Genomic DNA, 47,721 nt, shown 5'->3' on the forward strand with positions numbered 1-47,721 from the left:
CCCGCCTCCAGGTCGAGCACACCGTCACCGAGGAGCTGACCGGGGTCGACCTCGTGACCGCGCAACTGCGCCTGGCGCAGGGCGCCACGCTGCATGAGCTGGGCCTGCAGGACGGCCTCGACCCCGCGCTCCCTCCCCCGCCCGGCTGCGCCGTCCAGCTCCGCGTCACGATGGAGGAGCTGTCGCCCGACGGCCGGGCGAGCGCCTCCGGCGGGACGCTGCGCGCCTTCGAACCGCCCGGCGGGCCCGGCCTGCGGGTCGACACCTTCGCCTACACCGGGTTCTCCCCCAGCCCGGGGTTCGACCCCCTGCTCGCCAAGCTGGTCGTCTCCCGCCCCGGGGGCGATCTGCCGGCGCTGCTGCGGCGGGCGGCGCGGGCACTGGCCGAGTTCCGCGTCGACGGCGTGGCGACCAACATCGCCCTGCTGCGCGCCGTACTCGAACGACCCGAGCTCCGCAGCGCCCGGGTGACGACGGGCTGGCTGGAGGCGCACCTGCCCGAGCTGATCACCGCAGGCCGGGCGCTGCCGCAGGGCCGCTACTTCACGGACCTCTGCTTCACGGACCGCGCACCGGAGGCCTCCGGCACGGCGGACGTCCCGCGGACCACAACGCCGGAGGGGACCCTGGCGGTCACCGCGCCCACGTCCGGTGTCGTGGCGGCGCTCGAGGTCGAGCCCGGCGCGCCGGTGCGCGCCGGCCGGCCGCTGGCGGTCCTGGAGGCCATGAAGATGCATTTCCCCGTCGAGGCGCCGGTGAGCGGGCGGGTTCACGAGCTGGCCGTCCGGATCGGCGACACCGTCGCCGCCGGCCATCCGCTGCTGTTCCTGCAGCCGCTCGGCGGCCAGGAGCCTGCCGGAGGCGCCGCCGCCGCGGACGCGCAGGACCTGGACCACATCCGCCCCGCCCTGCGGGAGGTGCAGGAGCGGTGGGCCCTGACACGGGACCCCGCACGGCCGGACGCGGTGGCCCGGCGCCGCGCACTGGGCCACCGCACCGCCCGCGAGAACGTGGCCGCCCTGCTGGACGACGGCAGCCTCACCGAGTACGGCGCCTTCACCGTCGCGGCCCAGCGCCGCCGCCGCAGCGAGGAGGAACTGCTGCGGCGCAGCCCGGCCGACGGCCTGATCACCGGGGTCGGCACGGTCAACGCCGAACTGTTCGGCCGGGAGACGACCTGCGCCGTGGCCGCCTACGACTACACCGTCCTCGCCGGCACCCAGGGGTTCAACAACCACCGGAAACTGGACCGGCTCATCGACCTGGCCGCGCGGTGGAAGTGGCCGCTGGTCCTGCTGGCCGAGGGCGGCGGGGGCCGTCCCGGTGACACCGACGCCACCTGGGCCTCGGCCCTGGACACCACCTCGTTCGTGCGTTTCGCGGCGCTGAGCGGCAGGGTGCCGCTCGTCGGCGTCGTCAACGGCCGCTGCTTCGCCGGGAACGCGGCGCTGCTGGGCTGCTGCGACGTCATCATCGCCACCCGCAGCACCACGCTCGGCATGGGCGGCCCCGCCATGATCGAAGGCGGCGGCCTGGGAACCTACGCCCCGGAGGAGATCGGCCCGGTGAGCGTGCAGGCGGCCAACGGCGTCTGCGACCTCGTGGTCGACGACGAGGAGCAGGCGATCTCGGCGGCCCGGCGCTACCTGTCCTACTTCCAGGGCGACCTCGCCGACTGGTCGTGCGCCGACCAGCGCGAGCTGCGGTTCCTGCTGCCGGAGGACCGCAAACACGTCTACGACGTGCGCCGGGTGCTCACCACGCTCGCCGACGCCGGTTCCGTGCTCGAACTGCGGGCGGCCTTCGCCCCCGGGCTGGTCACGGCGCTGGCGCGTTTCGAGGGCCGGCCGTTCGGCGTCCTGGCCAACGACCCCGCCGTTCTGGGCGGGGCGATCACGGCGCAGGGCGCCGACAAGGCCGCCCGGTTCCTCAACCTGTGCGAGGCGCACCGGCTGCCGGTGCTCTCGCTGGTCGACACGCCCGGTTTCATGGTCGGGCCCGAGTCCGAGCGCGAGGCGGCCGTCCGGCACGTCTCCCGGATGTTCCTGCGGGCGGCGAAGCTGACCGTCCCGCTGTTCAGCGTGGCGCTGCGCAAGGGCTACGGGCTGGGCGCCCAGGCCATGACGGGCGGCGCCTTCCATTCCCCGGCGCTGAACGTGTCCTGGCCCACCGGAGAGTTCGGCGGCATGGGGCTGGAGGGCGCCGTCCGGCTGGCGATGCGCCGTGAACTGGAGGCCGTCGCCGACCCCGGCGAACGCGAGCAGGCCTTCCGGGACATGGTCGCCCTCGCCTACGACCAGGGCCGGGCCGTCAACGTCGCGGCGCATCTGGAGATCGACGCGGTGATCGACCCCGCCGAGACCCGGGCATGGCTGAGCCGCGCCCTGCGCGCCTCGCCCGTGCCGCCCGGTGAGGACGGCGGTCTGTTCGTCGACGCCTGGTGACCGCACCCGGCGGTTCCCGGGACGCACCCCGCCCTTTCTTTTATGGGGTTATCTCCCGTTGAACAAGTAACCCCATAGGGGTTATAAATGGAGTCGAGTCCCCGGACGACCCCGGTGAACGACGGAGGGCGCCATGCCGAAGATCAACGTGTATCTCCCCGACGACCTGGCGGAAGCGGTCAGGAAGCTCGGCGTGCCGGTGTCCGCGATCTGCCAGCGGGCGCTGAAGCAGGCGGTGCGCCGGATCACCGCCATCCGGCAGACCACCCTGGAAGAGCTGGAATCCGGTGATCTGAGCGAACGGCTGCCGCGGTTCACCGCCCGCGCCCGCACCACCGTCAAACTGGCGATCGACCAGGCACGCGCCGAGGCCGCGCCGGCCGTCGGGACCGCGCACCTGCTCGCCGGCATGGTGACCGAAGGCCAGAACCTGGCGCTGCACGTCCTGCGCGCGATGGAGATCGACCCCGCCCAGGTGCGGCGCGAGCTGAGCCACCGGACGGCCCCCGAGACCGGAGCAACCGGCGACGGCTCCGTGGCGCACTTCAGCGGCCCCGCCGCCGGGGCACTCGAACTGGCGGTGACCGAGGCCACCGCATTGGGCCACAACTACGTGGGCTGCGAGCACCTGCTGATCGGCCTGGCCAGCGAGCCGGACGGCGCCGCCGGGCAGGTGCTGCGAGAGCTGGGAGCCGAACCCCGGCCGACCCGCCGGGCCGTGACCGCGGCCCTGGCCGGCTACGTGCACCTGCGTGCCCAGAGCCCGGCCGGCTCCGCCGCCCCGGCCGCCGATCCCGCACAAGCGCTGACCGCGGTCCTGCACCAGCACCTGCAGCCGCTCATCGCGCGCATCGAACGACTGGAGCAGCACGGCGACTCCGCCCCCCAGCGGTGAGCGCGGCCGTGCACACGCAGGTCCGCCGCGACGACGCCGGCGGCTCACCGGCGACCCCCCGCCGCGTCGCCCGCGCCGTTCTCACGACGGCGGCCGTCGCGGTCTTCTGGCTACTGGTACTGCTGCCGCTCCTGTCCGGCACCCGCTGACCCCGATGCCGCCTCCGCCGCGTGCGCCCACCCGGGCCCGGGGACCGTACGGACGACGGTGCGACTCCTGGTCGAGGAGACGCCTGCGACGGCCGGCGGCAGGCGCTCACGGTCTTCTCGGCTCGTATGTGACGTTGATGGAGTACCGAAGAGGCCGCATTCGGCGAGACTACGGGCGACCGGGTCACATGTCCTCACGGGCCTTTCCGGCCGCTCAGGCGAGATCAGCCGGCGGGCCTGCCGAACCAGCGGGAGAGGTGGCCGTCCAGGTCCCGCTGATCGTCGCCGATCCAGGCGACGTGGCCGTCGGGGCGCAGCAGGACGCACGGAACATCCAGGTCGGCAGCGGGATCTGCGAGGTAGTCGACCCGGTCCGACCACCCGCCGGCGGTCAGGCGTTCGGTGCGGTCCAGCAGCAGGCCGCGGCCGCGGTGCAGCAGACCGTAGAGGTTGCCCTGCTTCACGTCGATGTCGCGCAGGCGGCGGCCGAGCAGGTCGGGGCCTGCGCCGAAGTCGTAGCGGATGCCGATCGCGGTGATCTTCTCGATCAGATGGCGGTTCACCTCGTCGAAGTCCATCAGTTCGGTGAGCAGCCTGCGCACGGCCCGAGGGCCCGGTCCGGTGGACAGCAGTTCCGTCTGGGCGCGGGTGTTGTCCAGCACGTCCTCGGCGACCGGACGGCGTTCGGCCTGGTAGGTGTCCAGCAGTGTCTCCGGCGCCCAGCCGCGGACCTGTGCGGCCAGTTTCCAGCCGAGGTTGAACGCGTCCTGAACGCCGAGGTTGAGGCCCTGTCCGCCGATGGGGGGATGGATGTGCGCCGCGTCGCCGGCCAGCAGCACCCGCCCGACCCGATAGCGTTCGGCCAGCCGGGTGGCATCCCCGAAGCGGGACAACCAGCGCGGGGAGTGCACGCCGAAATCGGTTCCGGCGATGGTGCGCAGCCGTTGTTTGAAATCCTCGAGGGTGGGCGGTTCCGCGCGGTCGCCGACTCCCGCGGCGGGGACGACCACGCTGTGGACCCCCCCGCCGAAGGGCCTGAGCCAGAAGGGCTGATGGGTCTCGCCGATCTCGGCCACCTTGGCGGCGACCTCCTCCTGCGGCACCCCCACCTCCATCTCGCCCATCAGCGTCTCGGTCCGCGAGGGCTCGCCGGGGAAGCCGACGCCGAGCAGTCTGCGCACCGTACTGCGCCCGCCGTCGCAGCCGATGAGATAGCGCGCACGCAGCCGTTCCCCGCCGGCCGGTTCGACGGTCACGCCCTCGTCGTCCTGCTCGAAATCGGCCACCGTGCAACCGCGCCGGACCTGCGCACCCAGCCCGATCGCATGCTCTTCGAGCAGGCGTTCGACGACCGGTTGCGGGATGCCCAGCAGATAGGCGTATGCGGAATCCAGGCCCTTGGGCACGGGTTTGGCGATGGCGGCGAAGAAACCGCCGGCCGGACGCCGTCTTCCATTCCGGAGAATGCGATCCAGCAGTCCGCGCATCGCCATCAGTTCGATGCTGCGAATATGCAGCCCGACGATGCGGGTGAACGACTTGGGTTCGGTTTCCTTCTCCAGAACGAGCACCCGCACGCCGTGCAGCCGCAGTTCGGCGGCCAGCATCGCGCCGGTCGGCCCGCACCCGGCGATGATCACATCGAACATGGGCGCGCGATCGCCGTCGGAGGCGGGCGGCCGGGGTCCGGGGGCGTCGCCCCCGGTGGAGTCGCGCCCGACCGTTCCGTTCGACGGCGGTCCGGCGGGGAACTGCGGAGAGTGCATAGGTGTTGCCTTTCGGGAGTGCCTTGCCAGCGCGGCGCTCCCGGCGACACCTACGTCAATCGCCGGCCGTGACGGGGAGGGGGAGCACCCACATCGATACAGCGTTCACGGGGCTCACCTCCTCGGGCGGTGTCACGGTCGACTGCAAGCTACAAGTCCGAGCATCACCCCGTCCAATCCTTTTCCAGCCACGTGTCCTCCGTGGAACCCGGTGCGGATCTTCTCGAATTCACGGCGGCGACTCGGGCCGTGGTGGCGGCTGCGCTGCTCGCAGGCCTGAGACCGGCCCCGGAGGATCCGCGGTGCGCAGTGGCACCCCTGCCGTCTGGAATGCTCACCGAGCTGGCCGCTGATGCGGTTACGGCTCTGGAACGGGCACATTCCCCAGGAAGCGACTTATGGGAACAATGGTGTGAGGCGGGCGGCTACGACCGCGTGTGGAGCGAGTTGACGCCCGCGCTGAGGACGCTTCGCGCCGTCGGCGAACCCGACCAGGACCGCTTGTTCTGAGAAGGGTGCGCTACATTCCGAGCGGCTGGGCCGGGTGACCCGTGAGACCGTATCCGCCCTGACAGGGGACATGGTGAACGCGTTGATGCCGGCGTTCGGGGTGGTAGGGGTCCTGGTAGCAATGAAGAAATTTCCAACGAAGTAGCTCCTGGCCTGCTGTAACTCTGAACCTCATGGCTAAGGTCTCGATTCACTTACGGTGTGGGCCATGAGCGACGACAGCCCTTAATTCGGATACGGCGCGGGAGGCCGTCTGTTGTGGATGGTGCGAGCTTGGGACGCTGAAGCCGTCCGGATGGTGCTGCGCACGGCGGGACGGCGGGGATGGGGCTGTAGCCGTCATCGACGTAATCAGCGGGAGTTCAGCGAACGCTAGGGCGGGTTCGTCGTCGAGGAGGGGGACACCGGAGCACCGTTCCTGGTCAGCGGGGCTACTGCAACCACCTCGGACGGGCGCGCCTCGGTCCGGGGACGGCCCCGGCGCGATGCAAGCGCAACAATCTTCACCGGAGGTGTCGTATCGGCCTGGCCGCCAATCGTCTTGCTGGTAAGGCCGGTCAGCAGGCCGCCCGGCAGGGCGACGGACGAGGAGATCACCATCCGATCACCACGCCGGAGCGGCGGCTGTCACCGAGCCGGGACAGATCAACGATTCCCCGAAACGGAGCAGGTCATGAACCCGACGCTGAACACGATCGACATCGTGGTGTCCGATATGCAGGCCGCCATCGCCTTCTACGCCCGGCTCGGGCTGGAGTTCAAGCTCGATCCGAACACCGCCGAGCACGCCGCCTGCGACCTGCCGGGCGGGTTGCATCTGATGCTCGACACCGAGGCCTTCCGCACTCCGTTCCTGCCGGGCTGGAGCGCGCCGAGCGGCGGGCCGCGCGCCCTGCTGTGCTTTGAGTTCGACTCCCCGGCCGGGGTGGATGCCAAGTACGCCGAGCTGACCGAGGCCGGCTACCGCGGCATCGCCGAGCCGTTCGACGCGTTCTGGGGGATGCACTATGCCACCGTGAGCGATCCGGACGGCACCGGCATCGACCTGTACGCCGCCCTGCCCGCCACCTGAGCCCCGCTCCCGCACAGCCCCGACAGGAGGAGGCACACATGAAGTACGTGCTGATGTTCGTCGAGACCGAGCAGTTCGCCCAGGACCTGGAGGCGATGGACGAGGCCGGGCGGGAGGCGGCCTTTGAGGCGGTGGGCCGCTGGTTCGCCGAGCACGCCGACAAGATCACCCACCACACCCACCTGCACCCGGTGCACACCGCCACCACGGTCCGACTGGACGGCGGCGCGGAGCCGATCGTCACCGACGGGCCGTTCATCGAGGGCAAAGAGGTGGTCAGCGGGTTCGCCGAGATCGAGGTGGCTGACCTGGACGAGGCGCTGGCCCTGGCGAGATCCTGGCCGGCGTGCCCGATCGTGGAGATCCGCCCCGCCTCATGACCGGCGAGACGGCCCAGGCGGCGAGCGGCAGGCCACGGCGTGGGTGAGCAGGAGGCGCACGAGGCGCTGGCCCGCGTGGTGCGCGAGCACGCGGGCCGGCTGGCCGCGTGTCTGATGTCGCTGCTGGGTGACTTCTCCGCGGCCGAGGACCTGGTGCAGGATGCGATCGAGACCGCGCTCGAGCGCTGGCCGGTCGAGGGCGTTCCGGAGCGGCCGGACGCCTGGTTGCTGGTCGTGGCCCGCCGCCGGGGTCTGGACGTGCTGCGCCGCGAGTCGACCTACCGGGCCAAGCTCGCCCGACTCCAGTGGCCCCTCCCGGCCGAGCCGGACGAGCGGCTGCGGCTGGTCTTCACCTGCTGCCACCCGGCGCTGTCGCGGGGCGCGCAGATCGCCTTGACGTTGCGCGTGGTGTGCGGGCTGAGCACCGCGCAGATCGCCGCGGCGTTCCTGGTGCCCGAGACCACCGTGGCCCAGCGCATCACCCGCGCCAAGAAGAAGATCACCGAGGCCGGGATCCCGTACCGGATCCCGGCCGGCCGCGAGCTGCCCGAGCGGCTGGGCGAGGTGCTGATGGTCGTCTACCTGCTGTTCAACGAGGGATATCTGTCCAGCACCGCCGAGCGCGCCCAGGCCCGCGACCTGGTCGACGACGCCGAGTGGCTGGCCGCGCTGCTGAGCAACCTGCTGCCCAAGGAGCCGGAGGCGGCCGGGCTGCTGGCGCTGATCCGGCTGCACCGGGCACGCGGGGCGGCCCGCTTCGACGCCGAGGGCCGTCTGGTGCTGCTGGGCGGCCAGGACCGCACCCGCTGGGACCGCAGGGCGATCGAGGACGCGACCGCGCTGCTGATGCGCACCGCCCGCACCCATCGGCGGCCGGGGCCGTACCAGCTGCAGGCCGCGATCGTGGCCTGCCATGCCGAGGCCGAACGCTTCGAAGACACCGACTGGCACCAGATCGTGGTGCTGTACGACCTGCTGCTGGCGTTGGTGCCGTCCCCGGTCACCCGGCTGCACCGGGCCATCGCGCTGCGCCACGCCCGCGGACCGGAGGCGGCGCTGGCCGAGCTGGAGCAGCTGGGTGGGGCACTGGAGCGCTATCCGCTGCTGCACGCCACCCGCGCCGAGCTGCTGCGCGATCTGGGCCGCCACGCCGAGGCGTACCAGGCTGACGTGCGGGCGCTGGAGCTGACCGCCAACCCCGCCCAGCAGGCCCTGCTGGAGGAGCGCTTGCGTTGGGAGTGAGACGGTCCCGGCATTTCCGGCGGTCGCCTCCTCAGCGGTCGCCGGGGTGCCAGGGCCGGTCGGCTGCGGTGGATCGGGCATCGGCGGCCACCGCCAGGGCATAGGCCGCGCGGGGAGCGTAGGCGCTGGTGGGGCCCAGGTAGGTGTGGCCGGTCAGGTGGCACCAGGCGGGCAGGTCGATCGGTGCGGCCGGGTCGGCCGCGATCAGATGTACGGCGGTGCCCGGGGGCAGGCCGGTGACCAGGCAGCGCAGTTCGATCAGCAGCTGCACGCACCGCCGGTCCCCGCCGTCCAGCACTACCGGACCGCCTCCGGCGGGCTCGCTCACGAGGCGACCGGCAGCTCGGCCAGGCGCCATTCCAGCATGCCCTCGGCCAGCCGGGCCGCGCGGCGTCCGCGGGCGGTCAGAGCGCGCACCGCCTCATGGGCCATGACGCAATAGGCGCCCCGGCAGTAGGCGACGATCTGCCCGTCGGCGGGCAGATCGGCCAGCCGGTCGGCGAGTTCGTCCAGCGGGACCGAGACGGCGCCGGGGATGTGCCCGGCGGCGTATTCGGCGGCCGGGCGCACGTCGATCACGGTGACGCCTCCGGCCTGGATGCGCTCCAGCAGCTGCTCGCGGGTGACCTGCTCGGCGTCATCGGCTCCCAGGTAGGCGGTGCGGGCACGCTCGGTCTCGGCCAGATGCGCGGCGGCGACGGCTCGCAGCTGCGCCCACAGCGCGGCCACATCGGTGCCGGCCAGTCGGTAGAAGACCTTGGTCCCCTCTTTTCGGGTGGCCACCAGCCCGGCCTGGCGCAGCACCTGCAGGTGGTTGGAAGCGGTGGTCAGCCCCAGCCCGGCCGCAGAGGCGAGGGCCTCGACCGAACGCTCCCCTTGGGCCAGCAGGTCCACCAGCTCCAGCCGCTTGCTGTTGGCCAGCGCTTTGCCGACCGAGGCGAAGGTCTCGAACAGCGCCGTCTTGGCGGTCGTGTCACCCATTTGACAATCCTCCAAATATCTCTGGAATACTGTAACTATTAGTGAGCGGAGAAGCAACATGATCATTCCGATTGTGGACGAAGGGCTGGGCAACACCTCCTACCTCCTCGATCTTGGCGACGGCCGGGCCCTGGCGGTGGATGCGAGCCGGGATCTGCGCGCTCTGCGCGCCGCCGCCGAGCGGCGCGGCCTGAAAGTGGCGTTCGCCGCCGACACCCATCTGCACGCCGACTTCCTGTCCGGCGCGCTCCAGCTGGCCGCCGACGACGGCGCGACCGTGCTGGCTTCGGCCGCCGGGATGCGGGCCTTCGAGCACACCGGCCTGGCCGACGGCGACGAGGTCGACCTGGGCGGCCTGGTCCTGCGGGCCCTGGCCACCCCGGGGCACACCGGCGAGCACCTGGCCTTCGTGCTGCTGGACGGCGCGGCGCCGCTGGGGGTGTTCTCCGGCGGATCCTTGATCGTCGGTGCGGCCGCCCGCACCGACCTGTCCGGCCCCGAGCAGACCGAGGCCCTGGCCCGCGCCCAGTACCGCTCGCTGCAGCGCCTGGCCGCGCTGCCCGACGAGACGGCGCTGTGGCCCACCCACGGCGCCGGCTCGTTCTGCTCGGCCCCGCCCGGAGCGGAGCGCACCTCCACCATCGGCGCAGAGAAGACCGGCAACCCGCTCCTGCGCGCGGACGGCGAGGAGGCGTTCGTCGCCGCGCTGCTGGGCAGCCTGGGCAGCTTCCCGCCGTACTTTTTGACCCTGCCCGAGGCCAACCGCCTCGGTGCGCCCCTGCTGGACGGTGTTCCGCAGCTCGCGCCGCTGGACGCCGAGGCGGTGCGCTCCCTGCGGGCCGAAGGCGCCGTGGTCGTGGATGTGCGGCCGGTGCGCGCCTTCGACGCCGCGCACATCCCCTGCGCGGTCTCCATCCCGCTGCGGGCGCAGTTCGCCTCCTGGCTGGGCTGGCTGCTGGATCCGAGCGCGCCGTACGTCATCGTCCGTGATCCCGGTCAGGACCCCGGAGAGATCGCCTGGCAGGCCGCCAAGATCGGGTACGGACCGGCAGCCGGGGAACTGGCCGGCGGCATGAGCGCCTGGGACGGTCCCACCCAGAGCATCGACCTGGTGAGCGCCGACCGGCTCGACGGCCTCCGGGTGCTGGATGTGCGCCAGGACACCGAGTACACCGAGGGCCACGTCCCCGGCGCGGCGCACCTCGAGCTCGGCTCCCTGCCGTCCTGCGCGGATGCGGTGCCGGATGGGCCGGTGGTGGTGATGTGCGGGCACGGCGAGCGCGCCATGACCGCCGCCAGCCTGCTGGCGCGTACCGGCCACCGGCAGGCGCGGGTGCTGGAGGGCGGCCCCGAGGACTGGGCCGCAGTCACCGGGCGCGCCCTCGCGGAGGGTGAGAAGTGAACGCCCCCACCCCCACTCCCGTTCCCGCCGCGGCGGGCATCCGGCTGGGCCTGGCCGCCAACCTCCCCCAGTTCGTGCTGCTGGTCGCGGTCAACGCGCTGGTCGGCGGCATGCTCGGTCAGGAACGCATCACGCTGCCGCTGCTGGCCGACAGCGTGTTCGGCCTGTCGGCCTACACCGCGACCTTGACCTACATTCTGGCCTTCGGCGCCACCAAGGCGATCACGAACTTCTTCGCCGGCACGCTGTCGGACCGCTACGGCCGCAAGCCCGTGCTGGTGGCCGGGTGGCTGATCGCGCTGCCGATCCCGGCCATGCTCGCCTGGGGTCCCACCTGGGGCTGGATCGTCGCGGCGAACGTGCTGCTGGGCATCTCTCAAGGGCTGACCTGGTCGACGACCATCATCATGAAGATCGACCTGGCCGGGCCCGCGCGGCGCGGCCTGGCCATGGGATTGAACGAGGCCGCCGGGTATGTTGCGGTGGCGGCCACAGCGCTGGCCACCGGGTATCTGGCCGAGGTCTACGGGCTGCGGCCGGCGCCGTTCCTGCTGGGCGCCGCCTACGCCGCGCTCGGGCTGGGCCTGTCGACGCTGGTCGTGCGGGAGACCCGTGAGCATGCCCGGGCCGAGGCCGCTGCCCATCCCACGGGGGGCCACCACCACGCCGATCTGTCCACCCGGCAGATCGCCTGGCGCACCAGCCTCACCGATCGCTCGTTGTCGGCGGCCAGCCAGGCCGGAATGGTCAACAACCTCAACGACGCCCTGGCCTGGGGCATCTTCCCGATCATCTTCGCCACCCGCGGCCTGTCGGTCGCGGAGATCGGCGTGCTGGCCGCACTGTATCCGGCCGTGTGGGGGTTCGGGCAGATGGCCACCGGCTGGTGGTCCGACCACGTGGGCCGCAAGCACCTGATCACCGCCGGAATGCTCCTGCAGGCCATCGCCATCGCCGCCGTCGCGCTCGGGGAGTCCTTCGCGATCTGGGCGCTGGCCCAAGTGCTGCTCGGCGCCGGCACCGCGCTGGTGTACCCCACCCTGCTGGCGGTCATCGGCGACGTCGCCCATCCGGCCTGGCGGGCCCGCGCGGTCGGCGTCTACCGGCTCTGGCGCGACGGCGGCTTCGCGATCGGCGCGCTGCTGGCCGGGATCATCGCCGATCTGTGGAGCCTGAGCGCGGCCATCTGGACGGTCGCCGCCCTCACCGCCGTCTCCGGCCTGGTCGTGGCGGTGCGCATGGCCGAGACCCACCCGGAGAAGAGGCGATGAGCCATCCCGGCCTGGCCGGCGGGCCGATCTACCTGGACTACAACGCCACCACCCCCGTCGACCCCCGCGTGGTGGAGGCGATGGAGCCGTACCTGACCCGGTGGTTCGGCAATCCCTCCAGCGGCCATCCTTTCGCCGAGCAGCCCCGGCAGGCGCTCGCTGCTGCTCGCGCCCAGGTCGCCGTGCTGCTCGGCGCCCGGCCGGCGGAGATCGTGTTCACCGCCTCGGGATCGGAGGCGAACCTGCTGGCCCTGCGCGGCGCGGCCCTCACCGGCCCGCGCCCGCATGTGATCACCCAGGTCGCCGAGCATCCGGCGGTGCTGGAGACCTGCCGGGCGCTGCAGCACCTGCACGGGGTATGGGTGAGCACGCTGCCGGTCGACGGCGACGGACTGCTGGCTCCGGCCGTGCTGGCCACCGCCCTGGACGAGCACGCCGCATCCGCCGGCGGGCCGGTGCCGGTGTCGGTGATGGCCGCCAACAACGAGACCGGCGCCCTGCAGCCCATCGCCGAGCTGGCCGAGCTCGCCCACGCCCATGGGGCGCTATTTCACTGCGACGCCGCCCAGGCCGCAGGGAAGATCCCCCTCGACGTCGCAGGTCTCGGGGTGGACCTGCTGAGTGTGGTGGGGCACAAGATGTACGCGCCCAAGGGCGTGGGCGCGCTGTACGTGCGCGAGGGCGTGCGGTTGGAGCCGGTCGTCTACGGCGGCGGCCAGGAGCGCGGGCTTCGGGCCGGCACCGAGCGGGGCGGCGACCTCATGCGGACCGCGGACCCTCGCACCACGGGCCCGGACGGGCCCTCTCGGACGCCTCCGGCGGCGGTGGTCACCGTCCGTTCGGCCGACACGCAGGGAACCCGTTGACCCGACCTTGACACGCAACTTATCGTAGTCATGTTTTTACATAGAGTAGTCACGTGGGGATTGCGATCCTGCAGGTGCGCCGACCGGAGGGAGAGCGCGCCGTGGGTGAAGGACGTTCCGTCGCCGTGGGTTTCCGGAGGCCGAGGGAGCCGCCACCGATCTTGTGCTCGGTGGAACCGGTGATCGATTCAGACGGTCCCTGCTGACCGGCGCGCCGTCCCTCGGGATCGATGCCTCGGCGGCGCCGGCGGAAAGCCGCTCCCGTCCCGCCGCCGGGTGACGGCGGGACGGGAGCGGCCGCGGCCTGCGCAGCGGTCGGCTCGGCACGTGGCCGCTCGCCAGCGAACCGGTCAGTAGTGAAGCGATGACCAAGGAGGTCAGACATGACCAGGCGACGCCGTAGAGGGACCACGCGACGGATCGGCGACCTGATCGAGGACGTGCTCGACCGCGCCAGCGATGTCGAGTACGACCTGCGCCGGGCCGCCCGCAAGGCCGTCGAGCACCGCGACGGCGACGGGGACGGCGACGACTGGGACGGCGACTGGGACTGGGACGACTGCTCCGACGACGAGATCGAGGAGATCCTGGACGACCTGGTGGATCTGCTGCGGAAGCTGCGCCGCTGCGACAGCCCCCGGGGGCGCAGAGGCTCCCGGGACCGGTCGCACGAGCGCGGACCGGGCCGCTCCCGAGAGGGCGTGGACGACCTCGCCGACCACATCGCCAGGCTCGGCCGCAAGGTCGACGGGCTGTCGCAGCAGGTACGGGCGTCCCGCTCCGACAGTGAGGCGGATTGAAGAGGCGGCGCAGGACGCCCGACGATGACCGGCGGGTTCCCCTCAGGTGATCGGCAGTCCAGGCGGTTGCGTCTGAGGAACGACGGAGAGCTCTACGACCTCGACGAGCGCCGTGCCGTCGATCTTGAAGAGCTGTGTGACGACGTGCGGTCCGGGCGCCGTTTCCGGGCCTACCGTCAGCACACGGGGGCCGAATGCACCAACGAGGTGCTGGTGGAGATCCTGCGCATGGCGCTGCCTGGTTACCCGTACGCGGCTCCGGACGCGCTGCCCCGGCCGCCGCATCGGGCTCCGCCGGAGACGGCCGGCCCGGCCGGCGGGTCGGCGGACGGGCGATCGCGCCCGCACCGGCCCGGCCGTGGTGCCGGGGGCGGCGCCGGGGACGGGCACAAGGAGAAGCGGGGGTCCTGGAGTGGAGGATTCGGAAATCCGGCGTGACGGCCCCGGCCTCGATACGCAGGTGACCGGCAGGGTTCGGCCTTGCCGGTCACCTGCGCGGGGGCTGCCGCCTGTTTGCCGTCAGGACGGGCCCGAGGCCTGGAGAACCGGATGAGTTCCAGGCGTTTGCTCACCGTGGCCACGGTGCTCACCGAGCTCGCCGGCGCCGAACTGGCCAGGGCTCTGAGGGCGCGTCGGCGGTGCGAGGCCGGTGGCCATGACGATCAGGCCGCGGCGCAGGCCGTCCGGCTGGCGCTGGAGCGGTTGGGCCCGTTCTATGTGAAGACCGGGCAGATGCTCTCGACGCGTCCGGACATCGTCTCCCCGGCGACCATGGCCGAGCTGGCGAAGCTGCACGATCATGTGTCTGCGGCCCCTTTTTCGATCTTCGAGCCGGTGCTGGCCGCCGAGCTGGGACCCGGCTGGGAACGCCGCTTCGATCGGATCGATCACGCGCGGCCTCTGGGGTCCGCGTCGCTGGCCCAGGCGTACGGGGTCGTCCTGCCCGGAGGCGAGCGCGCGGTCCTGAAGATCCAGAGGCCCGACATCCGTTCCCTCGTGCTCGACGACATGGCGATGATGCGCAAGGCCGCCCGGCTGGTCGCGAAGGGTTTTCCCGACTTCAACGCCGTGATCGACGTCGAGTCCATGCTCAACGTCATCTTCGACGCCATGGAGGCGGAGCTCGACTTCACCATCGAGGCCGCCAACATGCGGCGGGCCCGGGCCCTGGTGGAGGAGTTCGAGTATCTCGACGTGCCGGAGGTGATCTGGGCGACGCCGAAGGTGCTGGTGCAGAGCCTGGCGCCCGGCCGCTCCATCCGGGAGGTCGACCGGGACTCGCTGCCCGAGAAGCAGCGGGTCGGCATCGGCCGCGATCTGCTGGCGTTCATGTACCGCGGCTATTTCGTGGACCGGTTCTTCCACGCCGACCCGCATCCGGGCAACATCCTGGTCGCACCGGGCGAGAAGGCCCACCTGATCGACTGGGGAATGGTCGGGCGCGTCGACCGGCGTATGAGCATGACGATGATGACGGTCTTGCTGAGCCTTGCCCACAACGACGGGCCCGGCCTGGCCCGCGCCTGGGTGGAGCTGGGCAAGGCCACCCCGTGGGCGGACATCGCCGGGTTCGCCGGCGACATGGCCATCCTGGTGCCCAAGATCGCGACCGCGTCGTTGGAGGACCTCGACTTCGGCGTCACCTTGACGTCGGTGCTGAAGTACTCCACCCGCCGCGGCATCCAGACCAGCCCGGTGGTGTCCCTGCTGGGCAAGTCGTTCGCCAACATCGAAGGGTCGGTGCGGTACCTGGCGCCGGAGCTGGCGCTCACCGAGGTCTTCGAAGAGGAACTGCGCGACATCCTCATCCGCCTGGCCGCCGAATCCGTCTCGGAGATCCAGGCGGCTCGCACGGCGCTCGACCTGATGATCGGCAACACGCTGGCGCCCGAGCAGCTGCGCGGGCTGATGCGGGATGTGGCCAACCGGGACTTCACCGTGCGCGTCGGCTCCCTGCGGGCCAGAGGTGCCCGGCCCGGCCGCGCGGGATCGAAGAGGCTGCTGGCCGCCGCCCTCACCGCCGGCGGCCTGCTGTGGTGGTCCCGGCACCGGAGCGCCCCCTCGCGCGGCCTGTGATCCGCGTGCCGGCACCGCGCCGCGCGGTCAGTGCGGCCGGTCAGGTGTGGCCGGTCACAGGGCGCGATCCCACCACCAGGCCACAGCCGGCAGGGACAGCGGCGTGTCGTCCAGAGGCCGCTCGGCCCAGGTGATGGGCGTCTCCCCGGCCTCGCCCGGGACAGAGCCGCGGCTGAGGTAGCGGGGAACGCGCAGGCCCCATTCGGCGTTGCCCCGGATGCCGTGGGCGAGTCCGTCGACGTAGCAGCGCGCGGCGGAGCTCAGGCGGGGCAGCGTCGCCTCCCGCAGCCGCAGGAACCGGCACAGGATGCGGTCGCGCAGGCAGGCGGCGGCGTGCACGGCTTCGGCCAGGGAGCCGGTGTGCCGGCTCAGCAGCACGGTGTAGATGTTCTGGTCGGCCTGCCGGCGGCTCAGCTCCTTGGCCAGCGAGTGGCGGTCGTTGTCCAGTGCCGCGGTCGCGATGGCCATCTCGGTCAGCGCGCGCAGGACGGGGCTGTCCATCTCCGCGGCGGGGACCTCCAGGCCGTTGGCGATCTCGAGCATGGCGAACGTCGGCTCTCCGCCGGCCGAGTGCAGGCGCATGGTGAGGTAGTCCTCCAGGCCGGGCATGACGCCCGCCTCCTGGTTGGCGATCTGCCAGCTCACCCCGGCCAGCCAGGCCCGGTGGGCGGAGACGAACCGCTGGAACTGCACCGGGGCGGCCGTACGGCGAAAGCGCGCCGCGACGTCGTGGAGGGCCTGGGCGTAGGCGTCGTCCGCCTCGCTCGGGCAGGGGCGCTCCAGCGCCCGCTGCACCCGCGCGGCCATGGGGACGAACGCGGCGAGGTGGCTGCTGAAGTGCCCGGCATCGCAGCGGGCGTCGTCGAAGGCGAACCCCCAGTACACCCACAGGACGGCGGAGAGCAGCGGGTCTTCGCCGGCGTGCGGGGCGAACCGGGCGTAGAAGTCGGCGCTCCTGGTCGCGATCACCCAGGCGCGCTCGCGAGGGTCGGCGCAGAAGCCGGCCTCGTCGATCCAGGCGATGGCGCGCCGTTCGACGCGCCGGGCGGCGGGATTGATCGCCGAGTCGATCGGGCAGAACAGCGGCGGTGGTCGGAGGTCGTCGGTGATGCGGGCGAGGTCCGCGGGCGACAGGGGCGCAGAAGCGCCGACCTCATACGGCATGGATGTCTCTCCTGGTGGCGGGGCGAGGTGCTGGGCGGGTGCGGGAAGTCAGGGCGCTGCCGGTGCGATGGGGCGGCAGCGACCGCGGTGCGGCCGGCAGCGCCGTCCGCGTCGCCGGCGGGGAACCGCTCGGCCCGGTGCCTGCCGGCGCCAGCGTCCCCGCGCCGTCATGTCACCGGTCCCGGTGCACGATGAGGTGAGCCAGGACCCGCAGGTCCGCCGCGGCGTCCGGGGCCGGTTCGGCCCGTTCGAGATGCTCCAGGGCGGCCTCCATGTGGTGGCGGGCCTGCTCCGTCGCCCAGAGCCGGGCGCCGGAGGCGTCGATGAGCTGCGCGGCCTGCGCCAGGGCCTGCTCGTCCAGGGTGTTCCGCCCGTACAGCCGGGCCAGGCGCTCACCGGCCGGTGTCTGCGAGGTCAGCGCGGCCACGACCGGAAGGCTTTTCTTGCGCGCCACCAGATCGCCGTACACGGGTTTGCCCGTGGTCTCGGGATCCCCCCAGATGCCGAGCAGGTCGTCGACCAGCTGGAACGCCAACCCCAGATGCTCGCCGAACTCCCGCAGCCGGGCCGCGCGCGCTGGATCGGCGCCGCCGGCCAGGGCCCCCAGCTCGCAGGCGCAACCCAGGAGCGCACCGGTCTTGTCGGCCGCCATCGTCACGCATTCGGCGAGGGTGATGTCGGTGCGCCTTTCGAACGCCAGGTCGGCGTTCTGCCCGCCGCACAGCCTCAGCAGCGCCGTCGTCAGCACCTTCGTCTGCGCCCCGGAGTCGGCCAGCACGTCCAGCGCGAGACTGATCAGGGTGTCGCCGGCCAGGACGGCGCTGCCGGTCCCGAACACCGTCCAGGCAGCCGGGCGATGCCGCCGAACCGGATCACCGTCCATCACATCGTCGTGCAGGAGCGAGAAGTCGTGCACCAGCTCCACCGCCACCGCCGCCGGAACCGCCGCGCGCACCGCTCCGGCCGCCGGCCCGGCCCGGCCCGGCCAGCCGGCGCCCTCGGCGATCGCGCGTGCACACGCCAGAACCAGCGCCGGGCGAACCGCTTTACCGGTGCCGGCGCAGGGCCTGCCGTCGGCGTCCCACCACCCCGCGTGGTATCCGGCGACATGCCGTATCTCCTCGGGCAGCCGTTCCACCGCCGCCTGATGGGCCGGCTCGGTCATCGCCCGGGCCGCGGCCAGGATGTCGTCGGCCGTGCGCCCGGCCGCCGCCCCGGCCCTCGTCTGAGCGTTCACCAGGGACCCGATCGCCCTGTCGTGGCTCGTCACCATACCGTCGCTCCTCTTCACCGTCAGGGGATATGGGGTGCCGACCGGAGCCGGCGCGGGTCACGGGCAGGCCGGGACGGCCCGCACCGGGGCGGCCGGCGTCGCGGGGGGAACGGTGTGACGGCGCTCGGCGCCGAGTACCGCCGGGCCCGAGCGGGAACCTGCCGTACGGCATGCCGGACCGCGGGACGCCCGGGCAGCGCTCGCCCAACAGGCCACCTCCCCCGGTAGGTGGTGGAGCAGCCATGGTGTTCCACTGGCGCCCGAGCTCCACTCAGTCACTGACAGTAATTAAATAACCACCTTGCGTCAACGACCGGCAAGGGGACCGTCAACCGCGGCCGGACCGGCGGCCCGGGGGCGTCGGGGAGCCGCCGAGGGCCGGGAACGGCAGGGCCGGGGACGGCCGCGCGCCGGGGTGCCCGCCGCCTTCCCCTCGTGGCTGCGTAACGTAGCTGGTAGACCCGGGTGCGGGGTGAAGAGTCTCGGGGGAGATGAGACCGTGTCGGCGACAGATCGCATGCATGACGCCCGGCGGCTGCAGCTGCTGCACGCCACCGGCCTGCTGGAGGCGGACGAGGTGCCGCTGCTGGACCGGGTGACCCGGATGGCGGTCCGCTGGCTGCAGGTACCGGCGGCGATGGTGTCGCTGATCGACGCCGACCGCCAGGTCGTCGTCAGCTCGGCCGGACCCGCCGGTCCCGGCCGCCACGAGCAGTCACCGTTGTCGCAGACGCTGTGCCGGCACATCGTCACCACCGACGCCCCGCTGACCGTGCCCGACGCCCATGCTGATGCGCGCTGGCGCGAGATCGCGACCGCCTACGACGGATGGCTGGCCGCTTACGCCGGGACGCCGCTGCGGGCCTCCCGCGGCCAGGTGCTGGGCACGCTGTGCGTGGTCGACGCCGAACCCCGGAGGTGGAGCGCCGAGCAGCTCGAGACGATGGAGGACCTGGCCGCGGTGGCGGAGGCCGAGATCGCGATGCGGCTGACCGGTAACGGATCTCAAGGACCGGCGGCGTTCGGCCATGTGCCGGAAGCGTTCGTCGCTCTCGACGCCACCGGGGCGGTGACGGGCTGGAACACCGCGGCGGCGCGCTTGTTCGGCCGGTCGGCCGATGAGGCCGTCGGCCGACCGCTCGGTGAGCTGATCAGCCCCGAGCGGTCGCGGCGCGACTGCGAGCTGCTTCTGCGCCGGGTGCGCGACGAGCGGGCGCGGGAGCCGGGCGTGCAGCGGCTGGAGCTGACCGCCGTTGACGGGTCGGGGCGGGAATTTCCCGCCGAGCTGGCCGCCCAGCGCCATACCGGGCGCGGCGGGCCGGTATGGCATGCGGTGCTGCGCGACATCAGCGACCGCCACGAGGAGCGCCGGCAGCTCGAAGGCGAGCGGATGTTCCTGCAGGCGCTGATGGACAGCCTGGATGTCAGAGTCGCCGCCTGCGACGGCGACGGCCGGGTGGTCGCCGTCAACCAGCCGCTGCGGGAGACGCGCCCGCAGATATCCGGACTGCACGTCTCGGAACTGGCCGACGCCTACGGGCTGCTGAGCCCCGACGGTCACACCCCGCTGCAACCGCACCAGGTGCCGTTGGCCCGGGCGCTGGCCGGTGAACACGTCGACGGCCAGCAGATTCTCATGCGGGCGGAGAGAGGCGGACCTCGCCGGTTCGCCGCCAACGGCCGGCCGATGGACACCCCCGACGGGCGCCGCCTGGGCGCGGTGATCACCCTGGACGACATCACCGACCGGAACCGCGCCGAGGCGCTGCGCGCAGCGCAGCACGCCATGACCGAGGTCCTGGCCGACGCCGCCTCCAGCCAGGAGGCCGCCAACGACGTGGTCGCCGCGGTCACCAATGCGCTCGGGTGGACCTACGGCGAGTACTGGCAGGTCGACGAGGACCGGGCCGTCATGACCCGCATCGGCTGCTGGAGCAGGCCCGGCCGGGACCTGTCGGCCTTCGCCGCCGGCCATCCGGTCATGCTCGCGCGCGGCCAGGAGCTGCCCGGAATGGCGTGGGAGAACGGGGAGCCGTTCTGGCTCGCCGACCTGGACGCCGTATCGCCCGACTTCTCCCGCGTGAAGCCCGCGCTGGAGGCGGGACTGCACGCGGCCGTGGCTCTGCCGGTGCGCAGCGGCGACCAGGTGCTGGGCGTGCTGGTCTTCGCCGCCGACTGTCCCCAGCAACGCGACGACGACCTGGTCGAACTGCTGGACGGCGTCTGCGCCCACATGGGCCGCTACATGGAGCGCCGCCGCGCCGAGGAACTCGCCCTCGCGCTGACGCAGAGCCGCCGCCAGTTCGACCAGATCGTCAACCAGCTCACCGACAAGATCTGGACCGTCGAGGTCCGGCCGGACGGCACGGCCCGCCCGATCTACGTCAACACCGAGCACACCAGCGTGTTCGGCGGACGGCTGCACCTGTCCCCCGACGACGACTTCATCGCCGTCATGCTCCGGTTCATCCACCCCGACGACCACGACGGCTTCCGCGCCTACTGCGCCACCCTCATCTCCGGCGAGCGGGCCCAGATGGAGTACCGCCTCATCGGCCTGGACGGCGTCACCCGCTGGATCTGGACCCGGGGCCTGCCCCGCCGCGAAGGAGAGCGGCTGCTGGTCGACGGCATCTCCACCGACATCACCGAGCGCCGCCAGATCACCGAGGAGCGCGAGCACCTGCTGGACCAGCAGCGCCAGCAGATGGACCGGCTGCGGCAGCTGGATGCGATGAAGGACGACCTGATGGCGATGGCCAGCCACGAGCTGCGCAGCCCCATCGGCGTCATCCGCAGCTACGCCGAGATGCTGGCGGACGCCCCCGGCCTGCCGGAGGACTACCGCACCTTCATCGAGGTCATCGACCGCAAGAGCGAGCATCTGCAGAACCTGGTCGACGACCTTCTGGACCTGGCCCGCCTGGACGCCGGCCGGGTGAGCGTGGACGCGCGCACCGTGTGGCTGACCGGACTGGTCCGCCAGGCCGTCGACGAGCACCGGGCGAGCGCGACGGCCCGGCGGATCACCCTGTCCGTCGAGCTGCCCCACCGCCTGCACGTGCACGCCGACCCGGTACGGCTGCGCCAGGTCCTGGACAACCTGCTGTCCAACGCGGTCAAGTACACGCCCGACGGCGGCACCGTCACCGTCACCGCCGGCCACGGCACCGGCGCGGGAACGGCGCCTCAGAGCGGGCGGGAGCACGACAGGGCGGTCACGGTGACCGTCGCCGACACCGGCATCGGCATCCCGGCCGAGGAGTACGACCAGCTGTTCTCCCGGTTCTTCCGCGCCTCCACCGCCCGCCAGGCGGGAATCAAGGGCACCGGACTGGGCCTGGCCATCACCAGGGCCATCGTGGAGGCGCACGGTGGCACCATCGCCGCCGCACCGCGCCAGGGCGGCGGCACCGCCTTCACCGTGTGCCTGCCGATCGACCCGCCCGACGCTGCCTGACCGGGTTCCAGGCGGCCGCCTCTCCGCCCACTACCTCCGCCGCGGGCGGGGCCAGGACGCGGCGGCCAGCACGGCCGCCAGAGGCAGGACCGTGACCAGGAACGCCGTCCGCAGGTCGAGCGCGGCCCCCAGCGCGGCGAGCGCCGCGGGGGCCGCCAGGATGGCGGTGCCGGAGGCGAGCGCGCCGTACGCCGCCGACCGGGCCGCCGTCAGCCCGGGCACCTGGACCAGCCGGGCGAGCGTCACCGGGTAGAACGGCGCGATCCCCAGCCCGGCCGCGAGGAGTCCGGCGGTGACCGGCGCGGGCGCGTCGGTCAGAGCGACGGCCAGGGTCCCGGCCGCCGCGAGCCCGCACCCCAGCGGGACGACCGGGAACCCGCGCGCGAGCAGGCGCGGCGCCGCAAGCCGGCCGGCCGCCATCCCGGCCAGGAACGCGGCGGCCGCCGCGGCGGCCGCGCCCGCGGTCAGGCCGGTGCCCTGAAGCCGGGTCGTGGCCCAGATCGTGAAGCAGAACTCCATGGACACCGCCACCACGATGGCCGCCCACGCCCCGGCCGCCCGCCGTCCCGCGGGCGCGCCGGCGTCATCGCCGCCCCGCCGCGCGGCCGCGGAGGAGCCACCCGCCCCACCGGCGGCGCCCGCCTCCGGCCGGGGACCCGGCAGGCCGGCGGGCGCCGCCGGCGGGCGGGAGTCGGCCGCGAGGAACAGCAGCGGCGGGACGGCCAGCAGGAGGGCGAGCCTGCCGTTCGCGCCGACGGCGTCGAGGGCGCCGATGGCGGGTGGGCCGAGCAGGGCGCTGACGCTGGACGCCGCGTTGGCGCGGGCGAGACGGGCCGCCGCGTCCGGGCCGTGCAGCAGGGCGGGGGTGACCAGGACGATCCCGGCCGCGCCGAGACCCAGCAGGAGCGCGCCCGTCGCGGCCACCGCCGCGACGGGCGCGACGGCGAGCAGCACCGCCCCGGCGGCGGTGGCCAAGGCCGCGGCGAACAGCGCCGGCCGGGGACCCGGCCGCAGCACCAGCGGTCCTGCGGCCCCGACGGCCAGCAGGCCCGCCCCGAAGGACGAGGACAACCAGGCCAGCTCGCCGGTGGGTGTGCCGAGGTCGCGGGAGAGCAGCACCAGGCACGCGCCGAGACTGTTGACGGTGAACCCGAGCGACGCCTGCGCGAACCCGACCTGCCGGATGACCCGCCGCTCCCGCGGGTCCCCGCCCTGCCCGGCACCGGCTCCCGCCGGCGGCCTCCCGTTCCCTTCAGGCCCCGCGGGCACGCCGTACTCGCCCGCCCGCGTGGTCCAGGCGCGTTCGACAGATGCGTCGGAGTCGGCGAGAGTGCCGTCCATGTCCGGCGGCACCGCCTCGATCTTCCCCAGGTCCGGCCGTGGCACAGCGTCCCCCTCTAATAAACTCGTTGGTCGAGGATAAATAGGCGGTAGCACCCATGACAAGCTCTGCAGGTCGATCGCCCTCCGCCCGCGCGCGGGACGCCCGCTGGCGCGGCGCACTGGCCGTACTGGAAGAGATGCGCCGGGAGCCGGGCATCACCCGGGCGGTCATGGCCCAGCGGCTCGGCCTGACCACCGGCTCGGCCACCGAGATCACCGCGCGGCTGCGCGAACTGGCGCTGATCGCCGAGACCCCGGCCGCCGCCTCCGGACGGGGACGGCCGACGACCGTGCTGCACCCGCACCCGGACGGCCCGGTCGTCGTCGCGGCCGACATCCGGCAGGAGGACTGGCGGATCGCGGTCACGGCACTCGACGGCAGGCCGCGCATCGCCGAAGCGGGAACGCACGCCAGCCGCGAGCCCGGCCGGGTGGTCGACGTGATCGCGGCGGCGGTACGACGCGTCCGCGAGCACCACGGCGACCGCGTCCGGGCCGTGTCGGTGGCCGTCGCCGCGACGGTCCGCCACGGCGGGGTCGTGCAGTCCGCCGCACTGGGCTGGGACGCGGTGGATCTCACCGCACTGGTGCCCGATTCGCGTCTGCCGCTGCTCGTCGGCAACGACGCGACGCTGGCCGGTGCCGCCGAGGCCCGCTACGGCGCCGCCACGGGCGCCGCCACGGCGCTGCACGTCACGATCGAGGTCGGGGTGGGCGGCACCCTGGTCGTGGACGGCCGTCCCGTCGTGGGCGCGACCGGCGCCGGCGGAGAGTTCGGCCACCTGCCGTTCGGCGACCCCGCGCTGCGCTGCCCATGCGGCGCGACGGGATGCTGGGACCTCATGGTCGACGGGCGGGCCATCGCCCGCCATCTCGGGGAGCCGCCGCCCCGCGATCCGCGCAGCTACGCGCAGGCGGCCGTGGACAGGGCGGCGGGAAACGGGCTCGTCCGGTCCGCGGTGGGCCGCGCCGCGAGCGGGTTCGGCCGCGGCCTCGCCGGCCTGGTCAACGCCTTCGATCCCGACATCGTCACGCTCGGCGGCTTCGCCGAGCCGCTGCGCGCCGCGGCCGCCGCGGAGTTCGACACGGCCCTGGCCGACGGCCTGATGCGGTTCCGCCGCTCCGATCCGCCGCCCGTGGTGGCCGCCGTCCTCGGCGGGGACGGCGCGCTGCACGGGGCTGCGGTCACCGCGCTCGACGGTGTCCTCACGGAGGAGGGCCTCAGCGCCTGGGCGGCCGAACGCACCGGTTGAGCGCGCCCCCTGATGCGGTTCCGCCGCTCCGATCCGCCGCCCGTGGTGGCCGCCGTCGTCCTTCCCCGGCGCCACCCGCAACTCCCTGGTCGTGCTGCCGCTCGCGCTGGCCCTGCCCGACCGCTTCGCCGTCGCCGCCGCGGCCGTGGTCACCCAGACCCTCGTCGAGGTCGTCGGCATGCTCGTCTACATGGGGTGCCGTTAACGTCTCTGTCACCAGGCGCCAAATAGTTGATCTTAGGGCGGGCGAGTACGCGTCAATGACGCGGTGGTGACCGTCGGCGGCGAGGCGTATTGTCCCTCGTAGGCTGTCCCGTCGGCCTGCTTCCGAGCCACCCGCGCCCACGCGGCAGGTGGCGACGAGGACAAGGTCCACCGGATCGCGGGGCAACTGCTCTGCCGCATGGTCGTGCTGGTGATCGGCGGGGTGGCGTGGGCGCCCTCGCCGGAGGGACATCGACATGACCAAGAACAGCGCTCGCAAGCGCGCCGTACGCTGCTGCCGTCCGGCGTTTGCCGCCCGGCGCACGGACCGTGGCGGCCGAGGACCTCGGGGACTGGGCCACCGATGACGACCTGATCCGTAACGGCCTGTGGGAGCGCGAAGGCACCTACGGCCACGCCGATGCCGTACTGGACGGGGCGGAGAACTGGGACTACACGATGGTCGAGCTCGTCTGGCTGGACCACATCACCGAGCAGTTGGCCGCCGCGGGCATCGGCTGGGATCCCGCGACCGCGCGAGAGGTGGACGGCGGTCCGGTCACGCTGCCCGCCGGGATGTCGGTGGCGGACGCTGCGGCTCGGTGGGCGCAGATCCGCGCAGGGTTCGACGGCTGGATCTCCGCGGTGGTGGCGCAGGCCCGAGACGGTGTCAGCCTGGCCCCGCCCGGCGGCGTCCGCCCCGATCACGCTCCCGGCGCCTGCTGGATCACCGTCTCCGCGTCCCGGTGACGTGCGGGAACCGCGATTCCCGTGGGTTGGGCATCCGCCCGGGTCGGCATTCTCACCTGAACCCGCAGGTCGGAGCCTAAATGGCGGCTGGTGACACGTTCGTTAACGGCACCCCGTGGGGCTGCCGCGGCGGCCGGCGGCGGTGTTCGTCGGCCGCCAGGAGGAGCTGACCGCGTTGCAGCAGGCGCTGACGGTCGGGCCCGGAGTGATCGCCCAGGCCGTCATCGGACTGGGCGGGATCGGCAAAAGCGAGCTGGCCCTGCACTACGCCCTGGCCCATCGCAACCGCTATGACCTGGTGTGGTGGATCGATGCTGAGGGCGCTGGGGCCATCGAGGCGGGCCTAGCAGGGCTGTGCCGGGCACTGTGCGCAGGTATGGCCGCTAAAGCCGCCGCCCAAGCCTCGGCCGAGGAGGCCACCGCCTGGGCGCTGGCCTGGCTGGCCACCCACCAGCGGTGGCTGGTCATCTTTGACAACGTCGAAGAGGTCGATCACCTGCAGCCGTATCTGGGCCGCCTGCACACCGGACAGGTACTCATCACCTCCCGCCGCGACCGCGGCTGGCAGGAGATCGGCACCGTGCTGCGTCTAGGCGTACTGGCACCGGCCGCCGCGGTTGGGCTGCTGCAGAGCCTGATCGCCCCGGGCATCTGGGATCCGGACGCGGCCGCCGAACTCGCGACCGAGCTGGGGGAGCTGCCGTTGGCGCTCAAGCACGCCGGCGCCTACATCGCCATATGGCCGGGCGGGAGGCCCTTTGCTCAGGGCGCCAGCATCGACATCACCTCGGGCGGCAGGGCCGGATTGGAGGCTGCGGCCTCCACCACCTGCCAGTCGTCATCGGTGAGCAGCTCGACGATGACCTGGGGCGGCAGGGCCGGGTGACCGGCGGCAAGAGGTCTGGCCTGCCAGTCTGACAAGCAGACCAGGAGCGCCGGAGCCGTCGCGTTGCGGTGCCGGGCGATCTCCCGCAGTGCCTTGCGCACCGGCGGCTCGTGCCGGGCCAGGTCCTCCAGTAACGCCGGTGAGGCCTCCGGGTTCTTCGCCACTTTGGCCACGACCCGTACCCCGTGCCGCTCCACCATGGCGCGCAGCCGCGCGTCGGACAGGCCCGGGTGCGGAGCAATGGACTTGACCACCTTAGCGTCGAGGTCGGCGGCCAGCGCATCGCGGATCTCGGGCGGCAGATCACGTCGTTCGGCCAGCAGCATCCGCACGACCGGATGCGGTGAGGCGGCCAGCTCCCCGATCTCGGCGCGCGAGGCGGTGGCAATCCTCGGCAGCAGCGTGGAGCCGATTTTGATGTCGTCGGCCAGGCGGGTGAGCACCTCCAGCGGTACCTGCGGGTTGGAGGCGAGGCTGCGCCGCACGTCGGGGGCGGGGTCGGCGGCCAGCGCGCGGATCAGGTCGTCGCCGATCGCGGGATTGGCGGCAAGGGCGGCGCGGACACCGGGTTCCGGGCTGGCGGCGAGGCGTTCGTAGACCACCGCAGGCAGATCGGGGCGGACGGCCAGCGGCCAGCGCAGCAGCATCGAAGGATGGCCGGCAAAGCCGACGACGGCCGCGGTAGGCGTGGCCGGGTTCCACAGGGCGTTCACGTGCGTTTGGTGAACGGTGGACTCGTGGAAGCCGTCGCATGCGGCGCCTGGCGGCAGGTCACAGTCGAGCCTGGGGCATTCCGGATCATGGGTGAACGGCGTCTCCTCCCGGTCGCAGACCAGGCACCGCCGCGCCGGCGGCAGCCCCTCGCCGGCGACCAGCGCGGCCAGCACCGCCGGCGGTGCCGCCTCGTTGCTCGCCACCGCACAGCGGACCTCGGCATGGGGATGCGCCGCGAGCCGGGCTGGCATGTCCGCAGTCGCCTGCAACGCGATCTCCGCGATGACTCCTATCTCTGTATCGACGGCGAGGATCTCCTGCACCTCGGCCGGGAGGCCGGGACAGGCGGCCAACCGTTCCCGGCGTTCGGTGATCGGATCCGCCGCCAGCAGGCGCGCCCAGGCCGGGCGCCCAGCACCTTCGGCGAGCAGGGCCAGGGCGGCGAGCGGCTGTGCTACAGGGTCGACGTCATCAGCCGTCAGCAGCCCCCGCTCCGCGAGCCGCCCAGCGCTCTGTTCGACGCGGGAGACCAGCGCGACCGCCTGCGCGCGGGTGAGGTCTTCCCGCTCGGCCAGGCTCACGGCGACGTCCTCGTCAGCGACCATGATCAGCCGGTCGACCAGATCGGGCAGCAGGGCCGGATTGGCAGCGAGGCCGCACAGGACAGAGTTCACAGGAGCATCCTGCCTGGGCCGTAACCACATGGCTCGTGATTATTTCCGTGATGGCGAGGTCTTACCTCACAGCCGTCGCCTTGCTGTGCACGAGACTTCGGTTACCCGTGCAGGTGACTTCGGGAATCGACAGCCAGGGCCCGGCAGGCTGTTCCACTTCCTTGGAAGTGGAACAGGCATGCAGCGGTACGGACGCATCGGCGACGCCGGTGGCGCACGTACCGTTTCGCGAACAGACGGCCCTACCGCACCGCCGCCCCACGCCCTGACCGAGGGTGTGCCCGGCGCCTGAGGGCAGGAAGCACCGCGCCGCTGGGGCGTCCTGCGTCCGCACCGGGCCGATCGCGTGGGCAGGTACCTTCCTACTCGCCGTGCCGGCGGCGCACCATCTCGGTGATCCAGATGGGCGCGAACGGGGACGTGCAGTTCGGCGGAGTCGGGTAGTCCTTGAGCACCTCCAGGCGCTCACCGATGCCGATCGCACGGGCGCGGTGGCCAGCGTGCTCGATGCCGATCTGGGCCAGGCAGTGGTTCATCGCCCACTGCAGGCGGGCCGGGGCGTCCTTCATCTCCGCCTCGATGACGTCGAGCAGTCCCGCGAGGTCGAGATCCTCGGGCTTCTTGGTCACGCGTTCGGTGGTCAGCGCCCAGCCGGCACTGGCGACCGCCGGATCCGGATCGGCGAACCAGGCCAGGCGCAGCCCTTCGGCGTGCGGGCTCTTCTTCACCACGTAGTTCACGAGCCAGTCGTGCACCTTGGGGGTGCGGGCCTGGCGCACCATGACGTCCAGGTCGTCGCGCCCGAACGCCTTGGGGCGGCAGATCAGGATCGCCAGCAGTCTCGCCGCGCTGTCACCTGTCTCCCAGAGCCGGCACGCGAGGTCCTGCTGCGTCTTCAACCGCTTGGCGAGCGCGCGCAGTCTGCCGAGGTTCACCCCGTGGTCGTCACCGTGCCTGGTGTTCACCTCGTGGGTCTTCGGGTCCTCGAGCGCGGCCAACTCGGTCATCACCTCGGCCGCCGTCGTCTCGATCACCTGAGCCTCCCGTACGGCAGCGGCCCGCCCTGCGTGCCGCGAGGGCGCAGGGGCTGTGCCCGTCGCCGGGTGGTGACGGGCCCGGTCACGACCGGCCGGCTTGCGGGGCGAAGTGCTGGACGCCGAAGGCGACGGCCGCGGCGATGTCCTCGTCGCCGATGCCCCACGCGTCCTGGACGACCCCGCCCCAGGCCTGGTAGCTGCGTGTCGCGAACTCCTTGGCCTCCGCGGTGTCCTCCCAGGTGGCCGGGTCGATGATCGCACCGCGCAGGTGAAGGTCCAGTCCGAGGACGGTCAGGTCCCAGCCGCCGCCGATGCCGATCGTGCCGCCCGGCCCGTACGTCCTGACGAGCTCATCGACGATCTCGGCGGGCGAGGAGTGCTCCAGTTCGAAGGCGGTGCGCCCGCCGCCGGCGGCCGTCAGCCGGACCTCGACCTCGGTCGCCATGCCCTCGCCCAGCACCCACGTCACCTTGAGCAGGCGCGGCTGCTCGCACCGCAGGATCTCGCCGCCGGCGTTGTCCTTGAGCTGGAAGGTGCCGCCGAGCCGGAAATCCCCCTCGACCGGACCCAGCCAGCGGCTGAGCCGTACCGGGTCGGTGCAGGCGTCCCAGACCTCTTCGACCGGGGCGTCGTAGGCCCGGCGCAGCAGCAGCGACCGCCCCGCGCCACCGGTGACCGGCAGGTTCCCGATCTCCCGGTGAGTGGCGTTGATCTGGTCGATGATGTCGATCACGTGTGCTCCTCGCTATCGGATTCGGATGCCGTGGCAGGGTTTCTGGGGTCGGCGGGCGTCGTGCGGGACCGGCGTTTGCCTCGCGCCAGTTCGGTGGCCAGCGCGTCGAGCCGCTGGTTCCAGAACGGGCGGAAACGCTCCAGCCACAGGTGCGCCTCCTGCAAAGGGCCCGTCTCCACGGCATAGATGCGACGGGTGCCCTGCGCCCGGCAGGAGGCGAAACCCGACTCCCGCAGGACCCGCAGATGCTGGGACACCGCAGGTGGCGAGATGTCGAACTCCGCCCGGATGGTCTCGCTGATCATCCCGGCGGTCTGCTCTCCGTCGGCGAGCAACTCCAGGATCCGGCGCCGGACCGGATCGCCGAGGATGTCGAAGGCGTGCACCTCTTCACTATTTCAGTATTCACTTAATTAAGTCAAGACTAAAATATGGGCCGATCCCGATGCCGTTCCCGACCCGATGGTTTCCGGGACGGGCTTGTGAACACGTTGACCACTCGGGTGGGGGTCGCCAGCCATGCCATGATGCTTACTGCCTGCACACTGGTCATATGAACGCCAGTGATCACCAGCATGCTGAGCCCGGCTTTGTAGGCAACGTGCCGCGTTTCGTCAGTGACGCCGAGTTCGACGCGGCGTTCACCGGCGCGCCTGTCGATGTCCAGGCCGCCGTCTTCGCCACGTTGGCCACCTCGTTGGTGGATCAGTTCGCGTTGCGGGAGTTTCCGATCGTCGCGGAGCTGATGAATGATCTGGCTCGCGAGGTCCGCGCCCCCTCGCGCAGGGAGGTCGATATCAGGGAAGGTCTCATTCAGCCACTGGCAGAGCGGTTCTACGCTGGCGGCCAGGACGACCCCTTCGAAGCCGACCCCGCGTGGCGTCGCATGCAAGGCGGTGTGGCGTTGTCTGTCCTCTTCGGTGCCGCCCAGGGGCCAGGAGGCTGGCGCGATCGCAGGGATGCTCTGCACCATGCGCAGCTCGCCTTCGGTGATGACTGGCCAGTCATCCGGACACAGCTGGCCGACCAGATCCACTCCGGCCAGCCCCCCGAGTGATCGACACCCCGGACAGGAGCGGCGCTAACGGCCCGAGAGACGAGAACAACCACTTGGAGACGTCCTGGAAACGTTCGTTTTCGGGATGTCCTGCCATGATCGTTTAGGGGAGGGTGTTCCTGCAGGAGAGATCATCCCGCATCGTCCCGAAACCCGTCTCGAAAGCTTGGGGATCGAGACGGGGTTAGAGGACCGTTTCCGGGACGAGTGCCAGATAACTGAGCCGATCCTCCTGAGGGTGACTCAGCGATCCAGCACCTTTCCGTTCAGGGCAGCACAGTTATGCCGTGCTCAGCCGATGAGACAGCTCGGCTCGTACTGAGGCGGGCGGCTCTCATCGGCGTTCAATGATCTGCAGCAGGTCGATGGGAGTGTCCTCCTCTTGCGCGTCGTACTGCGTCGGGCCGGGCCGCTCCATGCCGGCCAGATGAACGAGGTGTTCGATCTGCTCGCTGTGCTCGTCCATGACCGTCAAGAACGCCTCGACCATGACGGGGTCGAAGATGCTGCCGGCATGACGGCGCAGCTCGGCCACGGCTCTGCCCAACGGTCGCGCTGGCCGGTAGCAGCGGCTGCTCGTCATCGCGTCGAAGACGTCGACCACGGCGATGAGACGGGCGATCTGAGGAATGTCGTGACCCGCCAGGCCGGTGAAGTAGCCGCGGCCATCGAAGTGCTCATGGTGGTACCTGATGCCGTCAAGAGCGTGACTGAGAACAACGTTGACCGTGTTCGTTTCGCCGGTCTCCTGAGGCAGGTGCGGCACGTGGCCGACGACGGTTACGCCATAGGTGACATGGGCTTGGATGAGCCGGAATTCTCCTTCGGTCAACGGCCCGGTCTTGCTCAGCACGGTGGCGGGGACGGCGAGTTTGCCGATGTCGTGCAGGAGCCCGCCCAGGCGGGCGGCCGCCAGATGATCGCCGGTCAGGCCGATCTGCTGGCCGAGCAAAGCGCTGAGCTGGCCGATGCGCTGGCTGTGCTGGAGGGTGTAGGGGTCTTTGTCCTCCAGCGCGGCCAGCAGTATCTCGGCCAGATCCTCAAGGCCGGTCTGGGCGACAGGCGGCATGGCGTGTGGGGCCGGTGCGCCTGGCGGCCTGTCGGTGGCGCCCTTCAGTTGCCGGCGGTAGGCGGCGTTGACGATGAGGCGCCCGGCCCGGAGGTCGGCCGCCTTCTGGTGCAGATCCAGCGCGATAGCCTGCCGGGGCCCGGTGGAGAGCAGGCCGGAGACCAAGGCGGTGGTGTCCTCGGCGCCTGTGGGCAGGGCCTGCAGCAACAAGGCCTGGGCGGTCTTGGCATCACCGTGATCCAGCGTGGCCAGCCCGCGGTCGTAGGCGGCGAGTTCGGCATCGACGGCCTCAGCCAGGCGGCCGATGCGCGCCCCTTCGTGTGGGTCGGTATCGGTGCGCTGAGCGGCGGCGGTGAAGCGCTCCAGGGCCGCCTCGTCAGCGCGCTCGTCCTCGTCGGTGCCGCAGGTGGCCAGGTGCCTGATCAGTTCATCAACGCTCATCGGCGACTCCCTCCTTTCCTGCCTGCTGGCGCTCGATGTGCTCCTCGCGCTCTTTGAGCTGTTTGAGTGTGGTCCTGGCCGCGTTGAGCTGGGATTTGACCGTTCCCACACTGACCCCCAGGATCTGGGCGGTCTGCACTTCCGACAGATCGGCGATCAGACGCAGCGCGGCCACCTCACGTTGGCGGTCAGGAAGATGACGAAACCATCTGGTGAGCCGGTCGCTCAGCTCCACGCCGGCGAGGGGATCGGCGGGATCGGCCATCCCCGTCAGGTAGGCCTCGTGGTCGTCACGGTAGCCGCCCCGGCGGGTGCGAGCGGCGTGCCGGTGCCACAGCCGGATCGCGACCTTGTACAGATAGGCCTTGGGATCGTCGTAGTAGGCAATGATCGGCCAGCGCCTGCGCACGATCAAGAAGGCGTCCTGGACGATGTCGTCGCAGTCGCTGTCAGCGCAGCCCTGAGCGCGCAGATAGCGGCGTAGCGGCCGACGCTGTCGCAGGAAGAACGCCACCAGGTCCTCATCGACCGCCGGTGCCTGCACAGCCGCGAGCCCGGACGGGCCGGCCGGTTGCGGCAGCGGCGCGCTCATGAGGCCGTATCCGAGCTGAGGGCTTCGGTATGGGTCTGCGGGCACGCCGACATGCGCGCGGGGCGCGCATCGCAGGCATGCGCCAGACGTAGCACCTGCATGATCGTTTCCTGTTGGGCGTGCTCGGCGGCTTTGCGCTCGCGCCTTCGTTTGACCTCGCGCAGGATCTCCCCGCCCGCCACCGTGAACGCGACCAAGGCAGCCACCGTCTCCGGGTCGATCATGACGACCAGCACACCGGCCACCTCCCTTCTCGGCCTGTTGATGCCTGACGTTCCCTTAAAGGCGTGCCGAGCGGCAGAGGTTGGGCCGGGGAGGAAAATCAGCTGACGCGGTCGGACCCGTGGATGCCCCAGGCCTTTCCTGTTGTTTCATAGGTGATCACTCATGAAGCAGCGCGCCCGGTGTCGATTCTCGTAGTCGTGTTCACCAGCTTCCTGGCGTTATGCGGCTGATTGCAGCAGCCTTCGGAACTTCCTGATTCCCGTACTTCCGTGCACTACCGTCGATGGTGAGCGCGAGGAGGGTCTTGCGGGTGATCCGCAGGTTCTCGATCGCCTCGCCGAGTTCGCTCAGGCGTGCGTTCAGCGCGTCGATCTCCGCCTGGATCTGCTCGCTCTGGCACGTCAACGCCTGCTCGCGGGCGTCGATCTTGTCCAGGAGCCACGTTCCGGGATCGGGCGGGGGCACCTGGAGGCTGCTCACGTCGACCGCCATGACGGCGCGGGAGCGCGGGTCAGGCGACGGGACATCACGTCGCTCATCGCCCAGTACACCCGCGCTTCGGACGTGGCCGGCAGGTGCTCGTAGTCGCGCACCAGGCGCCGGTGCAGCATCAAGGTGCCGTAGGTCTGCTCGACGATCCAGCGTTTGTGCTGGGGGACGAATCCCGCATCGGCCCGGTTGCGCTCGACGATCTCCACGTCGATCCCCAAGGTGGCGCCATGGGCGACGACCGTGTTCTTGAAGCCCTGGTCGGCCAGGGCCTTGGTCACGGTGCCGCCGGTCTGTGCGGTGACGCGCTCCAGCAGTGCCGTTCCCGCGGTGTTGTCGTGTGCGGAGGCGGCGAGCACCACCGCCGCGATGACCAGTCCGAACGTATCTGTGGCCAGGCCGCGTTTGCGTCCCGGGACCTTCTTGGCCACGTCCTTTCCGGTCGTGGCGGCGGGGACGCCGGCCGCGGCGTGCACGCTCTGGGTGTCCAGCACGACCAGGCTCGGATCGGCCTTTCGTCCTTTGCTCTCCCGCAGATACCAGCGCAGCAGGTCGTGGATCACCTGGGCGGTGCCGTCGTCGCGCCACTTGGCGAAGTAGTAGTACGTCGCGCTCTTGGGTGGCAGGTCGTGGGGCAGGTACTCCCACTGGACGCCGGTCCGGCCCTGATACAAGATCGCGTTGATGATTTCGCGCATCGCGTAGGTGCCCTCGTGACCGCTGACCGATGGGTGCGCGGCCTTCCATGCTGTGAGCACCGGCTCGATCAGCGCCCACTGTTCGTCGGACACGTCGCTGGGGTACGGCTTGCGTTCGCCCACCCGGTCATCCCAGCACATCCGAGTCTGCCAGCCAGGGGTAACGCTAAATATCCGCCTAATCACATTGCGACATCACGGGCATCAACTCGCGAACCGCCCTCTGAGGACTGATGCGAGTCCGCCTGCACCGCTTGCGCAGGCGCATAGTCTCCGCCTCGCCTCGGCGTATCCTCCTTTGACCTGCGAAGATGAAGTCATCCAGCTAGCACGAGCGGGGAGGGTCAGGTCGGTGAGTCGTTTGACTTCATCGGCCACCGATCGGCAGCGCCGTGCCCTGCCGATCAGTGGCTTTCTCGGTGCTGCCGCCTTCTTTGTCCGGGGGCCGCAGGGTGCGGCGGCTCAGCGGTGGTCACCGGTGCGGGCCAGCAGGTGCTGGACGCGGGCGGTGAGCTCGCGCGGACTGAACGGTTTGATCATGTAGTCGTCGACCCCGGCCGTGAAGCCCTCCTCCACGTCCGCCTCGCCGGATTTGGCGGTGAGCATCAACACCTGGACCTCTTCCAGTCCCGGGGTGGCCCGCAAGGTGCGGCAGATCTCCGGCCCGCTCACGCCGGGCAGCATCCAATCCAGCACCACCACATCCGGGTGCACCCGTTGGGCAGCGGCCAGCGCCTGAGCTCCGTCATTGACGGTGTGCACGTCGTGGCCGGCCGCCTGAAGCCGGAAGATGGTCAACTCTTGGATGTCGAGGTCGTCTTCGACGATCAACACGCTGGACATCGCTTCCCCTGCTCTCCGTTCGTGCAGGTCGTTCCCCGATCATCGTCGGCCTACCCTGTCTGACGTCCTACGCGGCCAGCGACGATACGGCGGCGCGGCCGCCGCGCACGACCACCTGTGCGCCTGCCTGTCAGGGGGAGTTCTCGGCGGCCGGGAGGGTGAGGGTGAAGCGGGCGCCGCCGCCGGGGTTGTCGGCCGCGGTGATGGTGCCGCCGTGGCGTTCGACGATCCGCTGGCAGATGGCCAGGCCCAGCCCGGTGCCGGTGTAGCCGGTGGCGGCCCGGTGGAACCCGGCGAAGATCGCCTGATGTTCGCCTGGGGGGATGCCGATGCCGCGATCGGCGATCTCGACGCACACCCGGCCGTCGCCGATTGGTGCTCCGGTGATGTCGACGTGCGCGGCCTGACCGGGCGGGGTGTACTTGATCGCGTTGCCGATCAGGTTGCTCAGCAGCTGGTGGATCATGGACAGGTCGGCCTCGACGGCCGGCAGCGGGCCGATGTAGACCTGCGGTTCGGGCGCGGAGGCGGTGGCGGTGGCGCGGATCGCGCTGCGGTGCTCCTCAACGATCTGGTCGGCCAGCGCGCTCAGGTCGATGCGGACCGGGGCGAGGGCGGCGTCGCGGGCGCTGGCGTAGGCGAGCAGGTCGTCGATCAGGTGGCCCATCCGACCGGAGGCGCTCAGCGCCCGCTCCAACTGCTCGGCGGGCTCCTTCTGGTCGGGCTGGCCGGCCAGGGCCTCATAGGCCAGCTCGGTGAAGCCGCGCACCGCCGCCAGCGGGCCTTTGAGGTCATGGGCGACGACGCCGGCGAACACCTGCAGTTCGGCCTCGCGCCGCCGGGTCTGCTCATACAGCCGGGCGTTCTCGATGGCCACGCCCGCGGCGGTGGCCAGTGCGACCACCACGGCCTCGTCCTCGTCGGCGAACGCTCCGCCGCCGGCTTTCTCGGTCAGATACAGATTGCCGAACACCTCACCGCGCACCCGGATGGGCACGCCCAGGAAACTGCGCATCGGCGGATGGCCGGCAGGGAAGCCGTAGGAGGCGGGGTGAGCGGCGAGGTCGTCCATCCGCAGCCGCTGGGGCTTTTTGATCAGCAGCCCGAGCAGGCCTTCCCCGTGCGGCCAGTGATCCACCCGGGCGATCTCCTCGGCGCTCATGCCCACCGGGATGAACCGCTCCAGCGTGCCGCCCTCGCCGATCACCCCGAGCGCCCCGTAGCGGGCCTCGACCAGCGTGGTGGCCGCCTCGATGATCCGCCGCAGCACGGTCTCCAGGTCCAGGTCGCTGCCGACCGCGATCACGGCCTCCAGCAGGGCGTGGACCCGGTCACGGGTGGCCAGCACCGCCGCCAGCTGGTTTTGCAGCTCGGCCAGCAGCTCATCTAGCCGCATCGGAGGAATCAACGACTCATCCACACCGCTGCTCCTTGCCCCGCTCAGCGCTGACCTGCCTGCCTGGGGGTTGGTGTTCCCTCCATCCCGCGGGAACACCACCATCGGCTGTCTGCGCTTCCGCTGAGCAGATGACCGGTAGAGCGGTGAGCAGGCGGGTGACCGTCCACCGGCCGACCCGCCGGGGGAACGCCGATCCTGCCCGGTGACAGACCTTGGGTCGGTGTGTCGGTCAGCCGGTCCTGACTGCCGATGACCATGGTGGCCCAGTCCCCGAGGTCCTCGGCCGCCACGGTCCGTGCGCCGGGCGGCAAACGCCGGACGGCAGCAGCGTACGGCTCTCCGGTGACGGCCTAGCGGCCTCGGACGGCGCGCTTGCGAGCGCTGTTCTTGGTCATGTCGATGTCCCTCCGGCGAGGGCGCCCACGCCACCCCGCCGATCACCAGCACGACCATGCGGCAGAGCAATTGCCCCGCGATCCGGTGGACCTTGTCCTCGTCGCCACCTGCCGCGTGGGCGCGGGTGGCTCGGAAGCAGGCCGACGGGACAGCCTACGAGGGACAATACGCCTCGCCGCCGACGGTCACCACCGCGTCATTGACGCGTACTCGCCCGCCCTAAGATCAACTATTTGGCGCCTGGTGACAGAGACGTTAACGGCACCCCTACATGCGCGCCGTCCCCCGCCTGCTGCCCCGGCCCCGCGCGGCGCGCCGAGCCCCCGAGGCGTGACCGGCGCGCAGGGAGGCTCCCGGCCCTGCCCGGTCCGGCCGCCCGAAGGCGGCCCCGGTCCCCCGGCCCGCGAGGGGCCGGCGCGCCCGCCACGGCACTCACGGCACCCCGCGACGATCACCGCGGGGTGTCGTTCCGGAGCCTCGCGTCCTCCCCGCCGGCTCGTCCGGGGCGGCACGGGCGGGCCGCCCCGCCGAGCGCTTTCTTAACACGCTCCATACATGCAAGAATCTAATGTACTAGGACAGTAGATAAATGGAGGAACCAGTGATCGAGTTCCACCTGGACGCGAAGTCGGGCCTCTCGCCGTACCTCCAGCTGGTCCAGCAGGTACGGCACGCGCTACGGCTCGGCCTGCTGCGCGAGGGCGACCAGCTACCGACCGTCAAAGAGGTCGTGGGACACCTGGCGATCAACGCCAACACCGTCCTCAAGGCCTACCGGGAACTCGAGCACGAGGGCCTGGTCGCCGCCCGACCGGGAGTCGGGACGTTCGTGACGGCGACACTCACCGACACCTCACTGGCCGCCCACGGACCGCTCCGGCTGGACCTGCAGCGCTGGCTGGCCAAGGCCCGCCGAGCCGGCCTCGACGACGAGAGCATCGAGGCCCTCTTCATGACCACCTTTCGGACCACCGCTCAGGAGGACATAGCGTGACTTCCGTCTTACAGGCCCAGGGACTCGGCAAACGGTACGGCAGGCGCTGGGCGCTGCGCGAGTGCACCATCGACATCCCGGCGGGCCACGTCGTCGGCCTCGTGGGACCCAACGGAGCCGGCAAGACCACGCTGCTGAAGCTGGCCAGCGGCCAACTGGAGCCGACCGCGGGCGACATCACCGTGCTGGGCGGGCGGCCCGGGGGCACGCCCGCCCAACTGGCCAGGGTCGGCTTCGTCGCCCAGGACACCCCCGTCTACGCCAGACTCACCGTCGCCGAACACCTGCGGCTGGGGGCACGGCTCAACCCCCGCTGGGACGACGGCGTGGCACGGGAGCGCATCGCGCAACTCGGCCTCGACCCCACCCAGCGGGCAGGCAGACTGTCCGGCGGCCAGCGCGCCCAGCTCGCCCTGACCCTCGGCCTGGCCAAGCGGCCCGAACTGCTGATCCTGGACGAGCCCGTGGCCTCACTCGACCCCCTGGCCCGCCGCGAGTTCCTGCAAGGACTGATGGAGGCCGTCGTCGAGCACGAGTTCAGCGTGGTGCTCTCCTCCCACCTGGTCTCCGACCTGGAACGAATCTGCGACTACCTGATCGTGCTCGTCGACTCGCGCGTACTGGTCGCCGGAGACGTCGACAGACTGCTGGCCACCCACTACCGGCTCACCGGCCCACGCCGCGACCCCGATCGGCTCCCCACCGACCAGCACATCGTCTCCGCCCGCCACACCGACCGGCAGAGCACGTACGTGATCCGCACCGACGCCCCGATCCACGACCCCGCCTGGACGGTCAGCCGGCTCAACCTGGAAGACCTCGTCCTGGCCCACATGGACAAGCGCCCCGCCGGCAGCCGGCCCGCCCCCCTGGAGGTTCAGCGATGATCTGGCTGACCTGGCGCCAATTCCGCGGCTCGGCCGCGGCGGTCGCCGCCCTGCTCGTCGTCCTCACCGCCGTCCTGGCACTGAGCGGCCCAGGCCTGGCCTCCCGCTACTCCGCCGGGATCACCGCCTGCGTCCAGGACGACACCTGCGGCCAGTTCTTCGACCGGTTCTTCGGCCAGTACGACACCCCCTTCATGGCCGTCAGCCTCATCGTGCTGCTCCTGCCGGCACTGGCCGGGATCTTCTGGGGAGCACCGCTGATCACCCGCGAGATGGAGGCCGACACCCACCTGCTGGTATGGAACCAGAGCATCACCCGCAGCCGCTGGCTGGCGGTCAAACTCGGACTCACCGGCCTGACCGCCATGGCCGCCGCCGGCCTGTGCGGCCTCGTGGTGACCTGGTGGTCCGCCCCGCTGGACAGATCAGCCCCGGAGGACCTGGCCCTGATGGCCCCCCTGGTGTTCGGCGCACGCGGCATCGCCCCCATGGGATACGCGGCCTTCGCCTTCGTCCTGGGCGTGACCGTGGGCATGACAGTGCGCCGCACCCTCCCCGCCATGGCCCTCACCCTGGCCGTCTTCGCCACGATCCAGCTCGCCATGCCCCTGCTGATCCGACCCCACCTGATCCCCCCGGTCACCGGCGCCTTCGAACTCAGCGAGGCGAACGTGGACGGCTTCAGCATCAACCGGGACGGAGACAAAGCCGGACCCATGGAGATCCACCTGAGATCGGCCGTTCCCGGCCACGCGGGCGCCTGGGTCCTGTCCAGCAGAATGATCGACCCATCCGGGCGCACGATCGCCGAGAACGGCCTCCCCGGCGCCGTCAAGGAGGTCTCCACGACATCGGGACCCTGCGCCCCCACAGGAGGACCCCCCGGCCTGGACACCTGCCTGGTCGAGATCAACCGGCTCGGCTACCGGCAGCAGGCCACCTACCAGCCCCTCGACCGCTTCTGGCCCTTCCAGTGGATCGAAACCGGGATCTACGCCCTCCTCACCCTCGGCCTCACCGGATTCGCCTTCCGCTGGATCCGGAGGCGCCTGTCATGACCGAGCCTGCCGAGGCCGTCAACGGACACAGCACCCCGGTCGGACGACCGGCCAAGGAGGGCACATGAACGCCCTCAGAACCGCGTCCGCCGGACTCGCCCTCCTCCTGACCGCCGCATGCACGGCACCGACCCCGCCGCGCGTCGAAGCGGGCACGGCAGCCGGCACGGCCTGCGCCCGCCCCCAAGGCCCCCCCGAAGCGGAGACGCCCACCACGATCGACGTCATCGAACAGGCGTACTTCTGCATCCTCGGCAACTACTACAGCGGCGCCACGATGGACGCCCGCTCACTGCTGAGCGCCGGATTCGCCGCCCTGACCCAGGAGCTCAACCGCAACGGGCGCGACGTCCCCGAAGCCTCCATGCCCGCGCTGACCGGCGACCGCACAACCGACTGGGCCGCCTTCGAAGCCGCCTACCGCACGACCACCGACCAGGTCCCCGACCTCCGCGACGAACTGGCCGTCGTCACCCTCGAGGCCCTCGTGACCGCCCTCGACGACAACCACGCCGGCTGGGAGCACGACATCGAGCGGCCGACCGACTCCTACGACGGCGACGGCTACGGCCTGGGCCTCCGGGCGAACGGCAACCCCGGCGGCGCCCTCCCCCCGCTGTTCGTCACCGCCGTGGAGGGCGGCGCGGCGCAGGCCGCCGGCCTGCGCCCCGGCGACACCATCGAATCGATCAACGGATCGGCGCCCTTCATCGACGGCAAGGCCAGCCCCGCCATCGCCGCCCTCCACCCCGAGTACCCGGACGCGCGCCCGGTCCGGCTGCGACTGCTGCGGCCGACCACCGGCCGCCGCTGGAGCGTCACACTCCGACCCGGCCTCTACCCGCGGGACCTGACCTCCCTGCGGGTGGTGCAGCCGAAACTCCTGGACGACGACATCGCCTACGTACGCCTGCGCGGATTCGCCTCCGACTCCGCCAACAGGGTCTTCAGAGCCGTCTCCAGACTGCGCACCGGCCGGACGCTGTCCGGTGTCGTACTGGACCTGCGCGGCAACGGCGGCGGCAACCCCGCCGAGGCGATCCGGCTGGTGAGCGCGTTCGTCCACGGCAAGGCCACCGCCTACCAGTGCACCGTGACCGGCGCATGCGAGACCATGTGGACCGACGACACCGTCGAACTGCTCGGCCTGCCGCTGGTGGTACTCACCGACCGCGACTGCGCCTCGGCGTGCGAGCACTTCAGCTCCGCAGTCAAAGACCTGCGCGCCGGCCGACTGGTCGGCACCCGGACCGCCGGCGCGGTACCAGGACCGGCGCAGTCGTACCTGCTGAACAACAACACCGTCCTGCGCTTCCCCACCAGACGCCACCTCGGGCCCAACCGCGAAGTGATCGACCGGGTCGGCGTGCCGCCCGACCACCACGTGCCACCGACCCCCGAGGACGCGGCCGCCGGGCGCGACCCCGCGCTGGCCAAGGCCCTGACCTTGCTGAACCAGTGAATGGACCTCCCGATGAGACAGATCCTCGCCACCACAGCGGGACTGGTCGTCCTGGCCGCGTCCGCCTGCTCCGCACCCACACCGCCCCGGTCCGCCGTCCCATCGGCCACCCCGACCGGCCCCGCCACCCTGCCCGCCCCGACCGGCCCCCACCCGGTCGGCACCACCACCCTGCACCTGACCGACACCACCCGCCCCGACCCCTGGAACCTCGACGCCGACACCCGCGAGCTCAAGGTCACCCTGTGGTACCCGACCGGGCAGCGCGACGGGCAACGCGCCCCGTACATGACACCCAAGGAATCGGAACTCCTCATGAAAGGCTCCAGGATCGCCAACGCGCCGTACGACACACTGAGCAAGACACGCACCAACGCCGTCAAAGACGCCGACCCCGCCGGGAAGCGGCTCCCGCTGGTGGTGCTCTCCCCCGGCTTCACCAAACCGGTGAGCACCCTCACATCCCTGGCAGAAGACCTGGCCAGCCGCGGATACGTCGTGGCCGGCATCGACCACGCCTACGAAAGCTACGCCACCACCCTGTCCGGCGGGCGCATCGCCGAATGCATCGCCTGCGACAGCGACAGCGACCCCGGCTTCGGCACAGGACTGGTCCAGGGCCGGGCGGCCGACGTCTCCTTCGTCCTCGACCGGCTGACCACCGGATGGAAGCACTCCGGCCTGATCGACCGCACAAGAATCGCCATGGCAGGCCAGTCGATCGGCGGCGCCAGCGCCATGGCGGCCATGGTGAAGGACTCCCGCGTACGCGCCGGGATCGACATGGACGGCACCACCTACGCCCGCATCCCCAAGAGCGGACTCTCCCGCCCGTTCCTGTTCATCGGTTCGCCGCAGCACGTCCCCGGAGGCCGCGACACCTCGTGGGACCGCGACTGGAAGCTGCTGACCGGATGGAAACGCTGGCTCGTGATGTCGGGCGCGGAACACCAGTCCTTCACCGACGGCCCCCTGCTGCTGGGCGCCCTCGGCATCAAGCCCTCCATCAACACCCTGCCCGCCACACGCGCGGCCGAACTCACCCGCACGTACGTGGCGGCCTTCCTCGACCGGCACCTGAAATCACAGCGGCAACCCATTCTGGACGAACCATCATCGCGCCACCCCGAAGTCAAGTCCTGCCCCGCCGCGTGCGGTCAGTCCTGAAACCCGCCACCCCCCGAAACCGCATGACCGGCCGGAGCGAACCCCCAGCCGCCGGACGACCACCATACGGCTGGGGGCGGACCCGAAAGCGGACCGATCAGGAATCAAGAAGCACGGGACCCGCAACCGCAACTAACTTGACCGGCATGGAAATCACGATCCACTCCACCTTCCTCCCGCACACCGACCCCGACGCCGCCCTCGCCTTCTACCGCGACGCCCTCGGCTTCGAGGTCCGCAACGACGTCGGATACGACGGAATGCGCTGGATCACGGTCGGCCCCGCCGACCGGCCCGGCACGTCCATCGTCCTGCACCCACCGGCCGCCGACCCCGGCATCACCGACGACGAGCGCCGCACCATCACCGAGATGATGGCCAAAGGCACCTACGCCGGCCTCCTCCTGGCCACGACCGACCTCGACGACACGTTCCAGCAGATAGAAGCCACCGGCGCCGAGGTCGTCCAGGAGCCCATGAAGCAGGACTACGGAGTCCGCGACTGCGCCTTCCGCGACCCCGCCGGCAACATGATCCGCATCCAGGAACTGCGCTGAACCTCCGGCCCTCCCCAAGCCGAGACCCCCTCACCGCTCCGACCACCCCGCGAGCACAGGCCGCACACGACGCGCCGTCAAGATAACCCCCGTTCACCCGAAATCGTGACATGCTAATCACTCTCAGTAACCAACGAGGGGGTCGGATGCACGACGACGAGAACACAACGGCGGCGACCACCCGGACACGAGACCGGCGGCCATACCTGACCGGCGCCGCGGCCATCACAGCCACCGCCATCATCGTCACCGCGTTCACCATGGAACCCGGCGCCGTGGAATCCCGCAAGGACAACCCCGCCACCCCCACCCGAGCCCTCGCCGCAGCCTCCCACACCCCGACCGGACACCCCACCCCCCGCCGCACCCCGACCACCGCACCGGCGACGGCCACCGCGCCGACCACATCCGGCCGAGCCGCCGCCGCACCCCCGGCCCGATACACCCAGCCGCACCCCACCGGCCGGAACCGGCCCGGCGGACACCAGGACCTCAGCCCCCTGCCCATGCCCACCGGACACCACCACCGCAACGACCACCACTCACTGCCCGACCTCCTCCCCCGATTCCTCACCCCGCGCTCGGCCACCGCCAAGACCCGCACACCCCAGCCACGCCACCAGCCCGACCAGCCCGTACGGCCCACCCCCGAACAACGCGGCCCCCGCCGCGCCGAGAGCCACGCCGGCACCGGCCAGACCGTCCCCTGCAGCCGCATCCCCATGACCGGCTGGCGCTACCCGCACTGCGGCCCCATCTGGGGCACAGGAGGACGCGGCAACCTGCTCTCCGACGTCATGAAGTTCATCGAACACGAACAGCCCACCAGCTGACGGCCCCCGCCATGAACACCGGAACACGACCTCACACAGACGGCTCCGGACGAGCCAACCGCATCCGCAACAGAACCCGCGACCCCCGAGCATCCTGATCGATGTTCAACTGATCGCAGAGCTGCCCCATCAACCACAACCCGAACCCCCGCGGCGCACCCGCCACCGGACGCTCACGGACCGCGTCCCGAGGCCCCAACCGGCCGGCACCATCGGCCACCTCCACGGTGAAGAAACCCTCCTCCCGCCAGACCGACACCGTGCCACTCCCCCCGCCATGCTCCAGAACGTTGATGGCGGCCTCGTTCGCAGCGATGAGCAGATCATCCAGCCGCTCACCACTGAGCCCCGCCTGAACCGCATACGAATGAACCCTCCCCCGCAACAACGCGAGATCGGAGGTGATCGGCCACCGCCGACCACCGGCACCGGTCACCAACACCTCCCCCTCCCACCACCCGGCCCGCGCATCGCAACGACTACCGCGACCGGAGCAGATCGACGGCATCGGCCACCGTGGGCAACACGGTGAAGAAACGAACCAGCCCCGTCGTATGGAAGATCCTCCGCAACCGGGGCTGCAACCCGGTCAGGGCGACGGTCCCGCCCCGCTCGTCGAGGAGGCTGCGCAACGCCAGAAAAACCCTGATCCCCGTGGAATCACAGAAAGTCAGCCCGGTCAGATCCATGATGAGATCACACCCACCGGCCGGCAGCGCCTCCACCACGTCCTGCCGCAACCGCTCGGCATTGGTGTAGTCCAACTCCCCCGCCAGCGCAACGACCACCCCCCGCTCCAACGAGGCGTCGAAACGGACGGTGAACTCGACCGCGACGGTCACCGCAACCACCCCGGCCCCCGCCCGACCCGCCGCCGACGACCCACCGCAGATCTCACACGACCACTGCCCACGACTCCCAGAGTGTCATGTTCCGCCGACAAACGGGGCGGGTTATGGACATTCACCCCGCCGAAGGAGCACGATCGACCGCGACCCGCACCGCCAACCAGCCCAGAACGGTCCCCATCAGATAGCGCTGCACCCGCGCCCAGAACGGCCTGCCCCCCAGGAACGCCGCCACCGACCCGGCCGACAGCACGAACACCCCGTTGACCGACAGCGCGACCACGATCTGGGTCAGCCCCAGCAGCAGACTCTGCACCGCCACATCCCCACGGGACGGATCGACGAACTGAGGAAGCAGCGACACGTACAAAACCGCGATCTTCGGATTGAGCAGGCTGGTGACCAACCCCATGGCGAAGAGCCGGAACGGCGGATCCACCGGCAACCGCCCCGGCGCGAAGACCGAACCCGCCCCCGGCCGCACCGCCTGCCAGGCCAGCCAGAGCAGATAGACCGCCCCGGCCAGCTTGAGCATGGTATAAGCGGCGGGCACCACCGCGAACACCGCCGCGATCCCGGCGGTCGCGGCCGCCAGGTAGACGGCGAACCCGGCAGCCACCCCGGCCAGCGAGACCAGCCCGGCCCGCCGCCCCTGCGTCACCGACCGGGACACCAGATAGATCATGTTGGGACCCGGCGTGAGCACCATCCCGAGCGCCACCGCCGCAATGCCGAGAAACGCACTGACAGAGATCATGAACCCATCCTCGACACCGGCCCCGGCCCCACAAAAGGGCCAATCACATCAAGTGGCCCAGAAACCACCCCTCCAGACCCCCCAACCCCGACGCCCACACCACGGCACACCTCAGACCCGGTCCAGCCGCCGGTGCGGAAGCGGCGGCAGCTCCACCACCACCGCGTCACCCGGCCGCACCTCACCCCCGGCCACCACCACCCCCATGATCCCCGCCTTCCGGACGAGCCGCCCGGCCTCGTCCCGGCCCACGACCCGCTTCAGCAGACCCGGCCGGAAACCGTCGATCTGCGCGCACGGGTTCCGCAGACCCGTCACCTCCACCACGGCCTCACCCCCCAGCCGGAGCAGCGCGCCGACCGGCAGGGAGAGCAGATCCACACCCCGGGTGGTCACGTTCTCCCCCAGCTCACCGGCGGCCACCCGGAAACCCTCCGCCGCCAGCTCGTCATGGAGCTCGGCATGGATCAGATGGACCTGCCGCAGATTGGGCCGGGTCGGATCCTGCGCCACCCGGGACCGGTGCTTCACCGTCACCCCCAGGTGCGCGTCGCCTTCCACGCCCAGCCCCGCCAGCAACCGGATGACCGGCTCGCCGTACTTGCTGAAGGTGTGGCCGCCGCTGCGGCTCACCGCCGTCACCGCCGCCTCCGTCATGGCGCCGCCCTTTCCTTCTTGTCGAGGGTTCGGATCCTACAAGATCATTTTTGATCACACCATGTGCCTTTACAATGTAGATCAAATACTTGGGGTATGATCCCCGGGATGAGCGTGCCCGCCGTACCCGATGAAGCACCGCGTCCCTCCGTCGAACCGGCATGCGATCCCTACCGCGTCTACCTCGACTCCCTCACCGGCCCCGAGTCCCGCCGCGCCATGCGCGGCTGCCTGGACCGCCTGGCCGCGCTCGTCTCCGGCGGAGAGGCGCGCTCCGGGGCCGGACAACCCTGGCACCTGCTGCGCTACGAGCACACCGTGCGCCTGCGCACCCTCATGATCGAGCGCGGCTGGTCCCCCGCCTATGTCAACAAGCACCTGGTCGCGCTGCGCCGGGTGCTGCGCGAGGCCTGGCGGCTCGGGCAGATGACGGCCGAGGACTACCAGCGCGCCGCCGACCTGCCGACCCTGGAGCACACCCGCCTGCCCGCCGGCCAGCACGTCCCCGCCGAGGTCGTGGGCGCGGCCCTGGCCGCCTGCGACGACGACTCCCCCGCCGGGAGCCGCGACGCGGCGCTGCTCGCGGTCCTCTACTCCACCGGCTGCCGGCGAGCCGAGGTCGCCGGGCTGGCCCTGGCCGACTACGACCCCGGCTCGCGCTCACTGCGGGTCCGCGGCAAACGCGACAAGGAACGCATGGTCTACCTCACCCCCCAGGCCGTCGGTCGGCTGGAGCGGTGGCTGGCCGTACGGGGCCGCCGGGCCGGAGCCCTGTTCTGCCCCATCGGCAGGCACGGTTCACCGCGGCTGCGCGACGGCGGGCCCGCCGCCATGACGGGGCAGGCCGTCGCCGACATCCTCACCCGCCGCCTGACCCAGGCCGGAGCCATGCCGCGCACTCCTCACGACTTCCGGCGCACTTTCATCGGCGAGCTCCTCGACGCGGGCGTGGACCTGGCCACCGCCCAGGCGCTGGTCGGCCACTCCTCCCCCGCCACCACCGCCCGCTACGACCGCCGCCCCGAACGGCGCCGCCGCGAGGCCGTCGACAGGATCACTCTGCCGCCTCCCCGGCCTCTGTAAGCCCGGCCCCCGCATCGCGGTCCCGAATCCGCGCCGCGGGAACCCCCGCACGACCGCACGCTCCGATCCGGGGTCCCGGTAGCAATGAAGAAATTTCCAACGAAGTAGCCTCTGACTTGGATTGATACGGACCTCTACGGCTAAGGTCTCGATTCGCTCACGGTGTTGACCATGAGCGACGACAAGCCGGAGTTCGGGTACGGCGCGGGTGGTCGCCCGTTGTGGACGGCGCGAGATCGCGACGCCGAGGCGATCCGGGTGTGGTGCTGTGCATGGCGGGACGGCGGGAGTTCGGCCAGCACCACGGCGGATTCGTCGTCGAGGGCGGCGGCGACGAAAAGCTGTTCCTCCTCGCCTGCGCCGACGATGCCGCGGTGTCGGCCCGCGAGCTCGCCCGCTACTGCGACGACCTGCGCAAGGCCGGGTACCGCGTCGAGCCTGACGCTGATGATGATCAGGCGCTGCTGATGCGGAAGTCCTCCTGACCGCCTTCACTCCAGCGCGTGGGGTGGAGGTCAGCGCCGGCGACGGCGGGCGGTGCGGAACCGCCACATCACCGCGTTGAACTGCTGCCGCAGGTCCGGGATCGGGCCTCGCTCGCCCAGGGGCAGGTGAGGTTCGATCCGGACCATTCCTCGTCGGTGAGCTCTCCACGCGCCATGGCGATGGCCTATCAGGACCGAAGGCCGATGCGCAGGCGAACCTCTCTGATCTCAACTCCGTACAGGCCCTAGGAGTGTCCTGAAGATCTTGGTGGGTGGGTCGGCATGCGCCGGCTCACCCTCTTCGTCATGGGGCGATGGGGACGAGAACCCAGATGTTGT

General features: G+C 71.3%; 46 protein-coding genes (1 of these 46 only partly in view). 26 read left to right on the forward strand and 20 right to left on the reverse strand.

Annotated elements, in window-relative coordinates; all coding sequences use genetic code 11:
* The 3 genes from FHS22_RS32075 to FHS22_RS32085 form a co-directional block, all read left to right on the forward strand.
* On the forward strand, positions 1-2,444 hold the 3' portion of the coding sequence (locus FHS22_RS32075; protein ID WP_184947936.1) for an acetyl-CoA carboxylase family protein. The gene continues 871 nt to the left of window position 1, outside the view; only the last 2,444 of its 3,315 coding nucleotides appear in the window; its start codon lies off the left edge, out of view; it ends in the stop codon at positions 2,442-2,444.
* Positions 2,445-2,577: 133 nt separating this feature from the next.
* A complete protein-coding gene (locus FHS22_RS32080; protein WP_184947937.1) occupies positions 2,578-3,339 on the forward strand; it encodes a Clp protease N-terminal domain-containing protein in 762 nt (253 codons plus the stop codon).
* Positions 3,340-3,347: 8 nt separating this feature from the next.
* On the forward strand, positions 3,348-3,488 hold the full coding sequence (locus FHS22_RS32085) for a hypothetical protein (protein WP_184947938.1): 141 nt from the start codon (positions 3,348-3,350) through the stop codon (positions 3,486-3,488).
* 224 nt (positions 3,489-3,712) lie between these two features.
* On the opposite strand, the gene rox is transcribed toward FHS22_RS32085, so the two are convergent.
* Positions 3,713-5,137 (reverse strand): rifampin monooxygenase, encoded by a 1,425-nt coding sequence (rox, locus tag FHS22_RS32090; RefSeq protein WP_221474383.1) that lies wholly within the window; start codon positions 5,135-5,137, stop codon positions 3,713-3,715.
* A gap of 318 nt (positions 5,138-5,455) precedes the next feature.
* Here rox and FHS22_RS39715 point away from each other — a divergent pair, with 318 nt between their 5' ends.
* The 4 genes from FHS22_RS39715 to FHS22_RS32105 all read left to right on the forward strand — a co-directional run bounded on the left by FHS22_RS39715 (position 5,456) and on the right by FHS22_RS32105 (position 8,458).
* The gene (locus FHS22_RS39715) at positions 5,456-5,764 is read left to right on the forward strand and encodes a DUF4259 domain-containing protein (RefSeq protein ID WP_377297462.1); all 309 of its coding nucleotides are present in this window, start codon (positions 5,456-5,458) and stop codon (positions 5,762-5,764) included.
* Positions 5,765-6,437: 673 nt separating this feature from the next.
* Positions 6,438-6,836, forward strand: coding sequence for a VOC family protein (locus tag FHS22_RS32095; RefSeq protein WP_184947940.1), 399 nt, complete (start codon positions 6,438-6,440; stop codon positions 6,834-6,836).
* Positions 6,837-6,874: 38 nt separating this feature from the next.
* Complete coding sequence (locus FHS22_RS32100; RefSeq protein ID WP_184947941.1) at positions 6,875-7,216, forward strand: YciI family protein; 342 nt, start codon at positions 6,875-6,877, stop codon at positions 7,214-7,216.
* A gap of 39 nt (positions 7,217-7,255) precedes the next feature.
* Positions 7,256-8,458, forward strand: coding sequence for an RNA polymerase sigma factor (locus FHS22_RS32105; protein ID WP_184947942.1), 1,203 nt, complete (start codon positions 7,256-7,258; stop codon positions 8,456-8,458).
* Positions 8,459-8,489: 31 nt separating this feature from the next.
* On the opposite strand, the gene FHS22_RS32110 is transcribed toward FHS22_RS32105, so the two are convergent.
* Both FHS22_RS32110 and FHS22_RS32115 read right to left on the reverse strand, forming a co-directional pair.
* Positions 8,490-8,786: a sulfurtransferase TusA family protein gene (locus tag FHS22_RS32110; protein WP_338048047.1), complete on the reverse strand. Its 297-nt coding sequence runs from the start codon at positions 8,784-8,786 to the stop codon at positions 8,490-8,492.
* Complete coding sequence (locus tag FHS22_RS32115) at positions 8,783-9,439, reverse strand: ArsR/SmtB family transcription factor (RefSeq protein ID WP_184947944.1); 657 nt, start codon at positions 9,437-9,439, stop codon at positions 8,783-8,785. The genes FHS22_RS32110 and FHS22_RS32115 overlap by 4 nt, the downstream gene beginning before the upstream one ends.
* Before the next feature lie 58 nt (positions 9,440-9,497).
* On the opposite strand from FHS22_RS32115, the gene FHS22_RS32120 reads away from it, so the two are divergent.
* The 5 genes from FHS22_RS32120 (at position 9,498) to FHS22_RS32140 (ending at position 15,854) form a co-directional block, all read left to right on the forward strand.
* Positions 9,498-10,841 (forward strand): MBL fold metallo-hydrolase, encoded by a 1,344-nt coding sequence (locus FHS22_RS32120; RefSeq protein ID WP_184947945.1) that lies wholly within the window; start codon positions 9,498-9,500, stop codon positions 10,839-10,841.
* Positions 10,838-12,112 (forward strand): MFS transporter, encoded by a 1,275-nt coding sequence (locus tag FHS22_RS32125; protein WP_184947946.1) that lies wholly within the window; start codon positions 10,838-10,840, stop codon positions 12,110-12,112. Before FHS22_RS32120 ends, FHS22_RS32125 begins: the two co-directional genes overlap by 4 nt.
* A complete protein-coding gene (locus FHS22_RS32130; protein WP_184947947.1) occupies positions 12,109-12,978 on the forward strand; it encodes a cysteine desulfurase family protein in 870 nt (289 codons plus the stop codon). Before FHS22_RS32125 ends, FHS22_RS32130 begins: the two co-directional genes overlap by 4 nt.
* A 383-nt stretch (positions 12,979-13,361) precedes the next feature.
* Positions 13,362-13,778 carry a hypothetical protein gene (locus FHS22_RS32135; protein ID WP_184947948.1) on the forward strand — a complete coding sequence of 139 codons (417 nt, stop codon included), beginning with the start codon at positions 13,362-13,364 and terminating at the stop codon, positions 13,776-13,778.
* 549 nt (positions 13,779-14,327) lie between these two features.
* Complete coding sequence (locus tag FHS22_RS32140; protein WP_221474384.1) at positions 14,328-15,854, forward strand: ABC1 kinase family protein; 1,527 nt, start codon at positions 14,328-14,330, stop codon at positions 15,852-15,854.
* 54 nt (positions 15,855-15,908) lie between these two features.
* Here FHS22_RS32140 and FHS22_RS32145 read toward each other — a convergent pair whose 3' ends face one another.
* Positions 15,909-17,018, reverse strand: coding sequence for a terpene synthase family protein (locus tag FHS22_RS32145; RefSeq protein WP_184947949.1), 1,110 nt, complete (start codon positions 17,016-17,018; stop codon positions 15,909-15,911).
* 172 nt (positions 17,019-17,190) lie between these two features.
* Complete coding sequence (locus FHS22_RS32150; RefSeq protein ID WP_221474385.1) at positions 17,191-18,291, reverse strand: polyprenyl synthetase family protein; 1,101 nt, start codon at positions 18,289-18,291, stop codon at positions 17,191-17,193.
* 499 nt (positions 18,292-18,790) lie between these two features.
* Between FHS22_RS32150 and FHS22_RS32155 the strand changes: the two genes are divergently transcribed.
* The gene (locus FHS22_RS32155) at positions 18,791-21,751 is read left to right on the forward strand and encodes a sensor histidine kinase (protein WP_184947950.1); all 2,961 of its coding nucleotides are present in this window, start codon (positions 18,791-18,793) and stop codon (positions 21,749-21,751) included.
* A gap of 30 nt (positions 21,752-21,781) precedes the next feature.
* On the opposite strand, the gene FHS22_RS32160 is transcribed toward FHS22_RS32155, so the two are convergent.
* Positions 21,782-23,137, reverse strand: a complete 1,356-nt coding sequence (locus tag FHS22_RS32160; RefSeq protein ID WP_184947951.1) for an MFS transporter — start codon at positions 23,135-23,137, stop codon at positions 21,782-21,784.
* Positions 23,138-23,190: 53 nt separating this feature from the next.
* Here FHS22_RS32160 and FHS22_RS32165 point away from each other — a divergent pair, with 53 nt between their 5' ends.
* From FHS22_RS32165 to FHS22_RS37520, 3 genes are all read left to right on the forward strand, one after another.
* A complete protein-coding gene (locus tag FHS22_RS32165; RefSeq protein ID WP_184947952.1) occupies positions 23,191-24,387 on the forward strand; it encodes an ROK family transcriptional regulator in 1,197 nt (398 codons plus the stop codon).
* 513 nt (positions 24,388-24,900) lie between these two features.
* On the forward strand, positions 24,901-25,341 hold the full coding sequence (locus FHS22_RS32175; protein ID WP_184947953.1) for a hypothetical protein: 441 nt from the start codon (positions 24,901-24,903) through the stop codon (positions 25,339-25,341).
* Positions 25,342-25,456: 115 nt separating this feature from the next.
* On the forward strand, positions 25,457-26,227 hold the full coding sequence (locus FHS22_RS37520) for an NB-ARC domain-containing protein (protein ID WP_221474386.1): 771 nt from the start codon (positions 25,457-25,459) through the stop codon (positions 26,225-26,227).
* Positions 26,228-27,977: 1,750 nt separating this feature from the next.
* Here FHS22_RS37520 and FHS22_RS32185 read toward each other — a convergent pair.
* The 3 genes from FHS22_RS32185 to FHS22_RS32195 form a co-directional block, all read right to left on the reverse strand.
* Complete coding sequence (locus tag FHS22_RS32185; protein WP_184947980.1) at positions 27,978-28,622, reverse strand: DNA alkylation repair protein; 645 nt, start codon at positions 28,620-28,622, stop codon at positions 27,978-27,980.
* Positions 28,623-28,734: 112 nt separating this feature from the next.
* Positions 28,735-29,385, reverse strand: coding sequence for an SRPBCC domain-containing protein (locus FHS22_RS32190; protein ID WP_184947955.1), 651 nt, complete (start codon positions 29,383-29,385; stop codon positions 28,735-28,737).
* Entirely contained in the window at positions 29,382-29,771 is a 390-nt protein-coding gene (locus FHS22_RS32195) for an ArsR/SmtB family transcription factor (protein WP_184947956.1), read from the reverse strand. Before FHS22_RS32195 ends, FHS22_RS32190 begins: the two co-directional genes overlap by 4 nt.
* Positions 29,772-29,938: 167 nt before the next feature.
* On the opposite strand from FHS22_RS32195, the gene FHS22_RS32200 reads away from it, so the two are divergent.
* The gene (locus FHS22_RS32200) at positions 29,939-30,442 is read left to right on the forward strand and encodes a hypothetical protein (RefSeq protein WP_184947957.1); all 504 of its coding nucleotides are present in this window, start codon (positions 29,939-29,941) and stop codon (positions 30,440-30,442) included.
* Positions 30,443-30,776: 334 nt separating this feature from the next.
* Here the strand turns inward: FHS22_RS32200 and FHS22_RS32205 are convergent, their stop codons facing one another.
* The 7 genes from FHS22_RS32205 to FHS22_RS39720 form a co-directional block, all read right to left on the reverse strand.
* Positions 30,777-31,952: an HD-GYP domain-containing protein gene (locus tag FHS22_RS32205; protein ID WP_184947958.1), complete on the reverse strand. Its 1,176-nt coding sequence runs from the start codon at positions 31,950-31,952 to the stop codon at positions 30,777-30,779.
* Complete coding sequence (locus FHS22_RS32210; RefSeq protein ID WP_184947959.1) at positions 31,942-32,544, reverse strand: RNA polymerase sigma factor; 603 nt, start codon at positions 32,542-32,544, stop codon at positions 31,942-31,944. Before FHS22_RS32210 ends, FHS22_RS32205 begins: the two co-directional genes overlap by 11 nt.
* Entirely contained in the window at positions 32,541-32,780 is a 240-nt protein-coding gene (locus FHS22_RS32215; protein ID WP_184947960.1) for a hypothetical protein, read from the reverse strand. Before FHS22_RS32215 ends, FHS22_RS32210 begins: the two co-directional genes overlap by 4 nt.
* 190 nt (positions 32,781-32,970) lie before the next feature.
* On the reverse strand, positions 32,971-33,261 hold the full coding sequence (locus FHS22_RS32220; protein ID WP_184947961.1) for a hypothetical protein: 291 nt from the start codon (positions 33,259-33,261) through the stop codon (positions 32,971-32,973).
* Positions 33,246-34,049, reverse strand: coding sequence for an IS5 family transposase (locus FHS22_RS32225; RefSeq protein ID WP_221474387.1), 804 nt, complete (start codon positions 34,047-34,049; stop codon positions 33,246-33,248). Before FHS22_RS32225 ends, FHS22_RS32220 begins: the two co-directional genes overlap by 16 nt.
* Before the next feature lie 369 nt (positions 34,050-34,418).
* On the reverse strand, positions 34,419-34,799 hold the full coding sequence (locus FHS22_RS32230; RefSeq protein ID WP_184947962.1) for a response regulator transcription factor: 381 nt from the start codon (positions 34,797-34,799) through the stop codon (positions 34,419-34,421).
* A 130-nt stretch (positions 34,800-34,929) separates the two neighbouring features.
* On the reverse strand, positions 34,930-36,195 hold the full coding sequence (locus FHS22_RS39720) for a sensor histidine kinase (protein WP_377297673.1): 1,266 nt from the start codon (positions 36,193-36,195) through the stop codon (positions 34,930-34,932).
* A gap of 988 nt (positions 36,196-37,183) precedes the next feature.
* On the opposite strand from FHS22_RS39720, the gene FHS22_RS32240 reads away from it, so the two are divergent.
* From FHS22_RS32240 to FHS22_RS32270, 7 genes are all read left to right on the forward strand, one after another.
* Entirely contained in the window at positions 37,184-37,588 is a 405-nt protein-coding gene (locus tag FHS22_RS32240; protein ID WP_184947964.1) for a GntR family transcriptional regulator, read from the forward strand.
* Positions 37,585-38,475, forward strand: a complete 891-nt coding sequence (locus FHS22_RS32245; RefSeq protein WP_184947965.1) for an ABC transporter ATP-binding protein — start codon at positions 37,585-37,587, stop codon at positions 38,473-38,475. Before FHS22_RS32240 ends, FHS22_RS32245 begins: the two co-directional genes overlap by 4 nt.
* Positions 38,472-39,533, forward strand: a complete 1,062-nt coding sequence (locus FHS22_RS32250) for an ABC transporter permease (protein ID WP_184947966.1) — start codon at positions 38,472-38,474, stop codon at positions 39,531-39,533. Before FHS22_RS32245 ends, FHS22_RS32250 begins: the two co-directional genes overlap by 4 nt.
* A gap of 64 nt (positions 39,534-39,597) precedes the next feature.
* On the forward strand, positions 39,598-40,995 hold the full coding sequence (locus FHS22_RS32255) for a S41 family peptidase (protein WP_184947967.1): 1,398 nt from the start codon (positions 39,598-39,600) through the stop codon (positions 40,993-40,995).
* A gap of 12 nt (positions 40,996-41,007) precedes the next feature.
* The gene (locus FHS22_RS32260; protein WP_184947968.1) at positions 41,008-42,162 is read left to right on the forward strand and encodes an alpha/beta hydrolase family protein; all 1,155 of its coding nucleotides are present in this window, start codon (positions 41,008-41,010) and stop codon (positions 42,160-42,162) included.
* A 146-nt stretch (positions 42,163-42,308) separates the two neighbouring features.
* Positions 42,309-42,719, forward strand: a complete 411-nt coding sequence (locus FHS22_RS32265) for a VOC family protein (RefSeq protein ID WP_184947969.1) — start codon at positions 42,309-42,311, stop codon at positions 42,717-42,719.
* Positions 42,720-42,865: 146 nt separating this feature from the next.
* The gene (locus tag FHS22_RS32270) at positions 42,866-43,552 is read left to right on the forward strand and encodes a hypothetical protein (protein ID WP_184947970.1); all 687 of its coding nucleotides are present in this window, start codon (positions 42,866-42,868) and stop codon (positions 43,550-43,552) included.
* 31 nt (positions 43,553-43,583) lie between these two features.
* On the opposite strand, the gene FHS22_RS32275 is transcribed toward FHS22_RS32270, so the two are convergent.
* The 4 genes from FHS22_RS32275 to FHS22_RS32290 form a co-directional block, all read right to left on the reverse strand.
* Positions 43,584-43,994, reverse strand: coding sequence for an ATP-binding protein (locus FHS22_RS32275; RefSeq protein WP_184947971.1), 411 nt, complete (start codon positions 43,992-43,994; stop codon positions 43,584-43,586).
* A 37-nt stretch (positions 43,995-44,031) separates the two neighbouring features.
* Positions 44,032-44,394, reverse strand: coding sequence for an STAS domain-containing protein (locus tag FHS22_RS32280; protein ID WP_184947972.1), 363 nt, complete (start codon positions 44,392-44,394; stop codon positions 44,032-44,034).
* A 121-nt stretch (positions 44,395-44,515) separates the two neighbouring features.
* Positions 44,516-45,157, reverse strand: coding sequence for a LysE family translocator (locus tag FHS22_RS32285; RefSeq protein WP_184947973.1), 642 nt, complete (start codon positions 45,155-45,157; stop codon positions 44,516-44,518).
* Between the two features lie 111 nt (positions 45,158-45,268).
* Positions 45,269-45,814 carry an MOSC domain-containing protein gene (locus FHS22_RS32290; protein ID WP_184947974.1) on the reverse strand — a complete coding sequence of 182 codons (546 nt, stop codon included), beginning with the start codon at positions 45,812-45,814 and terminating at the stop codon, positions 45,269-45,271.
* Between the two features lie 108 nt (positions 45,815-45,922).
* On the opposite strand from FHS22_RS32290, the gene FHS22_RS32295 reads away from it, so the two are divergent.
* Together FHS22_RS32295 and FHS22_RS32300 are read left to right on the forward strand one after the other, a co-directional pair.
* The gene (locus tag FHS22_RS32295; protein ID WP_184947975.1) at positions 45,923-46,897 is read left to right on the forward strand and encodes a tyrosine-type recombinase/integrase; all 975 of its coding nucleotides are present in this window, start codon (positions 45,923-45,925) and stop codon (positions 46,895-46,897) included.
* Positions 46,898-47,169: 272 nt separating this feature from the next.
* Positions 47,170-47,382, forward strand: a complete 213-nt coding sequence (locus tag FHS22_RS32300) for a hypothetical protein (protein WP_184947976.1) — start codon at positions 47,170-47,172, stop codon at positions 47,380-47,382.
* The last annotated feature ends 339 nt before the right edge of the window (positions 47,383-47,721 follow it).

Source organism: Thiemannella venezuelensis (genome assembly GCF_014203605.1).
Lineage (GTDB): Bacteria > Actinomycetota > Actinomycetes > Streptosporangiales > Streptosporangiaceae > Planomonospora_A > Planomonospora_A venezuelensis.

Coding starts and splice junctions, on each gene's coding strand:
- FHS22_RS32185 (WP_184947980.1), bottom strand. CDS start 28,622: ATGACCGAGTTGGCCGCGCTCGAGGACCCGAAGACCCACGAGGTGAAC.
- FHS22_RS32260 (WP_184947968.1), top strand. CDS start 41,008: ATGAGACAGATCCTCGCCACCACAGCGGGACTGGTCGTCCTGGCCGCG.
- FHS22_RS32230 (WP_184947962.1), bottom strand. CDS start 34,799: ATGTCCAGCGTGTTGATCGTCGAAGACGACCTCGACATCCAAGAGTTG.
- FHS22_RS32120 (WP_184947945.1), top strand. CDS start 9,498: ATGATCATTCCGATTGTGGACGAAGGGCTGGGCAACACCTCCTACCTC.
- FHS22_RS32150 (WP_221474385.1), bottom strand. CDS start 18,291: ATGGTGACGAGCCACGACAGGGCGATCGGGTCCCTGGTGAACGCTCAG.
- FHS22_RS32115 (WP_184947944.1), bottom strand. CDS start 9,439: ATGGGTGACACGACCGCCAAGACGGCGCTGTTCGAGACCTTCGCCTCG.
- FHS22_RS32295 (WP_184947975.1), top strand. CDS start 45,923: ATGAGCGTGCCCGCCGTACCCGATGAAGCACCGCGTCCCTCCGTCGAA.
- FHS22_RS32165 (WP_184947952.1), top strand. CDS start 23,191: ATGACAAGCTCTGCAGGTCGATCGCCCTCCGCCCGCGCGCGGGACGCC.
- FHS22_RS32290 (WP_184947974.1), bottom strand. CDS start 45,814: ATGACGGAGGCGGCGGTGACGGCGGTGAGCCGCAGCGGCGGCCACACC.
- FHS22_RS32240 (WP_184947964.1), top strand. CDS start 37,184: ATGGAGGAACCAGTGATCGAGTTCCACCTGGACGCGAAGTCGGGCCTC.
- FHS22_RS32140 (WP_221474384.1), top strand. CDS start 14,328: ATGAGTTCCAGGCGTTTGCTCACCGTGGCCACGGTGCTCACCGAGCTC.
- FHS22_RS32265 (WP_184947969.1), top strand. CDS start 42,309: ATGGAAATCACGATCCACTCCACCTTCCTCCCGCACACCGACCCCGAC.
- FHS22_RS32135 (WP_184947948.1), top strand. CDS start 13,362: ATGACCAGGCGACGCCGTAGAGGGACCACGCGACGGATCGGCGACCTG.
- FHS22_RS32210 (WP_184947959.1), bottom strand. CDS start 32,544: ATGAGCGCGCCGCTGCCGCAACCGGCCGGCCCGTCCGGGCTCGCGGCT.
- FHS22_RS32300 (WP_184947976.1), top strand. CDS start 47,170: ATGGCGGGACGGCGGGAGTTCGGCCAGCACCACGGCGGATTCGTCGTC.
- FHS22_RS32250 (WP_184947966.1), top strand. CDS start 38,472: ATGATCTGGCTGACCTGGCGCCAATTCCGCGGCTCGGCCGCGGCGGTC.
- FHS22_RS32100 (WP_184947941.1), top strand. CDS start 6,875: ATGAAGTACGTGCTGATGTTCGTCGAGACCGAGCAGTTCGCCCAGGAC.
- rox (WP_221474383.1), bottom strand. CDS start 5,137: ATGTTCGATGTGATCATCGCCGGGTGCGGGCCGACCGGCGCGATGCTG.
- FHS22_RS32255 (WP_184947967.1), top strand. CDS start 39,598: ATGAACGCCCTCAGAACCGCGTCCGCCGGACTCGCCCTCCTCCTGACC.
- FHS22_RS32200 (WP_184947957.1), top strand. CDS start 29,939: ATGAACGCCAGTGATCACCAGCATGCTGAGCCCGGCTTTGTAGGCAAC.
- FHS22_RS32205 (WP_184947958.1), bottom strand. CDS start 31,952: ATGAGCGTTGATGAACTGATCAGGCACCTGGCCACCTGCGGCACCGAC.
- FHS22_RS32095 (WP_184947940.1), top strand. CDS start 6,438: ATGAACCCGACGCTGAACACGATCGACATCGTGGTGTCCGATATGCAG.
- FHS22_RS32130 (WP_184947947.1), top strand. CDS start 12,109: ATGAGCCATCCCGGCCTGGCCGGCGGGCCGATCTACCTGGACTACAAC.
- FHS22_RS32270 (WP_184947970.1), top strand. CDS start 42,866: ATGCACGACGACGAGAACACAACGGCGGCGACCACCCGGACACGAGAC.
- FHS22_RS32080 (WP_184947937.1), top strand. CDS start 2,578: ATGCCGAAGATCAACGTGTATCTCCCCGACGACCTGGCGGAAGCGGTC.
- FHS22_RS32285 (WP_184947973.1), bottom strand. CDS start 45,157: ATGATCTCTGTCAGTGCGTTTCTCGGCATTGCGGCGGTGGCGCTCGGG.
- FHS22_RS32220 (WP_184947961.1), bottom strand. CDS start 33,261: ATGGCGGTCGACGTGAGCAGCCTCCAGGTGCCCCCGCCCGATCCCGGA.
- FHS22_RS39720 (WP_377297673.1), bottom strand. CDS start 36,195: ATGCGGCTAGATGAGCTGCTGGCCGAGCTGCAAAACCAGCTGGCGGCG.
- FHS22_RS32145 (WP_184947949.1), bottom strand. CDS start 17,018: ATGCCGTATGAGGTCGGCGCTTCTGCGCCCCTGTCGCCCGCGGACCTC.